We start from the raw sequence: 56653 nt of genomic DNA on the forward strand, positions 1-56653 counted from the left end.
GGTCGCCGACGTCGCCAGCAGGCTGAAGTCGGCCGAGCAGGCGCTCGCCGCCATGCGCGCGCTGCTGGCCAAGGCCGACACCGTCGGCCAGGTGATCCAGGTCGAGCGGGAGATCGCCTCACGCGAGTCCGAGATGGAGTCGCTGCAGGCCAGGCAGAAGGCCCTGGCCTCGCAGGTCGCGATGGCGACGCTCACGCTGCGGCTGGTCGGGCCCGCCACGCCCGTGGCCGAGCCGTCCGACGAGCCCGCGGGCTTCCTCGGCGGGCTGGCGGCGGGCTGGTCCGCGCTGGTCGGCTTCGTGAAGGTGCTGCTGACCGTGATCGGCGCGCTGCTGCCGTGGCTGATCGTCATCGTGCCGCTGGTCGTCGCCCTCCTGCTGCTCGTCCGGCGGCTGCGCACCCGCCGTCCCTCGCCGCCGAAGGCTTCGCCGCCTCCCGTGCCGGTGACCCACGGCGCGCCGTCCCGTCAGCCCGAGGACGACGACGCTCGTCCCTCCTCCGACTGATCCGCGCGCGCGGCGGTCAGCCGATCCAGCACGCCGCGGATCTCCTCGGCGCGGGCGCTCTCGCCCACGCCCGCCGACAGCCGCGCCGCCTCGGACAGGACGGCGGCCGCCTCTCTTGTCCTGCCCATGCCCGCCAGCGCCTTTCCCTTGCCCTCCAGGCCCATCGCGACGTGGGCCAGGTCGCCCCAGGAGCCCGCGACCTCGACCACGGTGTGGTACAGCTCGTGGGCCCTGGCGTGCTCGCCCCTGCGCAACGCGATCCTGCCCAGGCGGGTCGAGACCTCCACCTCGATCCGCCCGATGCCGAAGGTGGGCACGCCGGCCAGCAGCCCCTCCGCCTCGGTGTAGCGCCCCAGGTCCTCGTAGAGGCCCGACGTGAAGCACAGCGTGAGCCCGAGGGCGGGCGGGTCCTGGGTCTGCCGCACCAGGGCCAGCGCCTCCTCGTAGAGCGGGAGCGCCGCCTCGGGCCTGCCCGTCCTGCGCTCGACCGAGGCCAGGTTGACCAGGGCCAGGATCCTGGTGTGGCCGCTCACCTCGGGCAGCGCCTCGGTCAGCAGCGGGCGCGCCTCCGCGTAACGGCGCTCGAGCGTCGCCAGCGCCCCGAGCGAGACCAGCATCGCGTTCTCGCCCTTCCTGTCGCCATGGGCGCGGCAGGCCCCCAGCGCCAGCCGCGCGGTGGCCCTCCAGTCGTCGAGGTAGCCCCTGAGCTCGTACAGCCGCACCCCTGACAGCGCCAGGTCCCAGCAGTGTGTCGTCAGGCCGAGCTCGGCCGAGCGTTCGACCAGCCCTGTGAGCGTGCGGCGTTCGGCCTCGAGCCAGGCCAGCGGCTCGGCGAGCACGGTGGCTGACACCTCGGGCACCGGCCTCCAGCGCGGCGCCTCGCCGTGGAAGGGGATGAAACCGTCGAGATAGTCACGGGAGACCGCCTCCTCCGCCAGCGCGAGGAAGGCCTCGAACGCCCTGCTCAGCGCCTCCCGCCTGACGGCGGGCTGCATGGCGGCGTCGGCGCGCTCGCGGGCGAACAGCCGGATCAGGTCGTGGAAGCGGTAGCGCTGCTGGCCGGCGGGGTCGGTGCCGAGCGGCAGGACGAGCTGGGCGTCGGCCAGCCGTTCGAGCAGGTCCGCCGCCTCCTCCGTCGAGCTGTCGAGCAGGGCGGCGGCGATCCAGGGCGCGTAGCCGCCGGGCAGGTCGAGCAGGCCGAGCCGTTCGAAGAGGGTCCGCTCGGCCCCGGACAGGGCGCGGTGGCTCAGCTCGAGGCCCGCCCGCACGTCGAGCTCCCCCGCGCGCAGCTCGTCGAGGCGGCGGCGCTCCCTCTCCAGCCTGGCGGCCATGTCCTGGACGGTCCAGCCTGGCCGGGTGGCCAGGCGCGCTCCCGCGATGCGCAGCGCGAGCGGCAGCCCGTCGCACAGCGCCGCCACCCGCGACAGCGACTCCTCCTGCTCCCGCCTCGCCCCGCCCTCGGGCCACTCCCGCGAGGCGAGGCGGGCCACCAGGGCGGCGGCCTCCTGCGGCGGCAGGACGTCGAGCTGGAGGGGCAGGGCTCCCTCCCCCGCCACGAGCCCGTCGAAGCGCCTGCGCCCCGTCACCACGACGCAGCAGCCTCCCGCGCCGGGCAGCAGCGGCCTGACCTGCGCGGCGCCCGCCGCGTTGTCGAGCAGGATCAGCATCCGCCTGTCGTGCAGCAGGCTCCGGTAGAGCGCCGTGCGCTCCTCGAGCCCCGCCGGCAGGCGGGTGACGCCGAGCGCGTGGCAGAAGCGTTCGAGCACGTCGGCGGGGTCCAGCGGGGCGGCCTGTCCGCGCAGGTCCACGTAGAACTGGCCGTCGGGGTAGCGGCCGGCCACCCGGTGGGCCCAGTGCACCGCCAGGCCCGTCTTGCCCACCCCTCCGGTACCGCTGATCACGATGAGCGGCGGCGCGCCGTCCAGCGCGGACAGCTCGGCGGCGCGTCCTGTGAAGGGGAAGACGTCGGGCGGCAGCTGCGCGGGCCGCCCGGCGGCGACGGGGCTCTCCTCGCGCAGCATCTCCGCGTTCAGCTCTCTCAGCCCGCGGCCGGGCTCGATGCCGAGCTCCTCGGCCAGCAGCTCGCGCGCCTCCCGGTAGCTGCGCAGGGCGTCGGCGCGTCTGCCGGCCAGGCGCAGCACCCTCATGAGCTGCTCGCGCAGCCGTTCGCGCAGGGGGTGGGCGGCGACGGCGGCGGCCAGCCCTTCGACGGTCTCCTCCGCCCTGCCGAGCGCGAGCATCGACTCGGCGCGCTGTTCGACCGCGCGCAGGCGCAGCTCCTCGAGCCTGGCGGCTTCCTCCCCCACGGCCTTGCCCGGCAGGTCGGCGTAGGCGGGGCCGCGCCACAGCGCGAGCGCCTCTCCGAGGACCTCGGCGATCCGGGCGGGGTCGTCGAGGTCGGCGGCCGAGGCGCACAGCCGCTCGAAGCGCTCGGCGTCGAGCTCGCCGGGGTGGACGGTGAGGAGGTAGCCCTCGGGCCTGCGGGTGAGGCGGTCGCCGCCGAGCGCCTGCCGTACGTGGTGGACGTGCCAGCGCAGCGTCGCGGGCGCGGGAGGGCTCTCGCCCCAGGCGGCGTCGGCCAGCCTGTCGGAGGGCACGGGCCTGTTCGCCTCGGTCAGCAGCACGGCCAGCAGCGTGCGCTGTTTGGCGGAGGTCACCTCGACCGCTTCCCCATCACGACTGATCGACAGCCGCCCTAACACCCCGAAACGCACCCACCCAACGGTGGCACAACGGCCGCCCAACGGCCACTTGGGATCTTCCCCTCAAGGGACCGGGGCACTTCGGGGGATATCGGGTGGAAGTCGAGCTGATCTTGTTGTTGCTCGCCGTCGCGCTGGCCGCGGGGTGGGTGGACGCCGTCGTGGGCGGAGGAGGGCTGGTGCAGCTGCCCGTCCTGCTGCTCGCCCTGCCCGCCGCACCGCCGCCCGCCGTGCTGGCGACCGACAAGCTGTCGTCGATAGCGGGGACGACGGTCTCGGCGGTGGGCTTCGCCAGGAGGGTCCGCGTGCAGGCGCGGGTGGCGGTGCCCGCGACGGTGCTGGCGGTCGCGCTCTCGGGGGCGGGCGCCGTCACCGCGGGCCGGGTGCCCGCCGAGGTCTTCAGACCGTTCGTGCTGGTGACGCTGGCCCTGGTGGCGGTGCTGGTGGTCGCCAGGCCCACCCTTGGCACGCGCGTACAGCGGCGCCCCGCGCGCCGGCGCACCCTGGTGCCCGCAGTCGTGCTGGTCGGGGTCGTGCTGCCGTTCTACAACGGCCTGGTGGGTCCGGGAACGGGCGCGATGATCCTCATCGCCCTCACCACGCTGCTCGGGCTGGACTTCGTCATGGGCTCGGCGACCGCGAAGGTCGTCAACGTGGGAGCCAACCTCGGCGCGCTGGTGGTCTTCGCCGCGCAGGGCCAGGTGTTCTGGCTGCTCGGGCTCGGCATGGCCGCCTGCAACGTCCTCGGCGCCCGCGTGGGCACCCGCACGGCGCTGCGCAGGGGCGCCGCCTTCATCAGGGCGACACTGCTGTGCGTGGTGGCCGCCCTGATCGTCAAGCTCAGCCTGGACCAGCTGCGCCTGTGAGGCGTCAGCGGAAGGAGTGGACCAGGTCGGTGAGGCGGCGCAGCTGGTCGGGGTCGGTGCTCGGCAGCACCCCATGACCGAGGTTGAACACGTGACCCTCGGCCGAGCGTCCCTGCTCGAGGATGCTCAGCGCCTTGCGCTCGACGGCCTCCCAAGGGGCCAGCAGGATCGCGGGGTCGAGGTTGCCCTGCAGCGCCCTGCCGGGCCCGACGCGCCGCGCGGCCTCGTCGAGCGGCACGCGCCAGTCGACGCCCACCACGTCGGCGCCCGCCTCGCCGAGCACGCCGAGCAGCTCGCCGGTGCCGACCCCGAAGTGGATGCGCGGCACGTCGGGCACCGCCTCGAAGATCCGCCTGGTGTACGGCAGGACGAACTCGCGGTAGTCGTCGGGCGCGACCGCCCCCACCCATGAGTCGAACAGCTGGATCGCCGAAGCGCCCGCGTCGATCTGGACGCGCAGGTGCCGGCTCACGATGTCGGTCAGGCGCTCCATGAGCGCGTGCCACAGCGCGGGCTCGCCGTACATCATGGCCTTGGTGTGGTCGTGGTTCTTGGAGGGGCCGCCCTCGATCAGGTAGGAGGCGAGCGTGAAGGGCGCGCCCGCGAAACCGATCAGCGGCGTGGAGCCCAGCTCGCCGACCAGGCTCTGGATCGCCTCGGTCACGTAGGGCACGTCGCCGGGCTCGAGCGGGCGCAGGACCTCGAGGCCCGCCCTGTCGCGGATCGGGTCGGCGATGACCGGGCCCACGCCCGGCTTGATGTCGAGGTCGACGCCGATGGCCTTGAGCGGCACGACGATGTCGCTGAAGAAGATGGCCGCGTCGACGCCGTAGCGGCGCACCGGCTGCATGGTGATCTCGACGATCAGGTCAGGCGTCGCGCACGCGGTCAGCATGGGCACGCCCTCGCGCACTTTGAGGTATTCGGGCAGGGAACGCCCTGCCTGCCGCATGTACCAGACCGGGGTGTGGTCGACGGGCTGGCGACGGCAGGCGCGCAGGAAGGCGGAGTCGGCGAGATTCACCATTCAAGGGTGCCACGCCATGGTGGCGGTCGCTCCACCGGCGCTAATCGGAAACATACGCATGCGAGGGCTAAAGTCACGATCAGGAGTCGAAGTAGAGGTTTAGCGCAGTTCATCCCTTTAGCTCGGGCCTGCCATCCGGACCGGGCCCCGAGCTTCGCGTCGCCCAGGTACAGTTCATCTCACGGTCGCCCCCGAATCCCCTCCTGACTGGACCAAATGTTCGCCAATCCACCGCGCGTCATCGAATACCGCCTCACTTTCAGGACACGCCGAGCGCGTTGCGCGGAATTGTCAGCGCGGCATGCCAACGTCGGAGCCACGTCCGCGAAGAAAGGCTCCGTACCGATGACCGCGTTGTGGAGTTCCCCCGAGCGCCGCAGTGAGCACTGCCCCTCATGCGCAGGTGAGAGGCCGTTCGAGCAGCCGCCATGCATGGAGGGGCACGAGGCCTGCCCCGAGTGGGCGTGCCTTGAGTGCGGTCACGCGCTGCTCGCCGGTCCCTTCGAGCCGTCAGAGCCAGGCTCGCGCCCGCTGACGGTCGCGGCTTGATCGGCCCGGATGAGCACCCCCGTGGTCCCCATGCGACCGACCTCGACCTACGCTTCGGCTATGACCCTCGGTGACACGCCGCAGGCCCCCGCCGCCTTCAGGCGGGCGGTCGAGAGCCTGCGCATGGCCGAGGTCAGGCCGGAGATCGAGCTGGAGGACCTCCCGGCCCCCCAGCGGCTCGCGCCCTTCACCGCCGCCATCGGCGCCTCGGTCTACCGCGACGACGAGGAGCTGGCGGTCGGCAGGCTGATCCTGCTGTTCGACCCCGAGGGCCAGCGCGGCTGGCAGGGCCAATTCCGCCTGGTCGCCTACGTCAGGGCCGACATGGAGCCCGAGATCACCTCCGACCCCATGCTGGGGCCCGTGGTGTGGAGCTGGCTGACCGAGGCCCTCGACTCTCGCGAGGCGGGCTACTCGGCGGCCGGCGGCACGGTGACCAGGGCGGTCTCCGAGGGCTTCGGCGACAAGGCCGACGACCCGGTCTCCACCGAGCTGGAGCTGCGCGCGTCGTGGTCTCCCTCGCAGGAGGACCTCTCCGGCCATGTCGCCGCCTGGTGCGACCTGATGTGCCTGGCGGCAGGCATCCCACCGCTCCCACCCGACGTGGCCACGATGCCGCGCCGTCGCGAAGATCCGGAGTCCACCAGGCCGTGACCGAAAGCAGTGAGAGCACCACCGAGGCCGTCGTTCCCCTCCTCGAGCCGCGCGAGGGCATCCCGCCGGTCGTCACCTCCAGGCAGGGGCTCGAGGCCACCGTCGAGGCGTTCACCAAGGGCGACGGCCCGGTGGCCGTCGACGCCGAGCGCGCCTCGGGCTACCGCTACGGCGGTCGCGCCTACCTGGTGCAGCTGCGCCGTGCGGGAGCCGGCAGCGCGCTGATCGACCCGATCGCCTGCCCCGACCTGTCGGAGCTCGACGCGGCGGTCGCCGACGCCGAGATCGTGCTGCACGCCGCCTCGCAGGACCTGCCGTGCCTGGCCGAGGTGGGGTTCAGGCCGCGCAGGATGTTCGACACCGAGCTGGCGGGCCGGCTGCTCGGCTACGAGCGGGTCGGCCTGGGCACGATGGTCGAGACCGTCCTCGGGCTGCGCCTGGAGAAGGGGCACTCGGCGGCCGACTGGTCGACCAGGCCGCTGCCCGAAGACTGGCTGCGCTACGCCGCGCTCGACGTGGAGGTGCTGGTCGAGCTGCGCGACGTGCTCCACGACGAACTGGTCGCCAGCGGCAAGCTGGCGTGGGCGCAAGAGGAGTTCGCCGCGATCCTGGCCATGCCGCCCGCGCCGCCGAGATCCGACCCGTGGCGGCGCACCTCGGGCATCCACAAGGTCCGCAACGTGCGGGCGCTGGCGATCGTCCGCGAGCTGTGGACCATGCGCGACCAGATCGCCCGCGAGGGCGACATCGCGCCAGGCAGGGTCCTGCCCGACGCCGCGATCATCACCGCGGCGCTCGAGATGCCGCGCACCAAGAAGGCGCTGACCGACATCACCGCCTTCACCGGCAGGTCCGCCAGGCGCCACATGGGGGCCTGGCTCGACGCCGTCCACAGGGCGCGCACGCTCGCCGACTCCGAGCTGCCCGCGCCCAGCACGCCCGGCGAAGGGCCGCCGCCGGCCAACCGCTGGCCCGACCGCGATCCCGCCGCCGCCAAGCGGCTGGCCGCCGCCCGCGCGGTGGTCGCCGCGCTGGCCGACGAGCACCGCATGCCGACGGAGAACCTCCTGCAGCCCGAAGCGGTGCGCAGGCTCACGTGGGAGCCGCCCGCCCAGATCAGCGACGAGACGGTCGCCGAGCGGCTGCGCTCACTCGGCGCGCGCGAGTGGCAGATCGGCCTGGCCGCCCACCCGCTGGCCAAGGCGCTCGACAGGCTCGAGACCAAGGGCATCCTCTAGACCGCTTGACGCCCCGGCGTCCACGGCCTTACGGTCATCTGGAAAGCGCTTTCCCCTTAGGAGAGGTCACATGAGCGTGCGCACCATCAGCGTCGTGATGAACGGCGTCACCGGGCGGATGGGCTACCGCCAGCATCTGGTCCGGTCGGTCCTGGCCATCAACGAGCAGGGCGGCGTGACGCTCTCCGACGGCGACAGGGTCGTCCTGCGCCCCATCCTGGTCGGCCGCAGCGAGGCAAAGCTCGCCGACCTCGCAGGCAAGCACGGCATCGCCGACTACACCACCGACCTCGACGCCGCCCTCGAGCAGGCCGACGTCTACTTCGACGCCCAGGTCACGCAGGCGCGGGTCAAGTCGGTGCTGAAGGCGATCGAGGCGGGCAAGCACGTCTACGCGGAGAAGCCCACCGCCGAGACCGTGCAGGAGGCCGTGGCGCTGGCCGAGGCGGCCAAGGCCAAGGGGATCAAGAACGGCGTCGTGCAGGACAAGCTGTTCCTGCCCGGCCTGCTCAAGCTGAAGCGGCTCATCGACGGCGGCTTCTTCGGCCGCATCCTGTCGGTGCGCGGCGAGTTCGGCTACTGGGTCTTCGAGGGCGACTGGCAGAGCGCGCAGCGGCCCTCGTGGAACTACCGCTCGGCCGACGGCGGCGGCATCATCCTCGACATGTTCCCGCACTGGCACTACGTGCTGGAGAACCTGTTCGGCGAGGTCGAGTCGGTCTACGCCAAGGCCGTCACGCACATCCCCTCACGCGTCGACGAGCAGGGCCGCACCTACGAGGCGACCGCCGACGACGCCGCCTACGGCGTCTTCGAGCTGAAGGGCGGCATCATCGCGCAGATCAACTCCTCGTGGGCGGTCAGGGTGAACCGTGACGAGCTGGTGGAGTTCCAGGTGGACGGCACGCACGGCAGCGCCGTCGCGGGCCTGCGCAACTGCCGCGTGCAGAGCCGCGCCACCACGCCCAAGCCGGTCTGGAACCCCGACCTGCCCGTCACCGCGCGCTTCCGCGACGACTGGCAGGAGGTGCCCGACAACGCCGACTTCGACAACGGCTTCAAGACGCAGTGGGAGCTGTTCGTCAGGCACGTCGTGGAGGACGCCCCCTTCCCCTACGACTTCGCCTCGGGCGCGCGCGGCGTGCGGCTGGCCGAGCTCGGTCTGCGCAGCTCGGCGGAGGGCCGCAGGATCGCGCTGGAGGAGCAGTGAGGATCGACCTGCCCTCGGGCCCCTACACGCTCGCCGAGCCCGTCGTCTGGCCGGTCGTCGAGCGGCCGGCCACCAGCCGCGTCGTCTACGCGGCCGCCCACGTGGTCGCCGACCCGCTGGGCGACAACACCCCGGGCTCCCCCGCCGCGGTCGACTGGGAGGCGACGCTGCGCTTCAGGCGTCATCTGTGGTCGCACGGCCTGCGCGTCGCCGACGCCATGGACACCGCGCAGCGCAACATGGGCCTCGACTGGGCGGCCACCCGCTCGCTGATCAGACGCAGCGCCGAGGAGGCCCGCTCCTTCGGCGACGCCGCCGAGCTGGTGGCCTGCGGCGCGGGCACCGACCACGCGCCGCAGGCTGCCACCCTCGACGAGATCACCGCCGCCTACACCGAGCAGATCGAGACCGTGCGCGACGCGGGCGCGGGCGTGATCGTGATGGCCTCCCGCCAGCTGGCCCGCGTCGCCACCGGCCCCGCCGACTACCACCAGGTGTACGGCAAGCTGTTCGGCGTGGCGGGCCGCCCGGTGATCCTGCACTGGCTGGGCGAGATGTTCGACCCCCAGCTGGCCGGCTACTGGGGCTCGCGCGACGTCTCGCGGGCCACCGAGTCCTTCCTCGAGCTGATCCACGCGCACGCCTCCTCCGTCGAAGGCGTCAAGGTGTCGCTGCTGGACGAGGAGCACGAGGTGGCGCTGCGGGCCGCACTGCCCGAGGGCGTCAAGCTCTACACAGGTGACGACTTCAACTACCCCTCGCTGATCAGGACCGGCTCGCACGCGCTGCTCGGCATCTTCGACGCGATCGCGCCCGCGGCGGCGGCCGCCCTGCAGGTGCTCGACGCGGCGGAGGCCGCCTGCACCGAGGACGCCCGCGAGCGGCTGCTGGCCCACTACGACGAGATCCTCGCCCCGACGGTGCCGCTGTCGCGCAAGATCTTCGAGACGCCCACCTACAACTACAAGACCGGCATCGTCTTCCTGGCCTGGCTCAACGGCCACCAGGACGCCTTCGCCATGGTCAACGGCGCCCAGGCGGCCAGGTCGCTCCCGCACCTGTGCGAGGTGTTCACGCTGGCCGACCGGGCCGGCCTACTGGCCGACCAGGAGCTGGCCGTCCACCGGATGCGGTCGCTGCTGGCGGTGAACGGGCTGTGAAACCGGCACTGAACCAGTGGACCACCAAGCGGTGGACGGTGGCCGAGGCCGTCGACGGGTGCGTCAGGCACGGCCTCGAGGCGATCGGGCTGTGGCGGCAGGAGGTCGCCGCGCAGGGCCTGGCCGAGTCGGTCAGGCTGGTGCGCGACGCGGGCCTGCGGGTCTCGTCGCTGTGCAGGGGCGGCTTCCTGACCAGCGGCTCGAAGGAGGCGCTCGACGACAACCTGCGGGCGATCGACGAGGCCGCCGAGCTCGGCGCGGCCTGCCTGGTGATGGTCGTCGGCGGCCTGCCCGGCATCCCCGCGGGCCAGGCTCCCTCCGAGGGCTTCTCCCGCGACCTGGCGGGCGCGCGCGCCCAGGTGGCCGAGGCGCTGTCGGTGCTGGCGCCCTACGCGGGCGAGCGGGGGGTACGGCTGGCGCTGGAGCCGCTGCATCCGATGTACTGCGCCGACAGGGCCGTGCTCTCGACCCTCGGCCAGGCGCTCGACCTGGCCTCGCCGTACCCGTCGTCGCAGGTGGGAGTGGTCGTCGACACCTTCCACGTGTGGTGGGACCCCTCGGTGTACGAGCAGATCGCGCGGGCGGGCGAGCGGATCGCCTCCTACCAGGTGTGCGACTTCCTGCAGCCGCTCCCCTCCGACGTGCTGCTCGGCAGGGGCATGATGGGCGACGGCGTGATCGACTTCGCGCCGCTCACGAAGGCGGTGCTGGAGGCGGGTTACACCGGCGACATCGAGGTGGAGATCTTCAACGCCGACGTGTGGGCGGCCGAGCCCGACACGGTGATGGCGACGATGAAGGAGCGCTTCGCCGCCCTCGTCGCCTGACGCCGCCTCCTCCCGGGCGCCGGGCGCCAGGAAACCGGCGCCAGGGCGCCCCCGGAGGTGACAGGGCTCAGCCGGCGATCGAGACGATCCCGCCTGAGCCGTCCACGGTGATCGTCGCGCCTGTGACGATCGCGTGCGTGGCGTCGGCCACCCCGACGACCGCGGGGATGCCGTACTCCCTGGCCACCACCGCGCCGTGCGACATCGAGCCGCCCATCTCCATCACCAGCCCTCCCGCCGTCAGGAACAGCGGCGTCCAGCCCGGGTCGGTGGAGGGCGCGACGAGGATCTCACCCGGCTCCAGGTGCGCGCCGATCGGGTCGAGCACCACCCTGGCGGTCCCTGTGACCGTCCCCGCCGAGGCGGGGGTGCCGGTGAGCGCGCCCTCCCCCGTCTCGGCCCTGACCGCCAGCGCCTCCGGCTCGGTGCCGTCGGACAGCAGCATCCTGGGCACGTGACGGCGGCGCACCTCCTGCTCGTAGGCGGCTCTGCGCCCGGCCACCAGCTCTCTCAGCGAGCCGCCGGTCAGCGCCTGGCGCGTCTCGCGCAGGTCGAGGAAGTAGACGTCGTCGGCGCTGTCGAGCACGTCCTTGGCCACCAGTTCCTCGCCCACCACGCGCATGCTGCGCCGTACCGCGGCCAGCACCTCGACCGCGTAGTACTTCGGCAGCTCGCGCAGCCCCGCGAACATCCTGGTCCTGCGCAGGGCGAAGGCCGCCAGCCGTCCTCGGAGCCTGCCCTTGGCCGCGGCCATGGCGACGATCGTCCGCACCGCCCGCTCGGCTTCCTGGGCGCCCCTGGCGAACATCGCGTCCGGCGCCAGGTCCTCGTTGTCGAGGCGCAGGTAGTTGGCCAGCACGCCGAGGATGTGCGCGGGCTCGTCGGACCAGCGCGGCATGCCCAGGTCGATCTCGGCGACGCCGCGGTGGCCGTACCTGGACAGGAAGCCCGCGACCGCCCGCTGCGCCCTGAGCTCGCCGCGCTCGTAGGCGTCGGCGAGCTCGCTCACCCGCGCGGACCTGAACTGGCCGGCCGCCTCGGGGTCGGCGGCGATGTCCCTGGCCAGGTGCCACAGCTCCAGGTCCATCTCGGTGGTGGGGTTGTTCGGCAGGCTGCGCAGGACGGCCTGCAGCTGCTCGCCCTTCGCGCCCGACAGCTTCCCCGCAAGGCCCAGGCCCGCGTAGCCGGCGATGGCGATCGGCATGATCGACAGGATCGTCGGGAACGTGCCGCGCAGCACCCGCTCGGCGTGGTCGAGCCGCTGCTCGGCGGTGGCGTCCGGACTGATCGCCAGCCTGGCCTCCAGCTTCTCTCCAAGACGCCTGGTGAAGGCGAGCGCCGCCCGCGGCCTGGCCAGCGCGAGGGCCACGCGCTCGGGCGCGCCGACGCGGCCGGCCGCCCGCATCGCCGTACGGATGAGGGGGAGCATCGAGGTGCTGGTGACCGAGAGCCTGGGGTCCTGCGCGACCTGCTGGAAGATCACCCCCGCGCGGGCCTCGCCGACGGCGAGCATCCGCGGCAGGATCGTCCGGCCCGCCCTGCTCCGGACGGCGGGCGTGATGTCGAGGAACAGCCGCTGCCCCGCCTCGACCATGATGGGCGCTCCGGCCAGCCGGTCGGCGGGTGGGAAGCCGCACAGGGCCGCCGCGCCCGCGCTCACCAGTTCGAAGGCCGCCATCCCCATCGGGGTGAACGGGCGCATGACGCCCTGGGCGACGTTCACCGAGAAGTAGACGCGCAGGCCGTCCTTGTTGGTCTCGGGCACGGGGTAGAGGGTGGTGATCGGCCTGGCCTGGGTGAGCCAGAGCGTGCCGTCGGCGTCGATCGCCCACTCGGTGTCCTGCGGGGAGCCGTAGTGGTCCTCCACCCTGGCGCCCAGCGCGGCCAGCGCGCGCACGCGCTCGTCGGTGAGGCACGGCTCGTCCGAGGGGGTCTCGATCCGCTCGGTGCCGCCTCCGGGCAGCGAGCGGATCGCCACCCGCTTGTCGCCGATCCTGCGCTCGACGATCCGCGTGCTCGCCAGGTCCACCACGAACCTGTCGGGGTTGACCGCCCCGGACACCACGGCCTCGCCGAGCCCGGGAGCGGCGTCGATGACGGCCTCGCGGCGGCGCCCCGTCACCGGGTTGGCGGTGAACATCACACCCGCCACCTCGGCCTCGACCATCCGCTGGAGCACGACCGCCAGCCGTACCGCGGCGTGGTCGATCCCGTTGGAGGCGCGGTAGGCCACCGCCCTGTCGGTCCAGAGAGAGGCCCAGCAGCGGCGGACGGCATCCTGCACGGCCTCGGCCCCGACGACGTTGAGGTAGGTGTCCTGCTGACCCGCGAAGCTCGCGTACGGCAGGTCCTCGGCCGTCGCCGACGACCGCACCGCCACCGCCGCCCCCTCGCCGAGCCGCGCGTAGCACTCGGCGATGGCGGCGCGCACCTCCTCGGGGACCGGGGCCTGCAGCAGCAGCGCTCTCGCCCTGCCCGCCAGTTCGGCCAGCGCGGGGGTGTCCGCCGCCGCCGTGCCCGCCAGCTCGGCGATGACCTCCTTGAGGCCGGCCCCCTCGGCGACGCGGTGGTAGGCCCGCGTGGTCAGGCAGCAGCCGGGGGGCACCGGCAGGCCGGCCCTGGTCAGCTCACCCAGGTTCGCCGCCTTGCCGCCGACCTCGGCGAGCATCGCCGCGTCGATGTCGCCGAACCCGAGTGCGAGCGATGCGCTTGCGGTCTTCATCGGGCGTTCCCCTTGCCGTCAGTCGTGCTACTCACCCTGTTCGTCAGAGTCTGCAGCGCACGGCGGCATGGCGGAATGCCTTTCCGCAAAAAAATTCATCAAGTGATGAACTTCTGTCCTTCGCGCCTGATCACCCCAGGATGCCCACGACCAGTACCTCGGGCCGTACGGCCGGGGAGGCGCCGCTCACGAGGCTGCGGCGGGGGCGTGGCGGCGCACCCACGCCGCCGCGCCTGGCAGGATCTCCTCGACCGGGGCGACCTGCGGATACCAGGTGCGCTCCCACTCCAGGGAGACCCACCCGTCGTAGCCGTGCGCCCGCAGCAGCTCTCCCGCCTCCTCCAGCGGCACGCTGCCCGAGCCCATGGGGACGGGCGTGGTGTCGGTGGCGGAGACGGCGTCCTTCACCTGGACGTAGGCCAGGTGGGGAGCCAGCGCCGCCAGGCTCTGCGCGGGAGACTCCCCGTGCCGCCACGGGTGCAGCAGGTCCCAGAGCGCGACGGCGGCGTCGGGCCTGCCGGTGAGATCGAGCAGCCTGGCCACGGCCGCGCCGGTGGCCATCTTGTCGTGGGTCTCGACGAACACGCGCACGCCCAGGGCGGCGGCCTCGTCGGCGACGGCGCGCAGGCGGCGGGCGCCCACGGCGGGATCGTCCCCGCGCGGGAAGACCCGCACGCCCTGCGCCTCGAGATCGGCCGCCAGGCGGAGATCGGCCAGGAGGGCCTTGACGGCGTCGGTGTCCGCCACCCCGGAGTCGCATATACCGACATATCCCGCCAGGGCGGCGACGGTGAGGCCCGCGTCGGTGATCTGCCGCAGCACCGCCTTCCGCTCCTCGGCCGCCAGCCCCGCGTGCACACCCGTGTCGGGATGCAGCCGCAGTTCGAGCCCTTCACACTTCCCCGCCGCCGCGATCGAGATCGACGACGTCAGGTCCTGCCCCGGCATTCCCAGGGTGCTGACCGCGAGCCTCACTTATGCCTCCACTGCTCTGACGCTCTCACGCATGACCACCTCACCGCTCACCCGCTCCACCCGCGCCTCCTCGCCGAGGTCGAGCGCCATGGCCAGCGCTCTCGCCCCCATGTCGGCCAGCGGCAGCCGTACCGTCGTGAGAGCGGGCACGTGGTCGCGCAGGGTCGTGATGTCGTCGAAGCCGGCCACGGACACGTCCTGCGGCACCCTGACGCCCCTGTCGCGGTAGGAGGCCAGCGCGCCGACCGCCATCACGTCGTTGACCGCGAACACGCAAGTCGCCTCGCCCGTCCTGGCCGCCGCCTCGTAGCCGCCGTCGCGGTCGAAGGGGCCGTGGAGCACCAGCGGCTCGGGCAGCCCCAGCTCGGCGAGCGCGCCGGTGAAGCCGGCGCACCGGTCGGCGGCGGTCAGCAGCCCAGGGGGCCCGGCCAGCACGGCGAAGCGGGTGTGGCCGAGCGCGGCCAGCGACCTGGCCAGGTCGGCGGCGCCTTCACGGTTGGCGGGGGCGACGGTGTCGACGTCGAGCAGGTCCTGGCCGACGCAGGCCACCCTGCCGCCGCTGTCGAGGTAGCGGCCGAGCTCCTCGCGCAGCCTCCCTGTGACGTGCGGGTCGTCCACCCTCGATCCGGCCAGCAGGACGGCCCGCACCCGCTGCGCGTTGAGCGAGGCGACGTAGGCGATCTCCTGCTCGGGATCGCGGTGCGTGGTGCCCACCATGACCAGCAGGCCCTCCTCGGCGGCCACCCGCATGGCGCCGTCGGCCAGCGCGGCGAAGTAGGGGTCGGTGAGGTCGTGAACCACGATGCCGATGACCTTGCTGGCGCCGCGGGCCAGCGTCTGCGCCGCGAAGTTGGTGCGGTAGCCGAGCTCGGCCGCGGCCTGCTCGACCCGGGCGCGCAGGGAGGCGCCCACCTGGCGGGTGCTGCCGTTCAGCACGCGCGAGGCGGTGGCGAGCGAGACGCCCGCCTGTTTGGCGACGTCCTCCAACGTGACCATGAGCCCTCCCGGAAAGCGATTTCCAGTCTGTCAGACCGGCGGCCTTCGCGCGATCGTACGGTAATGACGACGGCAGCCGCCCTCCCCCTCGGGGAAGGCGGCTGCCGGGAAGGGCGTGCTAGCCGAACAGCCAGTCCAGGAGTCCGCCCCTGCGCGGCTCCTCGGCGGGCTGCTGTTGCGTGGGAGCGGGCGCGGGCTGCTCGGTGGCGGCCGGAGGCGCCTCGGTGCTGTCCGAGGACGAGGGGGCCTCGGACCTGGACTCCGAGGGGGACTCCGTCTTCGACGTCCCGTCCCTGGCGGTATCGTCCTTGAGCGAGCGCACGGGGGTGGCGCTCGGCTTGCGGGTGGCGGGGGCGACGGCGCGGCTCACCGTCGGCCTCGGCGTGGGCGTCCTGGTCGGCCGGACGCGAGCCACCGGCTCGGGGCTCTCACTGACCGTCGCGGACGCCTCGGGCGTCTGGGACGGGTCAAGCGGCGGCTCCACCACGGCGTCGGTCTCGGTCTGCTCGATGGGAGCGTCGGTGGCGACGGGCTCCAGCGAACGGCTGGAGGCGCACGCTCCGCCCGCGCAGGAGTCGCCGCCCGAGCCGGTCAGCATCCAGCCGCCCGCCGCTCCGATCACCACGACGGCCGCGGCGCCCGCCAGCAGGAGTCTGGTGCGCCTGCGCACCTCACGCTCGGGCGCCGCGCTGTCCTCGGTCCATCCCGAGCCGAGGAAGCCCCGGGGGGAGGAGTCGCCCGACACGTCGTAACCCTGGTCGAGGGGCAGGTACTGCGCCTCGGTGTCAGGCACGTCCAGCGCGACCACGGGCGGCGTGTCCAGGACCGTCACCAGCGGGACGTCCTCGGCGGCGACGGGGTCGGCCGGACCGGCGGCGACGAGGACGTCGGCGGCCTCGGGAGGGATCTGCTGGGTGGTCGGGGCGGGCGGAGCGGCGGCCTGGGCGGGCGCGGGCGCCTGGTCGGGCGTCCGCGGCTCTCCCTCCGCATCGACGGCGGGCTGCTCGTCGGTGTCGGCCGAGTCAGGGGTCCAGCGGTCCGACAGCACGTCCCCGGTCATCTCGGGCCTGTCGTTCTCGTCGCGCGCCACGGTGAACCTCTCTAGTGCTTACTTGATCGCGCACCTTCCTAACAGACCCCACCACTTTTTGTCCGGATATTTCACAAGTTCCAGCGATCTAGTGCTCCAGGTAGTGCCGCGTCCCCCGCCTCCGAGGTCCACGCCACGTAGCCGTCCGGCCTGATCAGCAGGGCTTCGAAGGGGCTGTCGGCCTTCCCTCTGACGACCTCGGCCCGCGAGCCGACGGCCGAGACCAGGTCGTCCCTTCCCGCCAGGTCGAGGAAGAGCGTGCGCCCCCTCCTCAGCAGCTCGACCAGCGTGACCCTGCCCCCGTCGGTCTCGACGGCGAGATCGGGCGCCATCCAGCCGGCGCCGGGCACCCCGACGTCGTAGACGGTGTCCACGCCGCTGACCATGCCGCTGAGATAGGCGTTGACCTGGTCGAGGCGCATCAGCTCGGCGAACAGCTCGCGCAGCGGGTCCATGCGGGGATCGGGGTCGGCCAGCGCGTTCTGCGCCGCCACGTTCCACCGCACCCTCGCACCGACGGGGTGCCGCTCGGCGTGGTAGGTGTCGAGCAGCCCCTCGGGCGCCCTGCCCTTCACCTGCGCGGCCAGCTTCCAGCCCAGGTTGAAGGCGTCCTCGAGGCCGGTGTTGAGCCCCTGGCCGCCCCACGGGAAGTGGACGTGCGCGGCGTCGCCGGCCAGCAGCACCCGGCCGCTGCGATAGGTCTCGGCCTGCAGGGAGGCGTCGCCGTACCTGGTGAGGCTGCGCGGCTCCGACATCGGGACGGGGAAGCCCGCGATGTGCTCGGCCGCCTCCATCAGCTCCTCGAGCGTGACGGGGGCGTCCCTGTCGGGGTGCGGCCCCCTGTAGTCGTAGGTGGTGATCCTGCCGCCAGGCCAGACGATGAGCCAGCCTCGCGGGGTCCTGTGGTAGCCGCCGGGCAGGCCAGGCGGCAGCCGTACCTCTCCCATGAGGGCGGCCACGCGCGCGCCGCTGCCGGTGAACCGGATGCCCGCGGCCTTGCGGACGGCGCTGCGGGCGCCGTCGCAGCCCACCACGTAGCGGGCCTCGACACCGTTGGACAGGCGCACGTGGTCGTCGTGCTGGACCAGGCCGGTGACCTCCTGCCCGCGCAGGATCGTGGCGCCGAGCGAGACGGCCCGCTCGGCGAAGACATGCTCGGCCCACGCCTGCGGGCTGCCCACGAGCGTCGGGCTGTCCTCGACGACCGCGCCCAGGTCGAGCCCGAACATGCCGGAGAAGTGGAAGCGCACGCTCCCCCAGGTGGAGTGGCCCACCTCGGCCAGCAGCCCGCGCCGCTCCAGGCTCTGCGCGGTGCGCGCATGCAGCGTGCCCGCCCTGGACTCCGCCGACGGTACGGCCCGCCGCTCCACCACCACGACGTCGACCTCCTGGAGGGCGAGTTCGGCGGCGAGCAGCATGCCGACGGGACCGCCGCCGACGACGGCGACATCGAACATGTGAGGTCTCCTCTGGTGAGTACGCGCGACGATGTGCTGAACACCGCTGGCGGTGTGGTGGTTGCGTCAGACGACGGCGGGGCGCAGCCCGGGCCGCGCCTTCCTGGCGAAGGCGAGCGAGACGAGCGCGCCGAGCAGCATGCCGGCCGCCGCGACCAGCACGGCCGTGCGCACCCCTCCCGCCAGCGCCGCGCCGGTGGCCTCGCCGACGCCGCCCACCGCGACGAGCACCGCCAGGCCGATGGCCGAGCCGACCTGCAGCGCGGTGGAGGCCATGCCCGAGGCCACTCCCTGCTGGGCGGGGGCCACGCCGGTGGCGGCGGCGATCCACATGCCGGTCCAGGTGAAGCCCTGGCTGACGCCCATGACCACGATGCCGGGCAGCGCGCTCCAGTAGCTGCCGCCCTCGCTCACCCCGAGCGCCAGCAGCGCGGTGCCTGCCGCGCCGCCGAGCGTGCCGATGAGCAGGGTGGCGCGCATCCCGATGCGCCCCGCCAGCCTGCCGCCGAGCTGGGTGCCCAGCGCGATCAGCAGGGAGGGCAGCAGGAAGGCCAGGCCCGTGGTCACCACGCCGTAGCCGAGCACGGTCTGGAAGTAGACGGTCAGGAAGTACGGCAGGGCGTTGAAGGTGCCGCCGAAGACGAGGATGACCACGATCGCGGGGGTGAGGCTGCGGTTGCGGAACAGGCGCAGCGGCATGAGCGGGTCGCCGCTGCCGCGCTCGACGGCGACGAAGGCGGCCAGCAGGACGGTGGCCGCGACGAAGGCGCCCAGCACCGGCGCGGAGTCCCAGCCGCTCTCGGGGCCCTGAATGAGGGCGAAGGCCAGCAGGCTCACTCCCGCCGTGGCCAGCACCGCGCCCGGAAGGTCGAGGCGCCTGCCGCGCTCACGGGGGCCGTCGGAGGGGATCAGCGCGTAGGCGGCCGCGATGGCCAGCACCGCCAGCGGCACGTTCACGTAGAAGACCGCCTCCCAGCCGAAGGCGCCGGTCAGCAGACCACCGAGCAGGGAGCCGAGCGCCAGGCCGCTGGCTCCCGCGCCGCTCCAGACCGCCAGCGCCGCGTTGCGCGCCCTGCCCTCCTCGAACAGGGTGTTGACCAGGGAGAGCGTGGCGGGGAAGAGCAGCGCGCCGCCCAGGCCCTGCACGGCCCTGATCACGACCAGGGCGGCGGGTCCTGTGGCCAGCCCCGCCGCCAGGGAGGAGAGGGCGAACAGCGCCAGCGCGGCGACGAACATCCTGCGCCGCCCGGCCAGGTCGGCCAGCCGCCCGCCGAGCAGCAGGAAGCCGCCGTAGGCGACGGCGTAGGCGCTGGAGACCCATTGCAGGCTCTGCGCGGAGAAGCCGAGGTCGCTGCCGATGTCGGGCAGGGCGACGACCACGATGAAGAAGTCGAGTGCGGTGATGAGCTGCGAGAGCGCCAGCAGGGCGAGCGTCCAGCGGGTGTGCGGCATGGAATCCTTCAACCGTCCGGGAAATACGAACAGTACGAGATTCTCGTACGATCGAACGACAGGCGTCAAGTTCGATAGTTCCGTACAATGGTTGGATGACGGCGCTTCATCCCACGAGAGAGCAGATCCAGCTGGTCGAGGTCCTGGCCGCGCTCGGCCACCCGGTGCGGGCCCAGATCGTCCGCACGCTCTCGGCGCAGCCGCCCGACACGGAGATGTTCTGCGGTTCGGTCCTGCCCGACGTCCCCAAGTCCACGCTGACCAACCACTGGCGCGTGCTGAGGGAGGCCGGGGTCATCGTCCAGCGCCCCGAGGGGCGCAAGCTCTTCATCACCCTGCGCCGCGCCGACCTCGACGCCCGCTTCCCCGGCCTGCTCGACCTGGTGGTCCAGGAATCCCACGCGATGTGAACGAAGCGGGAGCCCGCGGCGGCCATGATGACCGGCATGGTTACCACCCATCCCGGCGCGGACGCCATCGCGGGCCTGCGCGCCCACGCCCGGTCGGCCCGGCGCCTGGCCGTGGCCGTGCTCGTCGCCTCGATCGCCTCGCTCGCCACGGCGCAGATGCTGGCCGAGCGGGCGCCGACCAGGGAGGGCACGCGGCCCTTCGCGTGGCTGGCGCTGGCCGTGCTCGCGCTGGCCGTCCCGGCCATGGCGTTGACACAGGCGGCCTGGGGCGCGCGCTCGCGCCGGGTGCGCGTGCGCGAGCAGGCGCTCTACGCCAAGGTCTCGTCAGGGCCTCGGCAGGCGGCCTCCAGGCTGGGGATCGCCGCGGGCTGGGCGGTGACCCTGCTGCTCGGCTTCACCGTGCCGCGCCTGTTCAGGGAGTCCGCGCTGTACGGCCTGGCCACGGCGATGAGCCAGGCGATCGAGGTCGTCGCGCTGGCCGGGCTGGCCGCAGCGGTGTTCTTCGCGATCTGGTGGATGCGCGACACCCTGGCGCACGCGGCCGCCTCCCCCGGCGACCCGTGGGATCCGGGACACCGGGGGCCCGGCCGGGAGCGCCGCCCGGCGTGGGCGGGGGCGGCGGCGGCCACCTGCGCGCTCGTGGCGGCCCGCGCCCACCTGTGGGAGCCGGCCACCTGGCTGCTGTGCGCCCTGCTCGCCCTGACCCTCGCCTGCCTGCTGGCGGCATGGGCGGGAACCCGGCGACAGGAAGGACTAGTTACTCATGAGTAGCATAGGGGGCGAACCAGTCCTGCAACGAGGAGCGAATCCGTGCCTTCCTCTCGTGACGTCGTTTTCGTCGACGGCGTTCGCACGCCGTTCGGCAAGTCGGGGCCCAAGGGCCTGTACGCGGAAACCCGCGCTGACGACCTGGTCGTCCGCGTCATCCGTGAGCTCATCAGGCGCAATCCGAACCTTCCTCCCGAGCGGGTGGACGAGGTCGCGATCGCGGCGACCACCCAGATCGGCGACCAGGGCCTGACGATCGGCCGCTCGGCGGCGGTGCTGGCGGGGCTGCCCAAGAGCGTGCCCGGCTACGCGATCGACCGCATGTGCGCGGGCGCGATGACCGCGGTGACCTCGGTCGCCGGCGGCATCGCCTTCGGCGCGTACGACGTGGCCATCGCCGGCGGCGTCGAGCACATGGGCCGCCACCCGATGGGCGAGGGCGTCGACCCCAACCCCCGTTTCCTGTCGGAGAAGCTCGTGGACGGCAGCGCGCTGGTCATGGGCATGACCGCGGAGAACCTGCACGACCGCTACCCGGCCATCAGCAAGGAGCGCGCCGACGCCTACGCCGCGCTGTCGCAGGAGAAGGTCGCCAAGGCCTACGCCGACGGCAAGATCCAGCCCGACCTGGTGCCCACGGCCATCAGGACGGCCGAGAAGGGCTGGGGGCTCGCGGTCGCCGACGAGGCGCCGCGCCCCGGCACCACCGTCGAGGGCCTGGCCGGGCTGAAGACGCCCTTCCGCGCCCACGGCCGCGTCACGGCGGGCAACTCCTCCGGCATCAACGACGGCGCCACCGGCTGCGTCCTGGCCGCCGCCGACGTGGCCGCCGAGCTCGGGCTCACGCCCAAGATGCGCCTGGTCTCCTACGCCTTCGCCGGCGTCGACCCCGAGGTCATGGGCGTCGGCCCGATCCCCTCGACCGAGCGGGCGCTGCGCCTGGCGGGCCTGTCCATCGACGACATCGGCCTGTTCGAGATCAACGAGGCCTTCGCCGTCCAGGTGCTCGCCTTCCTCGACCACTTCGGCATCCCCGAGGACTCCGAGAAGGTCAACGCCTACGGCGGCGCGATCGCCTTCGGCCACCCGCTGGCCTCCTCAGGCGTGCGGCTGATGACGCAGCTGGCCCGCCAGTTCGGCGAGCGGCCCGACGTGCGCTACGGCATCACCACCATGTGCGTCGGCATGGGCATGGGCGGCACGGTCATTTGGGAGAACCTGGCATGAGCAACATCAACGACCTTTTCGCCGGCGAAGTGGTCACCAAGGCCCTGGTGCGCGACGTCGAGCTGCCCCACGGCGCGGGCACGATGGCGCTGATCACCCTCGACAACGGCTTCGACCACACCAAGCCGAACACCTTCGGCCCCGCCGGGCTGACGCTGCTGAACGAGGCGATCGACGCGATCGCGGCCAGGACCGACCTGGCGGCCGTCGGCGTCACCGGCAAGCCGTTCATCTTCGCGGTCGGCGCCGACCTCAAGGGCGCGGCGCTGGTGCGCACCCGCGAGGAGGCGCTGCAGATCGGCAGGCTGGGTCACGAGGTCTTCCGCCGCCTCGGCGAGCTGGACGTGCCGAGCTTCGCCTTCGTCAACGGCGCGGCCATGGGCGGCGGCCTGGAGATCGCGCTGCACTGCACCTACCGCACCATCTCCTCGGGCGTGCCCGCCGTGGCGCTGCCCGAGTGCTTCCTCGGCCTGGTGCCGGGATGGGGCGGCACCCAGCTGCTCCCCCGCCTGATAGGCCCGGCCAAGGCGATCAAGCTCATCGTCGAGAACCCGCTGTCGCAGAACCGCATGATCAAGGGGCGCGACGCGTTCGCGCTCGGCGTCGCCGACGCGATGTTCGAGCCCGCCGACTTCCTCGAGGAGTCACTGCGCTGGGCCGCCCAGGTGCTGGGCGGCTCGGTCACGGTCGAGCGGCCCGCGATCGAGGAGGACTGGGACAAGGCCGTCGCCGACGCCCGCTTCCTGGTCGACATGAAGCTGCGCGGCGCGGCCCCCGCTCCCTACCGGGCGCTCGACCTCATCGCATCGGCGAAGGACGCCTCCCGCGACGCCGGGTTCGCCGCCGAGGACGAGGCGCTGGCCGACCTGCTCATGGGCGACGAGCTGCGGGCCGGGCTCTACGCCTTCGACCTGGTGCAGCGCAGGGCCAAGCGACCCGCGGGCGCACCCGACAAGGCGCTGGCCCGCAAGGTCACCAAGGTCGGCGTGGTGGGCGCGGGCCTGATGGCCTCGCAGATGGCGCTGCTGTTCGCCCGCCGCCTCGAGGTGCCCGTCGTGCTGACCGACCTCGACCAGGCCCGCCTGGACAAGGGCGTCGGCTACGTGCACGCCGAGGTGGACAAGCTGCTGTCCAAGGGCAGGGTCAGCCAGGACCACGCCAACAGGCTCAAGGCGCTGGTGACCGGGTCGCTGACCAAGGACGCCTTCGCCGACGCCGACTTCGTCATCGAGGCCGTCTTCGAGGACATGGGCGTCAAGAAAAAGGTCTTCGCCGAGGTCGAGGAGCACGTCTCGGCCGAGTGCGTGCTGGCGACCAACACCTCCTCGCTCTCGCTCAGCGAGATGGGCTCCGAGCTCAGGCACCCCGAGCGCCTGGTCGGCTTCCACTTCTTCAACCCGGTCGCGGTGATGCCGCTGCTGGAGATCATCAAGGGCGACTCGACCGACGACGCCACGCTCGCCACCGCCTTCTCGGTGGGCAGGTCGCTGAAGAAGTCGGCCGTGCTGGTCAAGGACGCGCCCGCGTTCGTCGTCAACAGGCTGCTGACCCGCTTCATGGGCGAGGTCATCGCGGCCGTGGACGAGGGCACGCCGCTGGAGCTGGCCGAGCACTCCCTCGACGACCTCGGCCTGCCGATGTCTCCGTTCGCGCTGCTGCAGCTGGTCGGCCCTGCGGTCGGCCACCACGTGTCGGAGACGCTGCACGCGGCCTTCCCCTCCCGCTTCGGGGTGTCGGAGAACATGGCCAAGCTGGTCGCCTCCGGCAAGCCGGGCGTCTACGCCCCCGACTTCTCTCTCGACCCCGAGGCGGTGGCGCTGTTCGCCGGCGGCGAGCACCCCTCGACGGCCGAGCAGGTGCGCGAGCGGGTCCTGGGGGCGCTGGCCGAGGAGATCAGGATCATGCTGGACGAGGGCGTGGTCGCCGCGGCGCAGGACATCGACCTGTGCATGATCCTCGGCGCGGGCTGGCCTTTCCACCTCGGTGGCGTCACGCCGTACCTCGACCGCGCGGGCTTCGCCCAGCCGCGCTTCCTCGAGCCCGGAGTCGCCTCGGTTCCCGCCTGATGCCCGATCGGTCTCGCTCGACTCGCCCCACGCCGTGGTCTTCTAGCGTGGGGCGATGAGAGCGATCAAGATACTGGCCCTCACGGGGGCGTTCATGATGGCCGCGACCGCTCCGGCGCTGGCCGAACAGCGGCCGAGGTCCTCGCTGAAGGTGGCGGTGACCGTGGCCGACACCGCGAAGACCGTCAGGCTCACCTGCGACCGCGACGGGGGCGACCACCCCACGCCCCGGGCGGCCTGCCGCCTGCTGCGCGCGGTGAAGGGCAGGCCCGCCAGGCTCGAGGTGAGGAAGAACCCGATCTGCACCAAGGAGTTCAGGCCGCACACCGTCGAGATCTGGGGCGCCTGGCGGGGCAAGCCCGTCCGCTTCACCAAGACCTACTCCAACGCGTGCCTGATGAAGGCCGCAGGCGGAGCGGTCTTCACGCTCTGACGCGCCGCCGGAGGACCAGCCAGGCCGCCCCCGCGACCGCGAGCAGGCCGAGCGCCGCGCCGTAGGGCAGGAGCGAGGCGGAGGCGGCCAGGGCCGGCGCGGTCGAGGGAGCGGGGGCGGGGGCGGCGGGGGCCACCGTGCCGGCGGCAGGCGCGACCGCCGCCTTCGACGACCCTGGCGGGCGCACCTGGCCCCACGGGTCCTTGCCGCCGTTCATCTCCAGGTAGCGCGGGAGCATGGCCTTGAGCTCGGGATCGAGCGGCTTGACCGCCAGCGCGCCCGGCACCTGGAGGGTGCCGATCTCGAACGGGGCGAACCACCCCTGGATCGCCTCGACCTTCCACCGGCCCGCGGGCAGGGCGAGCGCGGCGGCGTAGTGGGCCTTCTCCTTCAGCTCGACGCCGGTGAACTCCAGGCTCCTGGCGCCGTCGGTGAACTTCAGCCCGACCTTGCCCAGGTCGGGCCCCTCGTAGGGATGGGTGCCGTGCTGAAGCATCCAGAAGCCCACGGTGTAGGTGGCCTCCGCCTGGAAGGAGGCGGGCACCGGGTCGAGGTAGGTGGCGGCCCAGCCCCCCGCCCTGGCGGGCGCCGCGAGGGCCAGGCCGGGCAGCAGGAGCGCGAGCACGAGCAGAATGCGTCTCATGCTCCGAATACACCGGAGCGCGAGAGGAGGTTCCCTCCGGGTCGCGGCTGAGCGTGGCAGAGGCCCAGCCGTCGGACCTGTACGACCGGGTGCCTCATGCCCTCGGCCCGCTGCGTCAGAAGCCCTGGCCCTTCGGCCCTGGTGCGCGGTAGCCGCGGACGGTGCTGTGGCGGTAGCCGTACAGGAAGTAGATCACCACGCCGATCAGCAGCCAGGCGAAGAACCGCAGCCACGTCTCCACCGGCAGGTTCATCATCAGGTAGAGGCAGGCGAGCACCGAGGCGATCGGCAGCACGGGCACCAGGGGCACCCGGAAGGCGCGCGGCAGGTCAGGGCGGGTCCGGCGAAGGATGATCACGCCCGCCGACACCACGACGAACGCGAACAGGGTGCCGATGTTGACCAGTTCGGCCAGCGCGCCGAGCGAGATGAACCCCGACAGCACCATCGTGACGAACCCGACGATCAACGTGATCCTGGCGGGCGTGCCGTAGACGGGGTGGACCTTGGCCAGGGTGCGCGGCAGCAGCCCGTCACGGCACATGGCGAACAGCACCCTGGTCTGGCCGAGCATCAGGATCATGACCACGGTGGTCAGGCCCGCAATGGCGCCGATGCTGATCAGGCCGGCGATCCACGGCTGACCGACGGCGGTGAAGGCGTCGGCCAGCGGGGCGTCCTCGCTGAGCCGGCTGTAGGGCTGCATGCCGACCACGACGAGCGACACCGCGACGTAGAGCAGCGTACAGATGACCAGCGAGCCGATGATGCCGCGGGGCAGGTCGCGCTGCGGCTCGATGGTCTCCTCCGCCGCGGTGGCCACGATGTCGAAGCCGATGAAGGCGAAGAAGACGATCGCCGCCGCGGAGAAGATGCCGATGACGCCGAAGGCGACGGGCGTGATGCCGAACAGCACCTGGATCAGCGGCGCGCCCAGGCCCTCCACCGCGGGGGTGGCCTTGGGGGCCGGGATGAAGGGCGTGTAGTTGGCCGTGCGGATGAAGAAGAGGCCCGCGATGATGACCAGCAGGATCACCGTGACCTTGATCACCACGATGGCGAGGTTGACCCTGGAGGACAGCTTGATGCCCGCCACGAGGATGCCGGTCAGGATCGCCACGATCAGCATCGCCGGGTAGTTGATGCCGGCCAGGTCGGGCAGGGGGATGCCGATCGTGGCCAGCAGCGAGGTGAAGTAGCCCGACCAGCCGACCGCGACCACCGCCCCCGCCAGGGCCATCTCCAGCATCAGGTCCCAGCCGATGATCCAGGCGGGGAACTCGCCGAGCGTGGCGAAGGCGAAGGTGTAGGCCGAGCCCGCGACCGGGATGGTCGAGGCGAACTCGGCGTAGCAGAGCGCGGCCAGGCCGCACACGATGGCGGCCACCACGAACGAGAGCGCGACGGCGGGCCCCGCGGTCTCCCTCGCCACCCTGCCCGTCAGTACGAAGATGCCGGTGCCGACGATGACTCCGATGCCGAACACGGTCAGGTCGACGGCCGACAGGCGCCGCTTGAGCCGGTGCTCGGGCGCCTCGGTGTCCTCGATCGACTGCTCGACGCTCTTGGTCCTCATTATCTCTGCCACGTCGTGATCGTTCCCTCACGATGGGCGATCATGCAGCCCGCAGGCTCGTCCTTGTGGCCGGAGTCTCTCCGGGTCGTCTCGGGGTTCGCCCCGATGACCTGGGCTTCTCGCTCCGCCATGGTGAGAGGCATGTTCGGCGATCTGCTCGACACCCTGGCCGCCCAGGACCTCGTCCTGATGTGGCCGCTCCTGCTCGCCTTCCTCACCCTGGACGCCTCGGTGGGCGTCGGCCTCATCGTCCCGGGTGACGCGCTGCTCATCGTCGCGGGCACCACGGCGGGCAGCCCGCCCGAGGTCCTGGCGCTCATCGCGGCCGGGGTCGTGGCCTGCGTGGCGGGCGCCTCGGGAGGCCACTGGGCGGGCAGGACGCTCGGCCCACGGCTGCGCCACGGAAGGCTCGGCCGCAGGATCGGCGAGGAGCGCTGGGAGCGGGCCGAGGAGCTGTTCGAGCGCAGCCGGTGGGCGCTGGCCGTGGCCTACTACCTGCCCGTGGTGCACGCCCTCACCCCCGCGGTGGCGGGGGCCCTGGGCATGCCGTACAGGAGGTTCATGCCGTGGGCGGTGATCGGCGGCACCGCCTGGGTGAGCACCTACGTGACGCTCGGCGCGGTCGCAGGCGGCGTGGTGCGCGAGCACGCCGAGCTGCTGCTGCCGGTGGCGGCGGTGGCGGCCCTGGTCGTCGTGGCCGTCTCCGCCGCCGTGCGCAGGGCGATCAGCCCTGGGCGGGCTGGTTCTCCAGAGCCGAGCTCCGCTTCGCGACCGCCTCGGTGATGTCGCGGGCGAGGTCCTGCCCCGTCAGCCCCGCGTAGCCCAGGATCTTCGGCCGCTTGGCGTGGTCGAGGAACTCCTGCGGGATGCCGAAGGTGCGCACCGGCACGTCGATGTCGTGGTCGCGCAGCAGGCGGGCGACCGCGTCGCCGACGCCGCCCACCCTGCCGTTGTCCTCCACGACGGCGACCAGCTTGTGGGCGGCGGCCGCGTCGGCGAGCGCGTCGTCGAGCGGCTTGACCCAGCGGGGGTCGACCACGGTGGCGGAGATGCCCTGCGCGTCGAGCAGCACGGCGGCCTCCATCGCGGCCTGCGCCATCGGGCCGACGGCCACCAGCAGCACGTCGGGCTCGCCGCTGCGCAGCACGTCCATCTCGCCGAGCCTGCCGACCGCCTCGACAGTGGCGGCCACGGGGCCCTTGGGGAAGCGCAGCACGGTCGGCGCGTCGTCCACTGCGACCGCCTCGCGCAGCAGCTCGGTCAGCCGCTCGCCGTCGCGCGGTACCGCGATGCGCAGCCCGGGGACGACCTGCAGGATGGACAGGTCCCACATGCCGTTGTGGCTGGCTCCGTCGTCGCCGGTGACGCCCGCCCTGTCGAGGACCACCGTGACCGGCAGCCGGTGCAGGGCGACGTCCATCAGCAGCTGGTCGAAGGCCCTGTTGAGGAAGGTGGCGTAGACGGCGACGACCGGGTGCAGCCCGCCGAGCGCCAGGCCCGCGGCGCTGGTGAGGGCGTGCTGCTCGGCGATGCCGACGTCGTAGGTGCGGTCGGGGAAGGCCTCGGCGAAGGCGTTGAGACCCGTGGGGTGGAGCATGGCGGCGGTGATCGCCACCAGGTCGTCGCGCTCCTTGCCGAGCGCGACCAGCTCCTCGCTGAAGACGTTGGTCCAGATGCGGCCCTTGGGCTTCTCCACGCCCGTGGCCCTGTCGAAGGCGCCGGGCGAGTGGAACTGGTCCTCGTCGTGGTTCTCCGCGGGGGCGTAGCCGCGGCCCTTCTGGGTGAGGGCGTGCACGATGACGGGCCCGCCGAAGCCGCGCGCCTTGCGCAGGGCCTCCTCCACGGCCTGCTCGTCGTGGCCGTCGATCGGGCCGACGTACTTCAGGCCGAGGTCCTCGAACATCACCTGGGGCGCCAGGACGTCCTTGACGCCCTTCTTGAAGCCGTGCAGCGCGTCGTAGACGACGGGAACGTTTCCGATCTTGTTCTTGACGAACTCGAGCATGTCCTCGTAGCGGCGGTTGACCCGCAGCTTGGCCAGGTGCGTGGCCAGCCCGCCGATGGTGGGCGAGTAAGAGCGGCCGTTGTCGTTGACGACGATCACGCACGGCAGGTCCTTGACCGCGGCGATGTTGTTGAGCGCCTCCCATGCCATGCCGCCGGTGAGGGCTCCGTCGCCGATCACCGCGACCGCCACCCTGTCGCGCTCGCCGCGCAGCTTGAACGCCTTGGCCAGGCCGTCGGCGTAGGACAGGGCGGTGGAGGCGTGGGAGTTCTCCACGAAGTCGTGCGGCGACTCGGCCTGGCTCGGGTAGCCGGACAGGCCGCCCTCCTGCTTGAGCGCGTCGAAGCCGTCCGAGCGCCCTGTGAGCATCTTGTGGACGTAGGACTGGTGGCCGGTGTCCCAGATGATCGGGTCGCGCGGCGAGTCGAAGACCCTGTGCAGCGCGATGGTGAGTTCGACCACACCCAGGTTGGGGCCCAGGTGCCCGCCGTTCCTCGCACAGGAGTCGACCAGCAGATCACGAACCTCCTGGGCGAGCTGTGGCAGCTCCTCGGCCGCCAGCCGTTTGACGTCGTGCGGTCCCTTGATCGAGGCCAGCAGCCCGCTCACGGAATCATCCCCTCATCCACTCGCCAACGGATCGAGTCTAGTTCGTGGACCACGCGATGACTCACCGGAGTCAAATGCACCCTGATTTGTCCGATCTTGGCCTAGGGTTTACCCACTATGAACACTGTCCCCCTGAGGAAACTTCCGTCACTTGTGGCCGCCGGGCTGGTGCTGGCCATGGCCGGCGTCGGCACGGCAGGCGTCGCCCAGGCCTCCGCCGCCACCACCACGGAGGCCGCGCAGGTGGCGCCCCCCCGAGGGAAGGCCGCGGCCACGAGCAGCCCGTTGTACAAGACGGGGACGCTCGCGCGCTCCAACTGCGCTCCCGGCGAGATCCAGCGCGGCAGCACCGCCGCCTACAAGCACTTCCTCCAGGCTTTCACCAACTGCCTGAACCGCGCGTGGGCCGCCGAGTTCAAGCAGGCCAGGATGCCCTTCTCCAAGCCGCGCCTGCGGATCATCACGACCAAGCGCAACACCGCCTGCGGCAGGTGGCTGACCGGCGCCTCCGGCGTGTACTGCTCCTCCGACAGGACCATGTACATGTTGATCACCAAGACGGAGCTGCGCAATCCTTCGCCCGTCGGCATCGGCCGCCTGATGGCGCACGAGTACGCCCACCACGTGCAGCAGGTCGCCGGCATCATGCCGTGGTACGGCCAGGTGCACTGGCGCGCCAGCAAGGCGGGCAAGCTCGCCTACTCACGCCGTCTCGAGCTGCAGGCCGAGTGCCTGTCGGCGGTCTTCATGAAGTCGGTCAAGGACACGCTGCCCGTGGACGAGGCCTACTACCAGCAGATCATCGACTGGTTCGGCGAGAAGGGCGCCTCAATCTGGCCGCAGAACGACCACGGCTCCAGCCGTAACCAGGCCAGGTGGATGCAGCGCGGCTGGGACTACGGTGCCGCCGCCGCGTGCAACACCTGGAACGTCTCCGCCAAGTACGTCTCCTAGCCCGCTCCCCGCCGGCGGTCGCGCCTTCCGGCGTGACCGCTTGGTGGTCTAAAGTCCTGTGACTATGCGTTCCCCCCTATTCGCCGTGCTTTCCGGCGCCCTCGCGAGCCTCCTGTTCGCCGGTACGGCTGCCGCGGGCACCCCCGCCTTCCCGCCGGTGCTGACCTCGAACAAGGTCTACAAGAGCGGCGCGATGGAGCTCAAGGAGTGCCAGGAGCAGCCGATCCAGCGCGACGACCTGGACGGTGCCAGGGTGTACCTGGAGTTCGTGCTCGACTGCCTCAACGACTCGTGGAGCCGTCAGCTCGCCAAGGCGAAGATCCCCTTCAGCAAGCCGAAGTTCGGCGTCGTCAGCAAGGCCGGCCAGTCGGTCGGCAAGTGCGGCAAGTTCCCCGCGGGCGCGCAGGCGCTCTACTGCCCGCCCGAGCGCAAGATGACGGTCCTGCTCGACCCCGCCATCCTGTCCGAGCCCACCGAGCTGTTCCTCATGGAGGTCGTGGCGCACGAGTACGGCCACCACATCCAGGAGCTGACCGGCATGATCGACGTCGTCGACCGCAGGAAGGGCAAGAGCAAGGCCCGCATCTACGACGAGGCCCGCAGGATCGAGCTGCAGGCCGAGTGCTTCTCCGGCGCCTTCATCGGCAGCGTGTGGCAGTCGCTCGGCCGCCGCGACTTCGACTTCAAGTACATCCTCAAGGTCGCCCAGGCGGGCTTCGACGACGGGATCCACGGCAAGCCTGCCAACATCGCCTACTGGCTGAAGAGGGGCTTCGACGCCGAGTCGCCGAACGCCTGCAACACCTTCAGCGCTCCCAAGGCCCGCGTCTCCTAAGCATGTCGTGATTTTTCACTTGATGTCCGCGGTCTTAGCTGATCGCGGACATCAATCATTTTTCAAGCGCATGTCTGGACAATGCGCCCCATGAGATTCCCCTTTCTCGGCGCCGCCGCCACCGTGGTGCTGGCCGTCCTGCTCGTCGGCGGCACCGCCGTCCCCGCCTCAGCCGCCTCGGGCGCCTATCCGATCAAGGGCCCGCGGCTGACCAAGAACACGTTGTACGGCGGCGGCCCGCTCAAGGCCTCCTCCTGCCCCGAGAGAGCGATCACCGCCGACGACCGCGCCTCGGCCAGGCGGTACGTGATGGGCGTCTACGAGTGCCTGAACAACTCGTGGGGTGAGCGCTTCGCCGCGATGGGCGTGAAGTTCACCAGGCCGGGCATCAGCTTCACCACCAGGCCGACCGCGACGTTCTGCGACGAGAAGGTGGGCGACGCGGCGGGCGTCTACTGCACGCCTGAACGGCGTTTCACCATCGTGCTGGACAAGAAGGCGCTGGAGTATCCCTACGACCTGTTCCTGTTCGACACGGTGGCCCACGAGTACGCCCACCACGTCCAGAACCTGACGGGCATCACCCGTGCCTTCGAGTACGAGCCCTTCAGCGGCAGGAAGGAGGAGCTCGAGCAGACCCGCCGCTTCGAGCTTCAGGCCGAGTGCCTGGCGGGCGTCTTCATCGGCAGCGTCTGGGACTCCCTCGACCGCACGGACGCCGACTGGCAGGAGCTGCTGCTCATCGACAGGCAGAGCGGCGACGAGGTGAGCAAGGTGCGCGACCACGGCAAGGGCCGCAACATCGCCGACTGGCTCGACAGGGGTTTTCGCACCGCCGACCCCGCCTCGTGCAACACCTGGACGGCCCCCGCCTCCAAGGTCTCCTAGCCGCCCACCCTGGCCAGCGCCTCGAGCGGATCGGCCAGCACGTGCGCGAAGGCCAGCTCGGCCGCGCCGACCAGCGTGGCGTCGTCGGCCAGCTCGGAGGTGCGCAGCCGCAGCTTCTCCCTGTGGGCGGGCAGCGCGTCGATCGCGAGGCGGCTGCGCACCTGGGCGGCCGAGCCGAGATAGACCTCGCGCAGCATCCCTCCGAAGATCACCATCTCCGGGTTGAAGATGTTGACCAGGTTGGCCACGCCGAGGCCGAGCCAGTCGCCCACGCGGCTCAGCGCGGCCTGCGCCACGATGTCACCCCTGTCGGCGGCGTCGACCACGGCCCTGACCGCGTCGCGTCCGAGGGGCCCCTCGGTGGTGCGGCCCGCCGCCTCCAGCAGCGCCCGCTCCCCCACCTCGGCCTCCAGGCAGCCGTGCGAGCCGCACCCGCACAGCCGTCCGCCGGGGTGGACCACCATGTGGCCCACCTCGCCGCCGAACCCCTCGTGCCCGCCGAGCAGGTGCCCGCCCGCGATCACCCCTCCGCCCACGCCGACGTCGCCGTGCAGGTAGATCAGGTCTCTCACGGACACGCCGACGCCCCTGGTGTGCTCGGCCAGCGCGCCGAGGTTGGCGTCGTTGCCGACGCTGACCTGCAGGCCGAGGCCCAGCTTCCTGGCCAGCGCCTCGCCGAAGGGGGCCTCCGCCTGCAGGAGGTTGGGGCCGTACCTGACGACCCCGTCGCTCCTGTCCACGCCGCCCGAGACCGCGGCCGCCGCTCCCACGCAGACGGTGTCCGCGCGGGTCTTGCGGTGCATCTGCCTGGCGAAGGCCGCCAGCGCGCCGACGACCTCCTCCAGGTCGAAGGCGCCGCGCCGCCGTACGGACTCGCGCCGGTCGAGGATCACCCCGCCCAGCCCGACCCGGGCCGCCGCGAGCCGGTCGGGGCCGACGTCGAAGGCGAAGACGTAGACCCGCGAGGACTCGGGCCGCACCACGAGCGAGGGGCGACCGGCCCTGCCCGTCTCGCGCGGCAGTTCCTCGCGCACCAGGCCCGCGGCGGTCAGGTCGGAGGTGAGGGCCATGATCGTGCTGCGGTTCAGGCCCATCCTGGAGGTCAGCTCGGCCCTGGAGGTGGGCCCGCCCAGGTGGACATGGCGAAGCAGCGCGCCGAGGTTGTGACGCCTGATCTCCTCCTGGGACGGGCCCGCTCGCATCGTCAGTGGATCCTTTGCCGTGCCGAAGTCGCTGATCACCTTAGACCAGCGGCGGCCGCCCTACGACGGGCGAGCGCGTCCACCCCTGCCGCCAGCAGAAGCACCGATCCCGTGACGATGTACTTGACGCTGGAGCCGTAGCCCATGAGACCCATGCCGTTGTCGATGACCGCGATGACCGCGCCGCCGAGGACGGCGTCCATCACGCGGCCCTTGCCGCCGAACAGGCTGGTGCCGCCGATCACGGCGGCGCCGACGGCGTAGAGCAGCACCTGGCTGCCGCCGGTGTTCGGGTCGACGGAGGCGCCCCTGGAGGCGGCGATGATGCCGCCGATCGCCGCGATGCCGGAGCAGATCACGAACGCGCTGATCTTGATCCGGTCCACGTTGATGCCCGCCCTGCGCGAGGCCTCCGCGTTGCCGCCGACCGCGTAGATGTGCCTGCCGAAGGCGGTACGGCGCAGCACGAACGTCCACACGACCAGCAGGGCCAGCACGATCGGCACCACGATGGGCACGCCGGTGAGCGAGACCAGGCCGGGGTTGCGGCTGCGCTCCAGGTTGAGCACGTAGACCGCGAGACCGGCGATCACCGCCATCGTGCCGACGCGCGCGGCGATCAGCGAGGCGGGGTCGGCGACCAGGCCGCGCCGCGACCGCTTCAGCGACCTGACGACCTGGACGGCCGCGTAGCCGCCGACCCCGACCAGGAACAGGCCCCAGCCGAGCATCGGGGTGAGGTTCCTGTTGGCGATGGCCAGGATCGTCTCGTCGCGGATGGAGATGTTGGTGCCCTCCTCCAGGAGCACGAGCAGCACGCCCTGGAAGGCGAGGAAGCCCGCCAGCGTGACGATGAAGGAGGGTATGCCGAGTTTGGCCACCAGCACGCCCAGCACCAGGCCGATGAGGACACCGGTGAGGATGGCCGCCAGCACGCTGACGTACCAGGGCATGCCCATGTCGGTCAGCGTCACGGCGAGCACGGCGGCGCACACGCCGCTGGCGAAGCCCGCCGACAGGTCGATCTCGCCCAGCAGCAGGACGAAGACCAGGCCCATGGCGATGACGGTGATCTGGCCGCCCTGGGTGAAGAGGTTGGCGAAGTTGACGGGGGTGAGGAAGGTGGGCCGCAGCAGCGCGAAGACGGTGCAGAGCACGACCAGGCCGAGCACGGCGGGCAGCGCGCCCATGTCGCCGCCGCGCACCCTCTCGGTGTAGGCGCGGGCACTGTTGCCGATGGAGGGCTGCCGCACCGCGGTGACGATGGCCTCGTCGTTGGCCAGGAGCTTGCTCATGTCGAGACCCCGTTCGTGAGGCCCAGGTCTCCGCTGCGCCCCGAGGTGATGAGTTCGACGACCTGCGCGTGGGTCACATCGGCGGTCTTGACCTGGGCTGCCATCCGCCCGAGGTAGAGCGCGGCGATCCGGTCGGAGACGGCGAACACGTCGTTCATGTTGTGCGAGATCAGCACGACCGCCAGACCCTTGTCGGCGAGCCTGCGGACCAGTTCGAGCACCTGCGCGGTCTGCGCGACGCCGAGCGCGGCGGTGGGCTCGTCGAGGATGACGACCTTGCTGTTCCACAGCACGGCCTTGGCGATGGCGACGGTCTGCCGCTGCCCGCCCGAGAGGCTGGAGACCTGCTGCCTGATGGACTTCACGGTCCTGACCGACAGGCTGGTGAGGGTCTGCTGGGCCATCTCCTCCATCGTGGCCTCGTCGAGCACCAGCCCGCTCCTGCGCTCCCTGCCCAGGAACATGTTCTGGACGATGTCGAGGTTGTCGCAGAGCGCGAGGTCCTGGTAGACGATCTCGATGCCCAGCTCGCCCGCGTCGCGGGGGCCGCCGACGTGCACCTGCTCGCCGTCGAAGAGGTAGTCGCCCGCGTCGATCGGGTAGATGCCGCCGATGCACTTGACCAGCGTGGACTTGCCCGCGCCGTTGTCGCCGACCAGTGCGGTGATCTCGCCCCTGTAAGCGGCGAAGGTGACGTCGTGCAGGACCTGGACGGGACCGAAACTCTTGTCGATCCCTCTCACTTCAAGAACGGGGTTCATATGCTCCTCCGCAGGGGTACGGCTGCCGCCAGCCGTACCCCTGACCGCGTTTACTGGATTCCGGCCTCGGTGCACTTGGCGGCGAACTCGCCCGTGCACAGCTCGTCCTTGGTGACGAAACCGTCGGCCACGACGTCCTTCACGCTGTCGAAGAAGATCCCCTGGGGGTCGAGCAGCACGGCGGGCACGTCCTGACCGCTCTCGGTGTCCTTGACCGTGCCGGTGGCCGAGGGCTTCTCACCCTTGGCCAGGGAGACCGCCAGCGCGGCCGCCGCGTCGGCCTCCTTCTTGATCGCCTTGTAGACCGTCATGCACTGGTCGCCGGCGAGGATGTTCTGCAGACCCTGGACGGTGGCGTCCTGGCCGGTGACCGGCACCTTGCCGTTGAGGTTGTTCTTCTTCAGCACGGTGATGGCGGCGTTGCCGAGGCCGTCGTTGGCCGCGAGCACGCCCGCGATCTTCGGCTCGCCGGTGAGCATCTGCTCGAAGATGGTGCCGGCCTTGGCGTTGTCCCAGTCGGGCACCGACTCTTCAGGGCCCTTGACGTACTCGCCCGAGTCGAACTTCGGCTTGAGCACGCCGTCGTAGCCGGCCTTGAACAGCGTCGCGTTGTTGTCGGTGGGCGAGCCGTTGAGGTAGGCGACCATGGGCTTGTCGGCCTTCTTGTCGGCCAGGCACTTCGACAGGCCCTCACCCTGCAGGGTGCCGACCTTGGTGTTGTCGAAGCTGACGTAGTAGGCCGCGCCGCCGCCGAGCGTCAGCCTGTCGTAGTCGATGGTGGCCACGCCCTGCGCCTTGGCCTTGCTGAGCACGGCCTTGCCGGTGCCCGAGTCGAGGTTGACGATCATCAGCACGGTCGCGCCGTTGGTGATCATCTGGTCGGCGATCGTCTGGAAGGCGTTCTTGTCGCCCTGGGCGTTCTGGATGTCGTAGGCGACGCCCGCGGCCTTGAAGGCCTCTTCCAGGTACTTGCGGTCCGCGGTCTCCCACCTGGCCGAGGACTTGCTGTCGGGAAGGATGACGCCGATCTTGCCCGCGGCGGCCGCGCTGGAGGCGGGCGCCGCGCTGGACTGGGCAGGACTGGCCTGGGTGGTGCCACCGCTGTCGCCCCCGCACGCGGTGAGACCGAGGGTCGTCGCCGCTACCGCGGCGGTCAGGCTGAGGATCCCCTTGCGCATGGTGCACGGGTCCTTTCTCAGGGGGAACGGATGGGGGGTTGCTCCGCCCGCGTACGGCGGCGCCTGCCGTACGCGGTGAATGTTGTTTGCGGCAACGTATTCCGCCTCGGCCTGCTTTGGAAGACCCACAGCAGGGCGAGTTTGTTGTGGCGGGTAACAATCCAGAAACGCCCGGGTAACCGGCGTTCGCCCAGCGCCACGAAGCGGCGACGCTCCCCCGCCGGACAAGGCGCCGGCGCGCCGCCCCCAGGTCGGGCTCGGCTCGGTGAAGACGAAGACCTGCGGGGAGGGCGGGCCGCGCTCACAGCAGGCTCTGCGCGACCAGCGCCAGCGCGGAGAGCGCCGCCACCACGAGGACGGCGCGCCTGACCCCGCCGCCGTCGAGGTGGCGGCGCAGCGGCCCGGAGACGAGGAACCCCACGACCAGGAACGGGATCAGCAGCGCGCCCGACCACAGCGCCCTGACCGGCAGCCGGTCCACCCACCAGAGGATGAGCAGCGACTGACAGGCGCTGAGGAAGAAGAAGGCGGCCAGCGTCGCGCGGATCTCCGGGCCCCTGGCGTTCTGGTAGACCAGCCCCATCGGCGGCCCCCCGATGCCGGTGGCGGTCCCCGTGACACCCGAGGCGAAGCCCGCCGCGGTGGTCGTCCAGCCGTTGCGCGGCACCGCCATCGCCCGTGCGGTCAGCGCCACGGCGATCAGCACCATGATCCCGACGAAGACGCCGAGGGACGTGGCGGAGACGTGGACGACGATGACGGCGCCGATCGCGCTGCCTGGCAGCCGGCCGAGCAGCGCGAAGCCCAGTCCCCTCCAGTCCGCCCTGCGCCACTCCACGGCCAGCGTGAACAGCGGCAACGTGGCGTTGACCACCTGGATCGAGCCCGGCATGAGGGCGGGGTCGAGCATCGTCAGGACGGGAGCGGCGACCAGGCCCAGGCCGAACCCGATGCTTCCCTGAACAACCGCCCCCACAAACACCGCCAAACCCGCCAGAATCAGGATCAACACCGCGTCTGTCATGGGCTCTATGCTCCAGGGTCGTGAGAATCCTCCTTCGCCGGGTCGCCCCCTGCGCCCTCGCCCTGGTCACGACCGGTGCTCTCGCCGTCCCGCCCGCTCACGGCCAGGCGCAGGCAGGCCCGCCGGGACGGCTGCACGGGACCGGCGCGCTGCGCGCCGCCTCCTGTCCCGAGCCGCCGCTGATCTCGGGTGGCATCCCCCGATCGAAGGAGTACCTCACCGCGATCGTCAGGTGCATGGACACCGGGTGGTCGGCGCACTTCCGCAGGGCGGGCCTGCGCTACCGCGCTCCCAGGGTCCTGTACTTCGAGCAGCCGCAGGACGAGGTGTGCGGGCTGCCGTGGCCGGGCGGGGCGGCGGCCTTCTACTGCACCCGGCGCGCCACGCTCGTCTTCCCCCTCGAGGGCCCGTGGATCGAGGGGCGCACCGACCTGTACCCGTTGAAGATCGCCGCCCACGAGTACGGTCACCACGTGCAGCAGCAGGCGGGCGTCAGGAGCGCCTACGAGAGGCTGGTGCGCGCCCGCAGGGGCGACCAGGCCGAGCTGGGCAGGCGCTACGAGCTGCAGGCCGACTGCCTGGCGGGGGTGTTCACCGCAAGCGTGTGGCGCTCGCTCGGCCGCTCCCCCGCCGACTGGACGGCGCTCGTCGAGGCGGTGAGGGCGAGCGGGGACGAGCCCGAGGGGCGCCGCAGCCACGGCAAGGGCGCCAGCCGCGCGTACTGGCTCGGACGCGGCTACGCGGCGGTGTCGCCCTCGGCGTGCGACACCTGGTCGGCACCGCCGTCCAGGGTCTCGTGACGGGCCGCGCAGAGGCGCGTGCCATCGCAGGGTCTCGTGACAGGGCCGCGCAGAGGCGCGTGCCATCGCAGGGTCTCGTGACGCACCGCGCCGACGCGCGTGCCATCGCAGCGGCGAGGGGCGGGGGCGCGGAGAACGCCGACGCCCCGCGCGGGGTGGTGCGCGGGGCGTCGGTCAGATCGGGTGGTTCCCCCGAGTGGGGCGCGTTGAGGGTCGCGCCCGCCCGGCGCATGGCCGGGCTCCCGCCGCCCGCCCCCGGCTGATGGCCGGGTGCGGGAGCGGGAAGTCCCCCTACTTGGCCAGCAGCGAGCGCAGCACGTACTGCATGATGCCGCCGTGACGGTAGTAGTCGGCCTCGCCGGGCGTGTCGATGCGGACGACCGCGTCGAACTCGACCTCGCCCGCCTTCACGTGCACGGTGCCCGGGATCGAGCCCTGGTTGAGCGCCTCGACACCGGTGATGTCGAAGCTCTCCTCGCCGGTCAGGCCCAGCGACTGCGCCGTCTGTCCCTCGGGGAACTGCAGCGGCAGGACGCCCATGCCGATCAGGTTGGAGCGGTGGATGCGCTCGTAGGACTCGGCGATGACGGCCCTGACGCCGAGCAGCGCGGTGCCCTTGGCGGCCCAGTCGCGCGAGGAGCCCGAGCCGTACTCCTTGCCGGCCAGGACGACCAGCGGCGTGCCCTTGGAGGCGTAGTTGACCGAGGCGTCGTAGATGAACGACACCGGGCCGTCGGCCTGGGTGAAGTCGCGGGTGTAGCCGCCCTCGGTGCCCGGCGCGATCTGGTTGCGCAGGCGGATGTTGGCGAACGTGCCGCGGATCATGACCTCGTGGTTGCCGCGCCGGGAGCCGTAGGAGTTGAAGTCCTTGACCTCGACGCCGTTGGCCTGCAGGTACTGCGCGGCGGGGGTGCCGGGCTTGATCGAGCCCGCGGGCGAGATGTGGTCGGTGGTGACCGAGTCGCCGACCTTGACCAGGACGCGGGCCCCGGTGATGTCGGTGACGGGCTCGGGCTTCTCCGGCATGCCCTCGAAGTAGGGCGCCTTGCGCACGTAGGTGGAGGCGGGGTCCCACTCGAAGGTGTTGCCGGTCGGGATCGGCAGCGACTGCCAGGTCTCGTCGCCCTTGAAGACGTCGGCGTAGTCGCGCTCGAACATCTCGCGGCCGATCGAGGAGTTGACGACCTCGGCGACCTCCTCGGGCGAGGGCCAAATGTCCTTGAGGAAGACCGGCTGCCCGTCGGTGCCGGTGCCGAGCGGCTCGTTGTCGAGGTCGATGTCCATCGTGCCCGCGAGCGCGTAGGCGACCACCAGCGGCGGCGAGGCCAGGTAGTTCATCTTCACGTCGGGGTTGATGCGGCCCTCGAAGTTGCGGTTGCCCGACAGGACCGCGGTGACGGCCAGGTCGTGCTCCTGCACGGCGGCCGAGATCTCCTCGGGCAGCGGGCCGGAGTTGCCGATGCAGGTGGTGCAGCCGTAGCCGACCAGGTTGAAACCGATCTTGTCGAGGTACGGCTGGAGCCCCGAGCGCTCGAAGTAGCCGGTGACGACCTGCGAGCCGGGGGCCAGCGAGGTCTTGACCCACGGCTTGCGGGTCAGGCCCTTCTCCACCGCGTTGCGCGCCAGCAGGGCCGCGCCGAGCATGACGAACGGGTTGGAGGTGTTGGTGCACGAGGTGATCGCGGCGATCGAGACGATGCCGTGGTCGATCTCGAAGGAGGTGCCGTCGGCCAGGGTGACCGGCACCTTCTTGTGCGGGCGCGAGCCGTTCAGCGCGGGGGCGTGCGGCTGGTCGCCGTTGCCGTCGTGGCTGATCGCCGGGGAGTCGGAGGCGGGGAAGGACTCGGCCGAGGCCTCGTCGGCGGGGCCGAAGTCGGTCTCCGTCGCGTAGTCCTTGACGGCCGCGCGCCAGGCGCTCTTGGCGTCGCTCAGCGCGATGCGGTCCTGCGGGCGCTTCGGGCCGGCGATCGAGGGGACGACCGTGGCCAGGTCGAGCTCGATGTACTCGGAGAAGACCGGCTCCTCGGCCGAGGGGTCGAGCCAGAGGCCCTGCTGCTTGGCGTAGGCCTCGGTGAGGGCGATCTGCTCCTCGGAGCGGCCGGTCAGGCGCAGGTAGTCGATGGTCTGGCCGTCAATCGGGAAGATCGCGCAGGTCGAGCCGAACTCGGGGCTCATGTTGCCGATCGTGGCCCTGTTGGCCAGCGGCACCGAGGAGACGCCCTCGCCGTAGAACTCGACGAACTTGCCGACCACGCCGTGCTTGCGCAGCATCTCGGTGATGGTGAGCACCAGGTCGGTGGCGGTCGCGCCGGCCGGCAGCTTGCCGGTGAGCTTGAAGCCGACCACGCGCGGGATCAGCATCGAGATCGGCTGGCCGAGCATCGCGGCCTCGGCCTCGATGCCGCCGACGCCCCAGCCGAGCACGCCGATGCCGTTCTCCATCGTGGTGTGGGAGTCGGTGCCGACGCAGGTGTCGGGGTAGGCCTTGCCGTCGCGGGTCATGACCACGCGGGCCAGGTGCTCGATGTTGACCTGGTGGACGATGCCGGTGCCAGGCGGCACCACCTTGAACTCGTCGAAGGCCGTCTGGCCCCAGCGCAGGAACTGGTAGCGCTCGCGGTTGCGCTCGTACTCCCTCTGCACGTTGCGCTGGAAGGAGTCGGGGTGGCCGAAGAAGTCGACGATGACCGAGTGGTCGATGACCATCTCGGCAGGGGCCAGCGGGTTGATGCGGGCGGGGTCGCCGCCCAGGTCGCGTACGGCCTCGCGCATCGTGGCCAGGTCGACCACGCAGGGCACTCCGGTGAAGTCCTGCATGATGACGCGCGCGGGCGTGAACTGGATCTCCACGCTCGGCGTCGCGCTCGGGTCCCACTGGCCCAGCGCACGGATGTGGTCGGCGGTGATGTTCGCGCCGTCCTCGGTGCGGAGGAGGTTCTCCAGCAGGATCTTCAGGCTGTAGGGGAGGCGGGCAGCGCCCTCGACGGCATCAAGCCGGAAAATCTCATACGACGCGTCGCCGACGCGTAGCGTGTCACGGCTGCCGAAGCTGTTCGCGGACACGGTGATTCGCCTCCTCGTTAGACAAGTTCTCAGTCACAAATCCTGCCGCACCATGCGACCTCCCATGACGTTAGGTCACCCTAACCAGGAGGTGGGGCAGGTCTCTCGACATCAAGATATCCGGCCAAGTATCTCGACATCAAGTTACCCGCTAGTACGCGAGGCGCCAGAACAGGAGGCCGACAATCGCCACGGAAAGTACCGGCGCGAGAATCTTCTGCTCGAATTTCTTGCCGGTCTTGATGCCGATCTTCCACGGCAGCATGAACTTGTAGGCCATCGGCCACAGCACGGGACAGCCCCGCTCGGTCATGCAGTCGCCGACCACATGGATGAGCGAGCCGATCCCGACCGCCAGCCCCAGCCACGCGTAGCCCACATCCAGCGACATGAACACGACGTAGAGCCCGGCGGTGAGCCCGATGTTGACCATCGCCGAGCCCATCTTGTTGCCGGGGATGCCGATGCCGATCGCGCGCAGGGACAGGCCGATGAGCAGGACGACCATGATGTCCCTGCCGATCGGATAGGTGCCGGCCAGGTAGTGCGCGCCGAACCCCGCCGCCACGGCGAAGGCCAGCGAGTGCGTGGCCCCCCTGTGCCCGCCCGACAGCCACGAGACCACCTTGCTGAGCAGCCAGGTCACGGGGCCGAAGGTCTGGGCGATGGTGGCGCTGGGGTGATCGAGGTCGGGCAGCATCGCCGCGCCCGCGCACACCAGCGCGCCCGCGATGAGTTCGGCGGGGGTCAGGGCGCCCGCCATGATGCCCGTCTCGATGAACCTGCTCGACTCGTTCACCAGCGGAAGCGCGGCGAAGACGGGCGCAAGGCCCAGCCAGGCGGCGGCTCCGGTCAGCGCGTGCGTGTGCCCCATCATGTCAAGATCACGCTACGTCATCGTAGAGCAAAGCGCGTGCGGGAGACGGGGACAAAAAAGACGAGGTCGCTACCGCGGCGACAGCACCCCCCAGCCCTGCCGACGCGGAACGACCTCGTCTGCTCTAGATAACGGCCCCCGTCCCATCCATGTTCCCGAATTCCGCGACTTTTTCGTGATCTAGGTCACTCTGCGCCACTCCTCCACAGCTGTCCCGGAACCGGCCTTGCCTTCAGAATGTCAGCGATATATCTTTGAAGCATCGAGAGCGGTCGAAAGCCGATCGCGTAAGAACGGAGAACACACCATGAGTTCCGCACAGGCAATGGGCGGCGGCCAGTGGGCCGACCCCCGCGAGATGAAGAGGGCCGCCCGCGAGGCGTTCCGCATGATGGCCGGGGCGTGGCAGCACGGCGGCCATCACCACCAGAGGCAGGGACCGCCGCACGAGGGCGGCCCGCACGAACACCGGCAGCGAGGAAGAGGCAGGCCAGGCCCGTTCCCCTTCGAGTTCGGCAGAGGCCCTTGGGGCGGTCCTGGTGGGCCGTTCGGGCGTCACGGATTCGGCGGCAGCGGCCGCAAGGCCAAGCGCGGCGACGTCCGCGCCGCCATCCTCGCCCTGCTCGCCGAGGAGCCGCGCAACGGCTACCAGGTCATCCAGGAGATCGCCGAGCGCAGCGAGGGTGGCTGGAAGCCCAGCCCCGGCGCCGTCTACCCGGCCCTCCAACAGCTCACCGACGAGGGCCTGGTGATCGCCGAGGAGAACGAGGGCCGCAAGACCTTCCGCCTCACCGAGGCGGGGCAGGCCTACATCGCCGAGCATCCCGAAGAGGTCCGCGCGCCATGGGACGCCATGCGCCCCGACATCGACGACAACTCGGCCGAGTTGATGGACATCGCCAAGCAGTCGGCTTTCGCGATGATGCAGATCCTGCACTCCGGCACGGAGGCACAGGTGCGCGAGGCCCGCAAGGCGCTGGTCGAGACGCGCCGCAAGCTCTACCAGATCCTGGCCGACGGCGACCCCGACGAGGAGTGACCTCCCGCCATGACCACAGGTGAAGAGCTGCGCATCGGCGACGCCGAGCGCGACGAGACGATGGCCGCCCTGCGCGAGCACTACGCGCAGGGCCGCCTGACCCGCGAGGAGCTCGACGAGCGTCTCGGCCTGGCCCTGACGGCGAAGACGGCGGGCGAGCTGACCCGCGTCTGCGCCGACCTGCCCGGTCCCGCTCGCCACTCCCCCGAGGAGTACGCCTACGGCTGGCCCGAGGCCATGGCAGCTCACCGCCACCACCTCGCACAGCTGCGAGGGCGCCCGCACCACCTCCCCCGTGCCCGCTGGAGCCCGCACCACCACAGGCGCCACCACAGGGGTCCGGGGCCGATCGCGCCCTTCCTGATGCTCGCGCTGGTCATCGGCATCGCGGTCGGCGGATGGTCGGTGCTCAAGGTGCTGTTCTTCGTGTGGATGGCCGCGATGGTGTTCGGCTTCGTCCACCGCCGCGCGCGTCCGCACCGGCTGCGCCCCTGATCACCGTCCCGCGCGGATCGCCGGCCCCGATCGTCCGGGGCCGGCGGCGACGGCCGGTGCGGCATCCACCCGCGGGCGGGGAACGGATCTAGCCGAGGACGGCCGGCTCTGACGGGGCCGCCTGCTGGGCGGCGGGGTCGCGTTCGGCGGAGCGGAGCACGGCCAGCGCGACCACCAGGGCCGCCAGCAGCAGGCCCGCCGCGATGCCGAACGCCAGCCGGTAGCCGCCGGTCAGGGCCGCGGCCTGGGTCGCTCCCCCTGCCAGCAGCTCTCCGGTTCGGGAGGCGGCCATGGTGGACAGTACGGCCACGCCCAGCGCCATGCCGATCTGCTGCGTGGTGTTGAACAGCCCCGAGGCCAGCCCCGCGTCGTCGGCCCTGGCCGCGGACATGCCGAGCGTGGCCAGGGCGGGCAGCACCAGACCGCCGCCGGCGATCAGCAGCATGACCGGCAGCAGGTCGTGGACGTACGACGCCTGCACCGGCACCCTGGTGAGCCAGCCCATCGCGGCGAGCAGCAGGATCAGGCCCGCGATGAGGACGGCACGCGCTCCGAAGCGATTGTTGAGCCTGGCGGAGACGAACAGCGAGATGCCGCCGATCGCGACCGCCGCGGGCAGCATCGCCAGGCCGGTCTCGAGCGCGGTGTAGCCCAGCACCTTCTGCATGTAGAGCGCGACGAGGATCTGGAAGGCGAACATCGCCGACAGGCTCAGCATCTGGGCCAGGTTCGCGCCCGAGACGTTGCGGGAGCGGAAGACCCTCAGCGGCATGAGCGGGGCTGCGGCCTTGGCCTGCCGGACGAAGAAGCCGGCCAGCAGGGCCAGCGACACCGCGCCGAGGCCCAGCGTGTGACCGGCGAGCCAGCCGTACTCCTCGATCTTGACGACGGTGTAGATGCCCAGCATCAGGCCGCCGGTGACCAGCGCGGCGCCGAGCGCGTCGGCGCCCGCCGCGAGCCCTGCGCCGCGGTCGGCCGGCAGGACGCGTACGGCCAGCGCGACGGTGGCCAGCCCGATGGGCAGGTTGATGAAGAAGATCCAGTGCCAGGACAGCGCGTCGGTCAGGACGCCGCCGAGCACCTGGCCGATGGAGGCTCCGGCGGCGCCGGTGAAGCTGAAGACGCCGATGGCCCTGACCCGCTCCCTCGGCTCGGTGAACAGCGTCACCAGGATGCCGAGCACCACCGCCGAGGCCATCGCGCTGCCCACACCCTGCAGGAAGCGGGCGGCGATCAGCAGGCCAGGCGTGGTGGCCGCGCCGGCGAGCAGCGACGCGGCGGTGAAGACCACGTTGCCTGCCAGGAAGACGGACTTGCGGCCGATCAGGTCGCCCAGGCGTCCGGCAAGGAGCAGCAGTCCGCCGAACGGGATCAAGTAGGCGTTGACGGTCCAGCTCAGCTCGGCGGCCGTGAAGCCCAGGTCCTGCTGGATGGCCGGCATCGCGACGGTGACGATGCTGCCGTCAAGGATGGTCATCAGGCTCGCCGCCGACAGAACGATCAGCGCGAACCAGCGTGAGGGGGTGGGGGACATGGCCTCTCCTGTTCAGATGCGACAAGAGAGACCGTAGCAGATAGTTCCGTTACAGACGATCCTTGACGGGCCTACTTTTGGGACTGCCGGGCCCTGCGGGCGCCCTGACCGAGCTCCACCGGGGTCGACAGATGGCCCTCGACCAGCCGCTTCATCGCCCTGAGCAGCACCTCTCGCTCATCCTTCGGCAGGGCCTCCAGCGCGTCGCGATGCACGCCGTCGACGATCTGCTGACTGCGCCTGGCGACCTCGGCGCCCTTCTCGGTGACCATGATGATCCGCGCCCGCCGGTCGGTGCTGGAGGGGCGGCGCTCGGCCAGGCCCGCCTTCTCGAGGGCGTCGACCGTGACCACCATGGTCGTCTTGTCCATGTCGCCGATCTCGGCGAGCTGGATCTGCGTGCGCTCCCCCTCCAGGGCGTGGACGAGCACGCAGTGCATGCGCGGCGTCAGGCCGATCTCGGCCAGTTCGGCCGCCATTCTCGTGCGCAGCACATGACTGGTGTGGTCGAGCAGGAACGACAGGTCGGGCGCGGTGCGGCCGGGTGCCATGGCGGTCATGTCCTCAGCCTACTCAATCGTCCCCAAACGGATTATCCGCAACGGCCTGGCCGCTGGGCGGCTAGCCCATCTCCTCCAGCTTGCGGCCCCTGGTCTCCCTGACCCACCTGGTGACGAAGACGAACGACAGCGCGGCGAAGACGGCGTAGCCGAGGTAGGTCATCGACAGGTTCCACTCCGACAGCGAGGGGAACGTCTCGGTGATCAGCCAGTTGGCCAGCCACTGGGCGGCGGCCGCGACCGAGAGCGCGATGGCCCTGATCCGGTTGGGGAACATCTCGCCCAGCAGGACCCAGACCACCACGCCCCAGGACAGGGCGAAGAACAGGACGAAGACGTTGGCGGCGACCAGCGCGACGGCGCCCTCGGGGTTGGGCAGGGTGACCCTGCCGCCCGCCTCGACCGCGGCGCTGAAGGCCCACGACGCGACGGCGAGCGAGATCGCCATGCCGGCCGAGCCGATGAGCAGCAGCGGCTTACGTCCGATCTTGTCGACCAGGGCGATGGCGATGAAGGTGCCGATGATGTTGATGATCGAGCTGGAGAAGCTGATCAGCAGGGAGCTGCTCTGGCCGATGCCCACCGACTGCCACAGCACCGACGAGTAGTAGAAGATGACGTTGATACCCACCAGCTGCTGGAAGACCGACAGGATGATGCCGATCCACACGATGGGCAGCAGGCCGAGGGCCGGCCCGCGCAGGTCGCGCAGCGTCTGACGCCGCTCGGTCCGCAGCACGCTCCTGATCTCGGCGATCCTGGCGTCGAGGTCGATGTCGTCGCCCTCGACCTCCGACAGCACCGTGCGCGCCTTGTCGTCCCTGCCGACGCCGACCAGGAAGCGCGGCGACTCGGGAATGACCGAGGCGAAGACGAAGTAGAGCGCGGCGGGCACGAAACAGGCCCCGAGCATCCACTGCCAGGCCTCGAGGCCCCACAGCCTGTTGTTGACGTCACCGCCGGCGACCTGGGCGATCAGGTAGTTGACCAGCTGTGAGACGGCGATGCCGAGCACGATGGCCAGCTGCTGGAAGGAGCCGAGCCGCCCCCTGTAGGCGGGCGGGGCGACCTCGGCGATGTAGGCGGGGCCGAGCACCGAGGCCATGCCGATCGCCATACCGGCCAGGACCCGCCACGCGGCCAGGTCCCAGGTGGCGAAGGGCAGCATCTGGCCGATGGAGCTGACCGCGAACAGCGCGGCGGCCAGCTGCATGGTCCTGGTGCGGCCCCAGCGGTCGGCCAGCCCTCCGGCGAACCAGGCGCCGACCGCCGAGCCGAGCAGCGCGATGGCCACGACGAACCCCGTCTGGCCCGGGCCCATGCCGAAGTGCTTCTGAATCCCGGTGACCGCGCCGTTGATGACGGAGCTGTCGTAGCCGAACAGGAACCCGCCGATCGCCGCCGCCGCCGTGATGAACACGACGTGCCCGAGGTGCTCCTCGTGCCCCTTCGTAGTCGCCATGAACTGGGGCTACCCTGACGATCTCCCCGTACGGCGGCGCATACGCAATCTTGACCGTCACAGGCGCGGATCGACCGGCTCCGACTCCATCGCCAGCACGGCGAAGACCGGTTCGTGGACCCGCCAGAGCGGGTCCCCGTCGGCCAGCCTGGCCAGCGCCTCCAGGCCGAGCGCGTGCTCGCGCAGCGCCATGGAGCGCTTCTTGCCGAGGAAGCGACGGCGCAGCAGGTCGAGCGAGTCGGTGTAGTCCGGGCCGTAGATGATGCGCAGGTACTCGCGTCCGCGCACCTTCACCCCCGGCTGCACCCTTCCCCGCTGATGGACGGCGGGCTTGACGACCATGCCCTCGCCGCCCTGCCCCGTCAGCTCCTCCCACCACGCGACCGCCTTCTCGCGCGACTCGGCCGAGGTGAGGTCGACGAACAGGTGCCTGGTCGGCGTGATGATCGGGTCGTCGAGCAGCGAGAGGGTGTCGAGGTGCCAGGCGTGCGGTTCGAGCGCGGTGTTGCGTCCCTCGCAGGCCAGGATCTGGAACGGCGCCAGCCGTACTCCTTCGAGGCCGTTCACCGGCCAGCAGTAGCGCGCATACGCCTCGCGGAATCGGGCAGCGTTGTCCTGACGGCGGCGGGCGCGGTCCAGCAACTCGCTCACATCCAGCCCGCGTCCTGCCGCCGCCTCCAGCGCCGACGTGGCCGCGGGCAGCGCGGCGCCGGCCGCCGCGCCCACCGCCGCGTACTGCACGCGGATCAGCTCGCCCGCCTTGGCCAACCAGGGCAGCAGCTCGCAGTCGAGCGCCACCCAGTCCGAGCCGAGCGCCTCCCAGAGCGGCTCGCAGGCCGCGCGCAGCCGGGCCACCAGCGGGCCGAGGTCGTCGAAGAACGGACGGCCGGTGCGCGTGTAGACCGCTCCAGCCGAGCCGTCGGTGACGCCGAACCGCTCGGCGGCCACCTCGGGCGTCCTGGCCAGGACGGCGACCGCCCGGGAGCCCATGTGCTTCTCCTCGCACACGACCTCGGCCACGCCCTGGGCGGCGAACTCCTCGAACGCCTCGTGCGGGTGCTCCAGGTAGCCTTCGAGCTTCGAGGTCTCCGGCGGGGCCATGGTCGGCGGCAGGTAGACCAGCCAGCGGGGATCCACGGCGAACCTGCTCATCACCTCGAGCGCGGCCGCGGCGTTCTCCTCCATGACCTTGACCCTGGTGCCGAAGCGGGTCTCGATGTGCCTGGTGCCGCTCACGTCGCCGATGTCGAGCGTGACGGGGTCGCGGTAGCCGGGCGCCGACAGCGGCTTGACCGGCTCGTACCAGACCTTCTCCGCCGGCACCGAGACGATCTCGCGCGAGGGGTAGCGCAGGGCGGTCAGGCTGCCGCCGAAGACGCATCCGGTGTCGAGGCAGATCGTGTTGTTGATCCACTCGGGCTTGGTCGTCGGGGTGTGCCCGTAGACGACCATGGCGCGGCCCCTGTACTCCTGGGCCCACGGGTAGCGGACGGGCAGGCCGTACTCGTCGGTCTCGCCCGTGGTGTCGCCGTAGAGGGCGAAGGCGCGCACCCTGCCGGAGGCGCGGCCGTGGTAGGCCTCCTTCAGCCCCGCGTGGGCGACGACCAGGCGCCCTTCGTCGAGCTGGTAGTGGCTGATGAGGCCGTCGAGGAAGGCGGCCGCCTCGCGGGTGAACTCCTCCGGCTCGGCGGCGAACTGCTCGAGCGACTGCTCCAGGCCGTGCGCGACCTTGACCTTGGCGCCCTTGAGCGCCCTGACCAGCTTCTCCTCGTGGTTGCCCCGCACGCAGACCGCGGTGCCCGCGGCGACCATGCCCATGACGAGCCTGACGACGCCCGGCGAGTCGGGCCCTCGGTCGACCAGGTCGCCGACGAAGACGGCCGTCCTGCCCTCGGGGTGGACGGCGCCGACCGCCCTGCCGTCCACGCGGGTCAGCTCCCAGCCCAGCTCGGTCAGCAGCGTCTCCAGCTCGGACCTGCAGCCGTGGATGTCGCCGATGAGGTCGAAGGGGCCGGTGAGGTCCTTCTTGTCGGTCCACGCCTTCTCGTAGGAGACGGTGGCGTTGTCGATCTCCTCGACGCCGCGCAGCACGTGGACCCTGCGGAAGCCGTCCCTGCCGATCTTGCCGAGGGAGCGGCGCAGGTCCTTGCGCTGGCGGATCACCACTCCCGCGCCGAAGTCGCGGTCGGGACGGCCCGCGTTGCGCTCGATCGCCACCTCCTCCGGCACGTCGAGCACGATCGCGTCGCACAGGACGTCGTGCTTCCTGGCCAGCGCGATGAGCTTCTGGCGCGCGGCGAACTGCACGCTGGTGGCGTCGACGACGGTCAGCAGGCCGCGCGAGAGCCTGGTCTCGACGATGTGGTCGAGCAGGTCGAAGGCGGCCTGGGTGGCCGACTGGTCGTTCTCGTCGTCGGAGACCAGGCCGCGGCAGAAGTCGGAGGAGATGACCTGGGTGGGCTTGAAGTGCCTGGCGGCGAAGGTCGACTTCCCGCTGCCGGAGACGCCGACGAGCACCACCAGCGACAGCTCCGGGATCCTAATGGTCACGGGTGAAGACTCCCATCTGGGTCGGAGCCCCGTGCTCGGGGTCCTCCTCGCCGATCGGCGTGAAGGTGACGCGGTAGCCGTACAGCTCGGCGGTCGCGGTGGCCCACGCGGTGAACTCCTCGCGGGTCCACTCGAAGCGGTGGTCGGGATGGCGCATGCCGGTCAGGAACTCGTAGTGGACGTTGTACTCGGCGTTGGGGGTGGTCACGATCACGTGCACCGGCCTGGCCTGGCCGAACACCACCCGCTCGAGCGCCGCCAGCCTGGGCGGGTCGACGTGCTCGACGACCTCCATGAGCACCGCCGCGTCGTAGCCGGAAAAGCGCGGGTCGGTGTAGGTGAGCGCGCCCTGGAAGAGGGTGAGCCTGGCCCGCTTGGCGTCGGGCATCCGCTCCAGGCGCAGCTTGCGGGCGGCGATGGTCAGCGCCAGCGTGGAGACGTCCACGCCGGTGATCCTGGCGAACCTCGGCACGGCCAGCAGCGCGCCGATCAGCTGGCCCGACCCGCACCCCAGATCGATGACGGAGGCCGCGCCCAGCTCCTCCAGCGTGCGCACGACAGCCTCGCGGCGCAGCGTGTTGAGCGGGACGGACCTCTCCTTCTCCTCCTCGATCCGGGGCTCGAGCGCCTCCTCGGTCTCGTCGCCCACCTCGGCGAGCCTGGCGAAGGCCGTACGCTCGAGCGCCCTGCGCCGCCCGAGGTAGCGCCGGGTGATCAGGGTGCGCTCGGGGTGGGCGGCCAGCCAGCCCTCGCCCGCGCGGATCAGCTTGTCGACCTCGTCGGGCGCGATCCAGTAGTGCTTGCCGTCGTCGAGCACGGGCAGCAGCACGTACAGGTGGTTGAGCGCGTCGGCCAGCCTGAGGCTGCCGCGCAGCCTCAGGCTCACGTACCGCGAGTCGCCCCACTCGGGAAAGTTCTCATCGAGCGGGACGGCCAGCGCCTCGCACTCCCAGCCGAGCGGCTCGAAGAGCCTGCGCGCCAGGTCGGGCCCTCCCCTGCAGGGCAGGGCGGGGATGGCGATCTCCAGCGGCAGCGCGCCCTCCGCCAGCTCGGGCCTGGCGTTGCAGCGGCCCGCCCTGGCGGTGCGGAAGACGTCGCCGAGCGCCACGGCCAGCAGCGAGGAGGCCGCGTAGGGCCGGTCGTTGACGTACTGGCCCAGGCTGAAGTCGGGCGAGTTCCTGCCCCGCGAGCGGACCAGCGCCACGGGGTCGACCTCGAGCATGAGCGCGGCGGTGCATCTGCTCTCGTCCGCCTCGGGGTAGAACACCCTGGCCGTGCCGAACGACTGGGAGAACTCCTGCACCCTGTCCGGATGCTTGTGCAGGAGGAACCCCAGGTCGGTGGCGGGCGTGGCGGTGGTCGAGATCGTCAGCAGCACCCGTCAAGTGTGCCGTAGGCCCGATTAGTACCGCCATGTCTTTACACGTGCGGCAGGATCTCGGCCGCGATCAGCTCCAGGTGGTCCAGATCGGACAGGTCGAGCACCTGGAGGTAGATCCGCTGCGCGCCCAGCTCGGCGAACCTGCCGATCTTGTCGAGCACCTCGGACGGGGTGCCCGCCAGGCCCTCCTCGCGCAGCCGCTCCACGCTGTTGCCGATCGCCGCCGCCCTGCGCTCCAGCTCGGCCTCGTCGGCGCCGACGCAGACGACCTGGGCCGCCGAGTAGACCAGCGGACGGCCCGCGGCCTGCCGTACGCGCTCGAACGCCTCGCCGGTCTGCTCGACGGAGTGGAAGGGGACGTTGTACTCGTCGGCGTACCTGGCGGCCATCCTCGGCGTCCGCTTGGCGCCCGTGCCGCCGATGATGATCGGCGGACGGGGCCGCTGGACGGGCTTGGGCAGCGCGGGCGAGTCGGCCAGCCGGTAGTAGGTGCCCTCGAAGGAGTAGTCCTTCTCGGCCTCCCACAACCCCGTGATGATCTCCAACTGCTCCTCCCAGCGGGCGAACCGCTCCCCCACCGGCGGAAACGGGATGCCGTAGGCGGTGTGCTCGCCGTCGAACCAGCCGGTGCCGAAGCCGAGCTCGACCCTGCCGCCGCTCATCTGGTCCACCTGCGCGACGCCGATGGCCAGCGGCCCTGGCAGGCGGAAGGTCGCGGGGGTGACCAGCGTGCCCAGCCTGATCCGCGAGGTCTCCCTGGCCAGGCCCGCCAGGGTGATCCACGCGTCGGTCGAGCCAGGCCCCTGGTCGCCTGATCCGATGCGCTGGTAGTGGTCGGAGCGGAAGAAGGCGTCGAAGCCGAGCCGTTCGGTGGCCTTCGCCACGGCGAGCAGGTCATCGTAGGTGGCGCCCTGCTGGGGCTCAGTGAAGATCCTTAGCTGCATCTGGCCATTATCCGGTCACATCCTCCCAACGACTGCTAGCGTTCACCATCGGTCATCGGGCTGACACGGTAGGTGATGATGGCGCGTCACAGAGAGCCAGGCACCCCGCCCCGTCCGCTGGTGGTGCTGGCAGGGCTGGGCCTCGCGGCGGTGACAGGGCTGGCGATCTGGTTCCTGCCCGCCCAGGCCACCCCCGACTGGTCGGCGCCAGGCCCCTCGCACGCGGCCAGGGTCTCGGCCGCCCCCTCGCCGTCCCCCGCCCCCTCGGCCGCCGAACCCGTGCCTTCGGGATTCGTGGCCTTCGTCGACACCGCGCGCACGCCACGGCTCGACCTGGCCCAGGCCCTGCGCCGTACCGGCGTGCGCTGGTTCTCCCTCGGCAGGCTGATGGCGGGGCCAGGCGGCTGCGAGCCCACGTGGGCCGGCGGCCTCGCCCCCGGCCGCACCCCCTTCGCGGGCCGCGTCGCCGGCCTGCGCGCCGCGGGCGGTCAGGCCGGACTGCTGTTCGGCGGGCCCGACGGCCGGGAGGCGGCCGCCGCCTGCGCCGACCAGGCGGCGCTGACCTCCGCCTACCGCGAGGTGATCGGCGCCTACGGCGCCCCCTTCGTGGAGTTCGAGGTGCGCGACAGCGCCGACCTGCCCGCCGTACGGCGCAGGGCCACGGCCGTGGCGGCGCTGCAGCGTGAGGGCGACCTCCTGGTGACCTACAGCGTGCCGCTCGGCCCCGAAGGGCTGGCCCCCGCCGACCTCGAGATGCTCAGGCAGACCACGGCGAAGGGAGCGCGCCTCACGACGGTCAACCTGCTGACGGCGATCGAGCCGCAGGCGGCGGGCGAGGGCCGGATGCGCAGGGTGGCCTCCTCGCTGAAGGCCGCGCATCGCCAGGTCGCCGAGGTCTTCCAGGTCGACTCGGCCGCGGCGTGGCGGCGCATGGCGCTGACCTCCGTGCTGGCGGGGCCCGACGACCTCAGCGCGCTCGACGCGCGCAAGCTCACGGTCTTCGCCGAGCGCGCGGGCATGGCGTGGAGGTCGGCGCGCGGCGTCCCGCCGTCCGCGCAGGTCGCCAGGGTGCTGTGGGGCGGCGGAACCTGAGCGCCGCGGCCGCCGGCCGTGACGCCGCGGCCACGTCGCGGTCAAGTGTCGTCGTGGGATGCAGGTTCGTGCACGATCTCTGCATCTTGTTCACCTTCTGCCGGATCCGACCCTCGACCATCCTTCCTGACTGACGGCACGCGAAGGCGGCTCGCTCTCCGCGCCCTGCCTACCTGCCGCGCTTCACGCTCATGGAACGGACGTCATCATGCTCAGGAAGATCTCGCTGACAGCGGCCTCCGCCGTCGTCGTTCTCGCCACCGTCGGGGCGCCGGTGGCGTCCGCGGGTGCGGTCACGGACAGGCCTGCCGCCGTCGCGCAGCGCGCGCAGGCGGCGGCACCCGCCGACAACCTGGCCCCCGGCCCGTACCACCGCACGCTCGACCCCCTGGTCGGCACGTGGAAGGCGGTCAAGTACAACTACATCCTCGGGACCGGCGGCAAGCCGATCGTCTCCCGGGACATGACCGTGCGGGTGCGCTGGATCAGCAAGACCGGCGGCCGGTTCCTTGAGGAGAAGACCGAGGGGACCCTCGGCGACAGGGCGTACTACCGGCTCGGCGTCCTCGGCTTCTCCCCCATCGACCGGCGCTACGAGTGGACCACCTTCGACAGCGTCACACCGACGGCGATGACCTACCGCGGCGCCCCTGTCAGCGACGAGGCCTCGGTGCTCTCCATTCCCGGCGAGTTCACCGACCCCGGTGTCCTCGGCCCCGACTATCTCGGCGAGACCATCCCCATGCGGACCGTGATCACCATCAGGTCGAAGAACCGGCACACGTTCGACCTCTACTTCACCCCGCCGGGCCAGCCCGAGCGTCTCGTCGACAGGGTCGTCTACACCCGCAAGCTCTAGGGGAGCCGTTCGGGTCCGAGCAGCTTCGAGCAGGTCAGGAGCCGCAGAGGGGCGCGTGGTCACGGCCAGGACAGCACGCGGCCGAACCGCACCAGCTCCCCGTAGAGGGCCGGGTCCGCCTCCGGCGCGAGCGCCAGCTCGACCAGCGCCACCGCCGCCTGCTCGGGCGTCTGCGCCCCCGTCATGTCGAACCACGGCCGCGACGACGCCGTGTCGATCATCCCGGGGCAGACCGCCACGAGCAGGCGGTCGTGCGCGAGATCCTCGGCGCGGCGCTGTCTGGCGAGCGTCCGTACGGCGGCGACCTGGCCCACCTTCGAGGGGATGTTGATGAACGCGGGCCATCCCTCGTCGCCCGCCCGCCCCGCGAGCACGGCATCGCGCCACGCCAGCAGCGTGGCGTCGAGATCGTCCAGCGTCGCCGCCTCGTCGAACGGGCGACGCAGCGGCTCGGGCAGTTCGCGCAGCCGTCCGAGGCTGCTGGAGACGACGACGAAGCGCCCTCCCTGGCGGAGGACGGGCAGGAACGCCCGCAGCATCCGGGTGGTGCCGAGGTTGTTGGCGTCCACGTAGGGCTCGATCACCTCGGCGGGCACGTCCTCCGGCACCGTCCTGAGGTAGTGGTTGGAGAAGACGATGTCCACGCCGCCGTGCTCGTCACGCAGCCGTCCGGCCAGCGCGGCGACGGCCTGGCCGTCGCGTACGTCCAGCAGGCAGGTCCTGACCTCGGCCTTGGCCTCCGTCACCTGCTCCCGCGCCCGCGCCACGCGCCCGGCGTCGCGTCCTGTGAGGTAGACGACGTCGTCGGGGGAGAGCCGTCGCGCGAGCCCCTCCACCAACGCGAAACCGAGCCCCTGGTTGGCGCCCGTCACAACTGCGATCTTGGCCATGTCCGCACGGTATGCGGGGGGCGGCTCGTGCGACAAACGACGATCGCGCACACCTGCGATGCCCCACGCGCATGGGACGTCGGCCGGTCCGCGGCGGGCGGTTCGGCTTCTACATGTTGACCCACTTGTGCGACTTGATGCAGAGGCTGCCGCGACCGGGGTCGTCCTGCGACGGGTTGGTCCACGCCTCCTGCTCGCCGTTGTGGAGCCCCCGGTGCGCTCCGCCGCAGGCGACGAGGTGCACGTCGTCCAGGCTGCCCGCGTATCCGTTGTTCCACAGGGACTTCACCCTGCCGCTGAAGGAGCACGGCCGCCCGCCACCTGCCCAGTTGCCGTCGTCACCCGACCAGCTGCAGCGGCTGCCCCCGCCGCTCACCCCGCTGTAGGCGCACAGGCTGCCCTTGGGGCAGTCGCCGAACCAGTACCGGCCGCCGCTCCTGGCCGAGGCGGCGCTCTCCTCCGCACCCGCGGGCGACGGCGACGCGGCCTTCCTCGCCACGTGATCCTCGCTGACGGCCATGCGGCCATGGGACCGGGGAGCCCGGCAGGCTGGCAGGGCGACTTCGACCGGCGCACGGTCGGCGTCAGGCCGACACCGCCTCGGCGTAGGCGGCGGGGAGCTCCATCGGCATCAGGTGTCCCGCGCCCTCGAACACGCGCAGCCCCCAGTCAGGCCGGCGATCGAGCAGGAAGTCGACCGTTGACCGCTCGATCAGCGGGTCCTGGTCTCCCCACAGCAGGAGCGTGGGCGCCCGCACCTGGTCGATCGCGTCGAGGACGGGGCGCCTGTCGACGTACATCGCCGAGACGACCGAGGCGAAGGCCACGACGGCGTCGGCCATCCTGCCCGGCTGGTCGCGCATCTCGTGACGTTCCTCCGTCTGGAGCGCGACCAGTTCGGGCGAGACGCGCGTCAGGTCGCCCCGTGCCAGGTCGAGTCCGCCACCGGGTGCGGTCACGGGGTCGCCCCTGCTCAGCTTGGCCTCCAGGAGCCGCCTGCCGTACAGGCGCAGCGTGCCGCGCAGGGCCGGGACGGCGGCCGCCAGCGTGAGCCGGCCCAGCGTCTGCCAGGCCAGCGCCTCGGACCTCGTGAGAGGACCGGGCAGCGTCGGGCTGGTGAGCACCAGCCGCTCCACGGCCCTGGCGCGCCGGGCGAACAGCAGGCTCACCAGCCCGCCCATGGACCAGCCGTGAACGGTCAGGCGCTCCAGTCCGAGCGTGCGGGTGAACGCCTGCAGGAACCTGGCGTTGACGTGCGCCGTCGCCGCGCGGGGATGCGGTGTCTCGGTATGGCCCGCGAACGTGCCCGGCAGGTCGGGAGCGATGACCGGCCCCTGCGCGGCCAGCAGCGGGATGACGTCCAGCCAGAAGGTCCCTGTGGCGCCCATCGGATGCACCAGCAGCTGGGCGGGCTGGCCGGGCCGCCCCCTGGCGTGCAGGTAGTGGACGCTCGCGCCCTGGACGTCCACCGTCTCGCTGCGGATTGCGGCGCAGCGCGCAGAGCGCTGGCCCCAGTCGCCGTATCGCACGATGCGCCTCCAGGTCCTGGGTGCCTGCCTGCGATGCTAGACCTCGCCCTCGGACCTCCGGCATGACGCCTGGAGATCCCACCGCGGCTCGGAGGGGCGAACTTCCAGCCGGAGATGGAGGCGGTCTTCGCCTGGGCCTGGTTCACGTCACGGCGGAAGATCACCCCGGTCGCCGACCCGCGCGACGACTACGGCCGCCCGCTCGTCATCCAAGGCCGCGTCCAGGCGTACACCGCCGTCGCTTCGACGACAGCCCCGTCCTCCTCCTGGAGAG

49 protein-coding genes (1 of these 49 cut by a window edge) are annotated in these 56653 nt (G+C 71.6%); 22 read left to right on the forward strand and 27 right to left on the reverse strand.

Annotation, left to right across the window (positions count from 1 at the left end; translation table 11 throughout):
- A protein-coding gene (locus FHR33_RS12410) for a DUF4349 domain-containing protein (protein ID WP_183646255.1) crosses the window boundary here: on the forward strand, positions 1 to 505 show its 3' portion. Its footprint begins 506 nt before the window's first position; only the last 505 of its 1011 coding nucleotides appear in the window; its start codon lies beyond the left edge, outside the window; the stop codon is at positions 503 to 505.
- On the opposite strand, the gene FHR33_RS12415 is transcribed toward FHR33_RS12410, so the two are convergent.
- Positions 466 to 3162, reverse strand: coding sequence for an AfsR/SARP family transcriptional regulator (locus FHR33_RS12415; protein WP_183646257.1), 2697 nt, complete (start codon positions 3160 to 3162; stop codon positions 466 to 468). The genes FHR33_RS12410 and FHR33_RS12415 overlap by 40 nt on opposite strands.
- A 140-nt stretch (positions 3163 to 3302) precedes the next feature.
- On the opposite strand from FHR33_RS12415, the gene FHR33_RS12420 reads away from it, so the two are divergent.
- Complete coding sequence (locus tag FHR33_RS12420; RefSeq protein WP_183646259.1) at positions 3303 to 4073, forward strand: sulfite exporter TauE/SafE family protein; 771 nt, start codon at positions 3303 to 3305, stop codon at positions 4071 to 4073.
- Positions 4074 to 4077: 4 nt separating this feature from the next.
- Here FHR33_RS12420 and hemE read toward each other — a convergent pair whose 3' ends face one another.
- Complete coding sequence (gene hemE / locus FHR33_RS12425) at positions 4078 to 5097, reverse strand: uroporphyrinogen decarboxylase (RefSeq protein ID WP_312895495.1); 1020 nt, start codon at positions 5095 to 5097, stop codon at positions 4078 to 4080.
- A gap of 612 nt (positions 5098 to 5709) precedes the next feature.
- On the opposite strand from hemE, the gene FHR33_RS12430 reads away from it, so the two are divergent.
- The 5 genes from FHR33_RS12430 to FHR33_RS12450 all read left to right on the forward strand — a co-directional run bounded on the left by FHR33_RS12430 (position 5710) and on the right by FHR33_RS12450 (position 10738).
- Positions 5710 to 6303, forward strand: a complete 594-nt coding sequence (locus FHR33_RS12430; RefSeq protein ID WP_183646266.1) for a DUF3000 domain-containing protein — start codon at positions 5710 to 5712, stop codon at positions 6301 to 6303.
- Positions 6300 to 7541, forward strand: coding sequence for an HRDC domain-containing protein (locus FHR33_RS12435; RefSeq protein WP_183646269.1), 1242 nt, complete (start codon positions 6300 to 6302; stop codon positions 7539 to 7541). Before FHR33_RS12430 ends, FHR33_RS12435 begins: the two co-directional genes overlap by 4 nt.
- A gap of 70 nt (positions 7542 to 7611) precedes the next feature.
- Positions 7612 to 8751 carry a Gfo/Idh/MocA family protein gene (locus FHR33_RS12440; RefSeq protein WP_183646272.1) on the forward strand — a complete coding sequence of 380 codons (1140 nt, stop codon included), beginning with the start codon at positions 7612 to 7614 and terminating at the stop codon, positions 8749 to 8751.
- Positions 8748 to 9911, forward strand: coding sequence for a dihydrodipicolinate synthase family protein (locus tag FHR33_RS50145; protein ID WP_183646275.1), 1164 nt, complete (start codon positions 8748 to 8750; stop codon positions 9909 to 9911). The genes FHR33_RS12440 and FHR33_RS50145 overlap by 4 nt, the downstream gene beginning before the upstream one ends.
- On the forward strand, positions 9908 to 10738 hold the full coding sequence (locus FHR33_RS12450; protein ID WP_312895496.1) for a sugar phosphate isomerase/epimerase family protein: 831 nt from the start codon (positions 9908 to 9910) through the stop codon (positions 10736 to 10738). Before FHR33_RS50145 ends, FHR33_RS12450 begins: the two co-directional genes overlap by 4 nt.
- Positions 10739 to 10805: 67 nt before the next feature.
- Here the strand turns inward: FHR33_RS12450 and FHR33_RS12455 are convergent, their stop codons facing one another.
- The 6 genes from FHR33_RS12455 to FHR33_RS12480 form a co-directional block, all read right to left on the reverse strand.
- Positions 10806 to 13460 carry a PEP/pyruvate-binding domain-containing protein gene (locus FHR33_RS12455; protein ID WP_183646281.1) on the reverse strand — a complete coding sequence of 885 codons (2655 nt, stop codon included), beginning with the start codon at positions 13458 to 13460 and terminating at the stop codon, positions 10806 to 10808.
- 186 nt (positions 13461 to 13646) lie between these two features.
- Positions 13647 to 14435 carry a sugar phosphate isomerase/epimerase family protein gene (locus FHR33_RS12460; RefSeq protein ID WP_183646284.1) on the reverse strand — a complete coding sequence of 263 codons (789 nt, stop codon included), beginning with the start codon at positions 14433 to 14435 and terminating at the stop codon, positions 13647 to 13649.
- Positions 14436 to 15431, reverse strand: a complete 996-nt coding sequence (locus FHR33_RS12465) for a LacI family DNA-binding transcriptional regulator (protein WP_183646286.1) — start codon at positions 15429 to 15431, stop codon at positions 14436 to 14438.
- Between the two features lie 118 nt (positions 15432 to 15549).
- Positions 15550 to 16521 carry a hypothetical protein gene (locus FHR33_RS12470; protein ID WP_183646288.1) on the reverse strand — a complete coding sequence of 324 codons (972 nt, stop codon included), beginning with the start codon at positions 16519 to 16521 and terminating at the stop codon, positions 15550 to 15552.
- A 71-nt stretch (positions 16522 to 16592) separates the two neighbouring features.
- Complete coding sequence (locus tag FHR33_RS12475; RefSeq protein ID WP_183646291.1) at positions 16593 to 17978, reverse strand: FAD-dependent monooxygenase; 1386 nt, start codon at positions 17976 to 17978, stop codon at positions 16593 to 16595.
- A gap of 66 nt (positions 17979 to 18044) precedes the next feature.
- Positions 18045 to 19430, reverse strand: coding sequence for an MFS transporter (locus FHR33_RS12480; protein ID WP_183646294.1), 1386 nt, complete (start codon positions 19428 to 19430; stop codon positions 18045 to 18047).
- Positions 19431 to 19525: 95 nt separating this feature from the next.
- Between FHR33_RS12480 and FHR33_RS12485 the strand changes: the two genes are divergently transcribed.
- Genes FHR33_RS12485 through FHR33_RS12505 form a run of 5 tightly spaced genes read left to right on the forward strand, consistent with a single transcriptional unit; the run spans position 19526 to position 24334 of the window.
- Complete coding sequence (locus FHR33_RS12485) at positions 19526 to 19840, forward strand: ArsR/SmtB family transcription factor (protein WP_183646297.1); 315 nt, start codon at positions 19526 to 19528, stop codon at positions 19838 to 19840.
- Positions 19841 to 19876: 36 nt separating this feature from the next.
- The gene (locus tag FHR33_RS12490) at positions 19877 to 20611 is read left to right on the forward strand and encodes a hypothetical protein (protein ID WP_183646300.1); all 735 of its coding nucleotides are present in this window, start codon (positions 19877 to 19879) and stop codon (positions 20609 to 20611) included.
- Between the two features lie 39 nt (positions 20612 to 20650).
- Positions 20651 to 21835, forward strand: coding sequence for a thiolase family protein (locus FHR33_RS12495; RefSeq protein ID WP_183646302.1), 1185 nt, complete (start codon positions 20651 to 20653; stop codon positions 21833 to 21835).
- The gene (locus tag FHR33_RS12500) at positions 21832 to 23901 is read left to right on the forward strand and encodes a 3-hydroxyacyl-CoA dehydrogenase NAD-binding domain-containing protein (RefSeq protein ID WP_183646305.1); all 2070 of its coding nucleotides are present in this window, start codon (positions 21832 to 21834) and stop codon (positions 23899 to 23901) included. The genes FHR33_RS12495 and FHR33_RS12500 overlap by 4 nt, the downstream gene beginning before the upstream one ends.
- Positions 23902 to 23956: 55 nt before the next feature.
- Positions 23957 to 24334 (forward strand): SSI family serine proteinase inhibitor, encoded by a 378-nt coding sequence (locus FHR33_RS12505; protein ID WP_183646308.1) that lies wholly within the window; start codon positions 23957 to 23959, stop codon positions 24332 to 24334.
- Here the strand turns inward: FHR33_RS12505 and FHR33_RS12510 are convergent.
- Together FHR33_RS12510 and FHR33_RS12515 are read right to left on the reverse strand one after the other, a co-directional pair.
- Positions 24324 to 24977: a hypothetical protein gene (locus tag FHR33_RS12510; protein WP_183646311.1), complete on the reverse strand. Its 654-nt coding sequence runs from the start codon at positions 24975 to 24977 to the stop codon at positions 24324 to 24326. The genes FHR33_RS12505 and FHR33_RS12510 overlap by 11 nt on opposite strands.
- Positions 24978 to 25092: 115 nt before the next feature.
- Entirely contained in the window at positions 25093 to 26553 is a 1461-nt protein-coding gene (locus FHR33_RS12515) for an amino acid permease (protein ID WP_183660032.1), read from the reverse strand.
- A 141-nt stretch (positions 26554 to 26694) separates the two neighbouring features.
- Here FHR33_RS12515 and FHR33_RS12520 point away from each other — a divergent pair, with 141 nt between their 5' ends.
- Positions 26695 to 27336: a DedA family protein gene (locus FHR33_RS12520; RefSeq protein WP_183646314.1), complete on the forward strand. Its 642-nt coding sequence runs from the start codon at positions 26695 to 26697 to the stop codon at positions 27334 to 27336.
- Here the strand turns inward: FHR33_RS12520 and dxs are convergent.
- Complete coding sequence (gene dxs, locus FHR33_RS12525) at positions 27278 to 29167, reverse strand: 1-deoxy-D-xylulose-5-phosphate synthase (protein WP_376773137.1); 1890 nt, start codon at positions 29165 to 29167, stop codon at positions 27278 to 27280. The two genes, FHR33_RS12520 and dxs, sit on opposite strands and share 59 nt — an antisense overlap.
- A 117-nt stretch (positions 29168 to 29284) precedes the next feature.
- Between dxs and FHR33_RS12530 the strand changes: the two genes are divergently transcribed.
- The 3 genes from FHR33_RS12530 to FHR33_RS12540 all read left to right on the forward strand — a co-directional run bounded on the left by FHR33_RS12530 (position 29285) and on the right by FHR33_RS12540 (position 31844).
- A complete protein-coding gene (locus FHR33_RS12530) occupies positions 29285 to 30121 on the forward strand; it encodes a neutral zinc metallopeptidase (RefSeq protein ID WP_183646317.1) in 837 nt (278 codons plus the stop codon).
- Positions 30122 to 30185: 64 nt separating this feature from the next.
- On the forward strand, positions 30186 to 30956 hold the full coding sequence (locus FHR33_RS12535) for a neutral zinc metallopeptidase (protein WP_183646320.1): 771 nt from the start codon (positions 30186 to 30188) through the stop codon (positions 30954 to 30956).
- Positions 30957 to 31046: 90 nt separating this feature from the next.
- Positions 31047 to 31844, forward strand: a complete 798-nt coding sequence (locus tag FHR33_RS12540; protein WP_183646323.1) for a neutral zinc metallopeptidase — start codon at positions 31047 to 31049, stop codon at positions 31842 to 31844.
- On the opposite strand, the gene FHR33_RS12545 is transcribed toward FHR33_RS12540, so the two are convergent.
- From FHR33_RS12545 to FHR33_RS12565, 5 genes are all read right to left on the reverse strand, one after another.
- Complete coding sequence (locus FHR33_RS12545; protein WP_183646326.1) at positions 31841 to 33046, reverse strand: ROK family transcriptional regulator; 1206 nt, start codon at positions 33044 to 33046, stop codon at positions 31841 to 31843. The two genes, FHR33_RS12540 and FHR33_RS12545, sit on opposite strands and share 4 nt — an antisense overlap.
- A 35-nt stretch (positions 33047 to 33081) precedes the next feature.
- Complete coding sequence (locus FHR33_RS12550) at positions 33082 to 34341, reverse strand: sugar ABC transporter permease (protein ID WP_183646328.1); 1260 nt, start codon at positions 34339 to 34341, stop codon at positions 33082 to 33084.
- A complete protein-coding gene (locus FHR33_RS12555; protein WP_183646332.1) occupies positions 34338 to 35102 on the reverse strand; it encodes an ATP-binding cassette domain-containing protein in 765 nt (254 codons plus the stop codon). Before FHR33_RS12555 ends, FHR33_RS12550 begins: the two co-directional genes overlap by 4 nt.
- Before the next feature lie 50 nt (positions 35103 to 35152).
- Complete coding sequence (locus FHR33_RS12560; protein ID WP_183646334.1) at positions 35153 to 36280, reverse strand: sugar ABC transporter substrate-binding protein; 1128 nt, start codon at positions 36278 to 36280, stop codon at positions 35153 to 35155.
- A 301-nt stretch (positions 36281 to 36581) separates the two neighbouring features.
- Complete coding sequence (locus tag FHR33_RS12565; RefSeq protein WP_246451801.1) at positions 36582 to 37304, reverse strand: sulfite exporter TauE/SafE family protein; 723 nt, start codon at positions 37302 to 37304, stop codon at positions 36582 to 36584.
- A 20-nt stretch (positions 37305 to 37324) separates the two neighbouring features.
- Between FHR33_RS12565 and FHR33_RS12570 the strand changes: the two genes are divergently transcribed.
- A complete protein-coding gene (locus FHR33_RS12570) occupies positions 37325 to 38104 on the forward strand; it encodes a neutral zinc metallopeptidase (RefSeq protein WP_183646336.1) in 780 nt (259 codons plus the stop codon).
- A 77-nt stretch (positions 38105 to 38181) separates the two neighbouring features.
- Complete coding sequence (locus FHR33_RS12575; protein WP_183646337.1) at positions 38182 to 38367, forward strand: hypothetical protein; 186 nt, start codon at positions 38182 to 38184, stop codon at positions 38365 to 38367.
- Positions 38368 to 38395: 28 nt separating this feature from the next.
- Here the strand turns inward: FHR33_RS12575 and acnA are convergent, their stop codons facing one another.
- Together acnA and FHR33_RS12585 are read right to left on the reverse strand one after the other, a co-directional pair.
- Entirely contained in the window at positions 38396 to 41173 is a 2778-nt protein-coding gene (gene acnA, locus FHR33_RS12580; RefSeq protein WP_376773283.1) for an aconitate hydratase AcnA, read from the reverse strand.
- A 145-nt stretch (positions 41174 to 41318) separates the two neighbouring features.
- Positions 41319 to 42044 (reverse strand): metal-dependent hydrolase, encoded by a 726-nt coding sequence (locus FHR33_RS12585; RefSeq protein WP_183646341.1) that lies wholly within the window; start codon positions 42042 to 42044, stop codon positions 41319 to 41321.
- Between the two features lie 307 nt (positions 42045 to 42351).
- Here FHR33_RS12585 and FHR33_RS12590 point away from each other — a divergent pair, with 307 nt between their 5' ends.
- A complete protein-coding gene (locus FHR33_RS12590; protein ID WP_183646343.1) occupies positions 42352 to 43083 on the forward strand; it encodes a PadR family transcriptional regulator in 732 nt (243 codons plus the stop codon).
- 9 nt (positions 43084 to 43092) lie between these two features.
- Positions 43093 to 43578, forward strand: coding sequence for a DUF1707 SHOCT-like domain-containing protein (locus FHR33_RS12595; RefSeq protein WP_183646346.1), 486 nt, complete (start codon positions 43093 to 43095; stop codon positions 43576 to 43578).
- An 88-nt stretch (positions 43579 to 43666) separates the two neighbouring features.
- Here the strand turns inward: FHR33_RS12595 and FHR33_RS12600 are convergent, their stop codons facing one another.
- The 6 genes from FHR33_RS12600 to FHR33_RS12625 all read right to left on the reverse strand — a co-directional run bounded on the left by FHR33_RS12600 (position 43667) and on the right by FHR33_RS12625 (position 52009).
- Positions 43667 to 45112, reverse strand: coding sequence for an MFS transporter (locus FHR33_RS12600; RefSeq protein WP_183646349.1), 1446 nt, complete (start codon positions 45110 to 45112; stop codon positions 43667 to 43669).
- 71 nt (positions 45113 to 45183) lie between these two features.
- Positions 45184 to 45672, reverse strand: a complete 489-nt coding sequence (locus tag FHR33_RS12605; protein WP_183646352.1) for a MarR family winged helix-turn-helix transcriptional regulator — start codon at positions 45670 to 45672, stop codon at positions 45184 to 45186.
- A 61-nt stretch (positions 45673 to 45733) separates the two neighbouring features.
- Complete coding sequence (locus FHR33_RS12610) at positions 45734 to 47134, reverse strand: sugar porter family MFS transporter (protein ID WP_183646355.1); 1401 nt, start codon at positions 47132 to 47134, stop codon at positions 45734 to 45736.
- A 57-nt stretch (positions 47135 to 47191) separates the two neighbouring features.
- A complete protein-coding gene (locus FHR33_RS12615) occupies positions 47192 to 49684 on the reverse strand; it encodes a polynucleotide kinase-phosphatase (protein ID WP_183646358.1) in 2493 nt (830 codons plus the stop codon).
- On the reverse strand, positions 49674 to 51062 hold the full coding sequence (locus FHR33_RS12620; protein ID WP_183646361.1) for a 3' terminal RNA ribose 2'-O-methyltransferase Hen1: 1389 nt from the start codon (positions 51060 to 51062) through the stop codon (positions 49674 to 49676). Before FHR33_RS12620 ends, FHR33_RS12615 begins: the two co-directional genes overlap by 11 nt.
- A 41-nt stretch (positions 51063 to 51103) precedes the next feature.
- Complete coding sequence (locus FHR33_RS12625) at positions 51104 to 52009, reverse strand: LLM class F420-dependent oxidoreductase (protein WP_183646364.1); 906 nt, start codon at positions 52007 to 52009, stop codon at positions 51104 to 51106.
- Between the two features lie 78 nt (positions 52010 to 52087).
- Between FHR33_RS12625 and FHR33_RS12630 the strand changes: the two genes are divergently transcribed.
- Together FHR33_RS12630 and FHR33_RS12635 are read left to right on the forward strand one after the other, a co-directional pair.
- On the forward strand, positions 52088 to 53101 hold the full coding sequence (locus tag FHR33_RS12630; RefSeq protein WP_183646367.1) for a glycoside hydrolase family 18 protein: 1014 nt from the start codon (positions 52088 to 52090) through the stop codon (positions 53099 to 53101).
- A 208-nt stretch (positions 53102 to 53309) separates the two neighbouring features.
- Entirely contained in the window at positions 53310 to 53960 is a 651-nt protein-coding gene (locus FHR33_RS12635; RefSeq protein ID WP_183646370.1) for a DUF1579 family protein, read from the forward strand.
- A gap of 59 nt (positions 53961 to 54019) precedes the next feature.
- Here the strand turns inward: FHR33_RS12635 and FHR33_RS12640 are convergent, their stop codons facing one another.
- The 3 genes from FHR33_RS12640 to FHR33_RS12650 form a co-directional block, all read right to left on the reverse strand.
- The gene (locus FHR33_RS12640) at positions 54020 to 54850 is read right to left on the reverse strand and encodes an SDR family NAD(P)-dependent oxidoreductase (protein ID WP_183646373.1); all 831 of its coding nucleotides are present in this window, start codon (positions 54848 to 54850) and stop codon (positions 54020 to 54022) included.
- Between the two features lie 109 nt (positions 54851 to 54959).
- The gene (locus FHR33_RS12645) at positions 54960 to 55370 is read right to left on the reverse strand and encodes a peptidase inhibitor family I36 protein (RefSeq protein WP_183646376.1); all 411 of its coding nucleotides are present in this window, start codon (positions 55368 to 55370) and stop codon (positions 54960 to 54962) included.
- Positions 55371 to 55434: 64 nt separating this feature from the next.
- Positions 55435 to 56379: an alpha/beta fold hydrolase gene (locus FHR33_RS12650; protein ID WP_183646379.1), complete on the reverse strand. Its 945-nt coding sequence runs from the start codon at positions 56377 to 56379 to the stop codon at positions 55435 to 55437.
- Positions 56380 to 56653 lie beyond the last annotated feature (274 nt).

Source organism: Nonomuraea dietziae (genome assembly GCF_014195505.1).
Lineage (GTDB): Bacteria > Actinomycetota > Actinomycetes > Streptosporangiales > Streptosporangiaceae > Nonomuraea > Nonomuraea roseola.

What these genes read in the sequence shown, in the direction of transcription:
- FHR33_RS12430 (WP_183646266.1), top strand. Translation starts at nt 5,710, where the DNA reads ATGACCCTCGGTGACACGCCGCAGGCCCCCGCCGCCTTCAGGCGGGCG.
- FHR33_RS12440 (WP_183646272.1), top strand. Translation starts at nt 7,612, where the DNA reads ATGAGCGTGCGCACCATCAGCGTCGTGATGAACGGCGTCACCGGGCGG.
- FHR33_RS12455 (WP_183646281.1), bottom strand. Translation starts at nt 13,460, where the DNA reads ATGAAGACCGCAAGCGCATCGCTCGCACTCGGGTTCGGCGACATCGAC.
- FHR33_RS12465 (WP_183646286.1), bottom strand. Translation starts at nt 15,431, where the DNA reads ATGGTCACGTTGGAGGACGTCGCCAAACAGGCGGGCGTCTCGCTCGCC.
- FHR33_RS12475 (WP_183646291.1), bottom strand. Translation starts at nt 17,978, where the DNA reads ATGTTCGATGTCGCCGTCGTCGGCGGCGGTCCCGTCGGCATGCTGCTC.
- FHR33_RS12480 (WP_183646294.1), bottom strand. Translation starts at nt 19,430, where the DNA reads ATGCCGCACACCCGCTGGACGCTCGCCCTGCTGGCGCTCTCGCAGCTC.
- FHR33_RS12485 (WP_183646297.1), top strand. Translation starts at nt 19,526, where the DNA reads ATGACGGCGCTTCATCCCACGAGAGAGCAGATCCAGCTGGTCGAGGTC.
- FHR33_RS12490 (WP_183646300.1), top strand. Translation starts at nt 19,877, where the DNA reads ATGGTTACCACCCATCCCGGCGCGGACGCCATCGCGGGCCTGCGCGCC.
- FHR33_RS12500 (WP_183646305.1), top strand. Translation starts at nt 21,832, where the DNA reads ATGAGCAACATCAACGACCTTTTCGCCGGCGAAGTGGTCACCAAGGCC.
- FHR33_RS12505 (WP_183646308.1), top strand. Translation starts at nt 23,957, where the DNA reads ATGAGAGCGATCAAGATACTGGCCCTCACGGGGGCGTTCATGATGGCC.
- FHR33_RS12510 (WP_183646311.1), bottom strand. Translation starts at nt 24,977, where the DNA reads ATGAGACGCATTCTGCTCGTGCTCGCGCTCCTGCTGCCCGGCCTGGCC.
- FHR33_RS12515 (WP_183660032.1), bottom strand. Translation starts at nt 26,553, where the DNA reads ATGAGGACCAAGAGCGTCGAGCAGTCGATCGAGGACACCGAGGCGCCC.
- FHR33_RS12520 (WP_183646314.1), top strand. Translation starts at nt 26,695, where the DNA reads ATGTTCGGCGATCTGCTCGACACCCTGGCCGCCCAGGACCTCGTCCTG.
- FHR33_RS12530 (WP_183646317.1), top strand. Translation starts at nt 29,285, where the DNA reads ATGAACACTGTCCCCCTGAGGAAACTTCCGTCACTTGTGGCCGCCGGG.
- FHR33_RS12535 (WP_183646320.1), top strand. Translation starts at nt 30,186, where the DNA reads ATGCGTTCCCCCCTATTCGCCGTGCTTTCCGGCGCCCTCGCGAGCCTC.
- FHR33_RS12540 (WP_183646323.1), top strand. Translation starts at nt 31,047, where the DNA reads ATGAGATTCCCCTTTCTCGGCGCCGCCGCCACCGTGGTGCTGGCCGTC.
- FHR33_RS12545 (WP_183646326.1), bottom strand. Translation starts at nt 33,046, where the DNA reads ATGCGAGCGGGCCCGTCCCAGGAGGAGATCAGGCGTCACAACCTCGGC.
- FHR33_RS12550 (WP_183646328.1), bottom strand. Translation starts at nt 34,341, where the DNA reads ATGAGCAAGCTCCTGGCCAACGACGAGGCCATCGTCACCGCGGTGCGG.
- FHR33_RS12555 (WP_183646332.1), bottom strand. Translation starts at nt 35,102, where the DNA reads ATGAACCCCGTTCTTGAAGTGAGAGGGATCGACAAGAGTTTCGGTCCC.
- FHR33_RS12560 (WP_183646334.1), bottom strand. Translation starts at nt 36,280, where the DNA reads ATGCGCAAGGGGATCCTCAGCCTGACCGCCGCGGTAGCGGCGACGACC.
- FHR33_RS12565 (WP_246451801.1), bottom strand. Translation starts at nt 37,304, where the DNA reads ATGACAGACGCGGTGTTGATCCTGATTCTGGCGGGTTTGGCGGTGTTT.
- FHR33_RS12585 (WP_183646341.1), bottom strand. Translation starts at nt 42,044, where the DNA reads ATGATGGGGCACACGCACGCGCTGACCGGAGCCGCCGCCTGGCTGGGC.
- FHR33_RS12590 (WP_183646343.1), top strand. Translation starts at nt 42,352, where the DNA reads ATGAGTTCCGCACAGGCAATGGGCGGCGGCCAGTGGGCCGACCCCCGC.
- FHR33_RS12595 (WP_183646346.1), top strand. Translation starts at nt 43,093, where the DNA reads ATGACCACAGGTGAAGAGCTGCGCATCGGCGACGCCGAGCGCGACGAG.
- FHR33_RS12600 (WP_183646349.1), bottom strand. Translation starts at nt 45,112, where the DNA reads ATGTCCCCCACCCCCTCACGCTGGTTCGCGCTGATCGTTCTGTCGGCG.
- FHR33_RS12605 (WP_183646352.1), bottom strand. Translation starts at nt 45,672, where the DNA reads ATGACCGCCATGGCACCCGGCCGCACCGCGCCCGACCTGTCGTTCCTG.
- FHR33_RS12610 (WP_183646355.1), bottom strand. Translation starts at nt 47,134, where the DNA reads ATGGCGACTACGAAGGGGCACGAGGAGCACCTCGGGCACGTCGTGTTC.
- FHR33_RS12625 (WP_183646364.1), bottom strand. Translation starts at nt 52,009, where the DNA reads ATGCAGCTAAGGATCTTCACTGAGCCCCAGCAGGGCGCCACCTACGAT.
- FHR33_RS12630 (WP_183646367.1), top strand. Translation starts at nt 52,088, where the DNA reads ATGGCGCGTCACAGAGAGCCAGGCACCCCGCCCCGTCCGCTGGTGGTG.
- FHR33_RS12635 (WP_183646370.1), top strand. Translation starts at nt 53,310, where the DNA reads ATGCTCAGGAAGATCTCGCTGACAGCGGCCTCCGCCGTCGTCGTTCTC.
- FHR33_RS12640 (WP_183646373.1), bottom strand. Translation starts at nt 54,850, where the DNA reads ATGGCCAAGATCGCAGTTGTGACGGGCGCCAACCAGGGGCTCGGTTTC.
- FHR33_RS12645 (WP_183646376.1), bottom strand. Translation starts at nt 55,370, where the DNA reads ATGGCCGTCAGCGAGGATCACGTGGCGAGGAAGGCCGCGTCGCCGTCG.